Raw genomic sequence first — 57,069 nt, 5'->3', positions numbered from 1 at the left:
GTGACGGCGGTCACCGGTCACCTCTCCTTCTGCAGTACGGACAGCGCGGCGATGAGTTCGGCCTGGGGCTCGGGGTGGACGTCGAGGGCGTCGAGCGGGGCGAGCCGACGCTCGCGTTCGGTGTGCAGGACCCGGTCGACGTGCTCGGCGAGCAGCCGTCCGGCCCGGTCGCGCAGCCGCAGTGCGCCGTGGGCGCCGATCCGCTCGGCGAGCCCCTCCCCGGCCATCCGTCCCCGCCGGCCGCCCAGCAGGGAGGTGGCGACGAGGGCGGCGACCAGTTCCGGGTCGGGCGAGAGGTTCCGGTCGAGCTCTCGTACCTCGTCCTCGGCGTACTCCTCCAACTCCCGCCGCCACCGCCGTAGGGCGAGACCGATCCGGTGCTCGGCGCTCTCCGCGGCGGGTTCGCGATCGGCGAGCCCGGGGGCGGCCGCCGCGGGTTCGCGCCGCCAGGCGTCGTCGATGCGCTCGTCGGCTGCGGTGACGGCGCACAGCAGCAGCGCGCTCAGGCTCTCCACGAGCGCGTCGAGGAGTTCACCGGCGGTGCAGTCCAGGGGGAAGGCGCGCCACCGCTTGAGGGCGTCTCCCGCGAGCACCGCCCCCGCCTGCAACCGGCCCCGCACGCGCTTGTGCTCGCTGTCGTACGCCCCGTCGACGGCGGCGGTGAGCCGCAGTGCGGCGGCGTACTGTGCGGCGGCGGCGCCGGCCAGCTCGGGCATCCGGGACTTGAGGGAGTCGAGGACGCCGTGCGCGGTGCGGGCGACGACCTGCTGCCGGGCCGCCGGGTCCTGGACGTGGTGGATGAGCCAGGTGCGCAGCTGGGCCACGGCACTGGCCGGCAGGAGCCCGCCGCCCCAGGCCGACTCGGGCAGTTCGGGCACGGTGAACCGCGGCACGTGCCCGAGTCCGGCCTTGGTGAGCAGGGCCCCGTACTGCCGCGACACCTCGGCGACCACCTGGTGGGGCACCCGGTCCAGGACGGTGACGAGGGTGACGTCGTACTCCTTGGCGGTGCGCAGCATGTGCCAGGGCACGGCGTCGGCGTACCGGGCGGCCGTGGTGACCATGATCCAGATGTCGGCCGCGCAGATGAGCTCGGCGGCCAGGACGCGGTTGTCGGACACGAGGGAGTCGATGTCGGGGGCGTCGAGGAGGGCGAGGCCGGGCGGCAGCGTTTCGGCGGTCTCGACGCGCAGCACGCGCGCGGGGTTCTCGCCGGGCAGGAGCAGGTCGTCCGCGGAGTCCTGCTGGGGCACCCACACACGGGTGAGATCGGGCAACACCCTCATCCCGCTGAACCAGTGATGATCCTCCGGATGGCAGACCAGCACGGGGGTCCGTGTCGTCGGCCGCAGCACTCCGGCCTCGCTGACCCGCCGTCCCACGAGGGAGTTCACCAGCGTGGACTTCCCGGCTCCGGTGGAGCCCCCCACGACGGCCAGAAGTGGCGCTTGGGGGTCTCTCAGCCGGGGCACCAAGTAGTCGTCGAGCTGGGCGAGCAGTTCGTCGCGGCTGGCACGCGCGCGTGGGGCCCCCGCCAAGGGCAGCGGGAAGCGTGCGGCGGCGACACGGTCGCGCAGGGCGGAGAGTGCGTCGAGCAGCTGAGGCCGTACGTCCAAGGTCACCACATGTGAAGAATGCCCAATTTTAGGGGAATTCTGAAGCATATGAGCATGTCTGCGCGCCGATGGAACACAAGGGACGGAAGGGACTAGTGGGACGCGGGCCCACGCGAGGCATAACGAGTGCACAACACCCGATGCCTCAGATGCCAAAAGCGGTGCACGATTCGTACCTGCCTGCGATTATCAGGACCGCTTCACCGAACCTCCACATCGAGCCACGGAGGCGAAGCAACAGGGACAAGGACGCGGGAGCCCTATCCTTGTCCCCGGCAACGTCACGGATCAGCCCACACCAGGGCACCACGACAGAGGCCACCACACCGGCCCCCGTAGCTCAGTGGATAGAGCAGGCGCCTTCTAAGCGCTTGGCCGCAGGTTCGAGTCCTGCCGGGGGCGCCACCTCCTACCAGCAAAAACGCCCCAGAGGGGATCTCCCCTCCAGGGCGTTTCGTGTCTCTGACGGCAACGCTGACGGCAACGACCCCGTCACTCGTCGGACAGCAGATCTCCCAGCTTGTCCAGAGCGGCCCGCTTCTCCGTCATGTCGGCGTGCGCGTAGATGTTCATCGTCACATCCAGGGCGCTGTGCCCGACGATGGCGCGAACGATGTGCGGCGGGATGCCGAGACCCAGCAGCAGGGTCACGCAAGTGTGGCGCAGGTCATGGAAGCGGACGTCCAGGCCGGGCCGCTCGCGGATCGGATAGAAGTGCCGGTTCAGGTTCCGGGGCTCGATCGGGGTCCCACGCCGGGTGGTGAAGACCAGGCCGGTCTCCTGCCACTGCTCCCCCGCGGCTTCGCGCTCTTCCGCCTGGCGCTCACGGTGCCGGCGGAGTGCGTCGACACACACGGCCGGGAGCGGCACGGGCCGCTCCGAGCGACGCGTCTTGGGCGCGGTGAGCGTCAGCTCTCCGTTGACCCGCTGCAGGGCCGTACGGATCTCCAGCGATCCCCCGTCCAGGTCAACGTCCGACCAGTGGAGTCCCAGCAGTTCGCCACGTCGGAGCCCGAGGTACAGCGCGAGCACGTACGCCGCACTCAGCCGGTCGTCACGCACCTCGTCCAGGAGCTTCTTCCCCTCAGCGACGGACAGACCGCGACCGACCCGGTACCGAGGAGTCTGGACCTGCACGAGCTTGGCCACGTTGCGCTGCACCAGCTCTTCACGGACCGCGTGCTGGAGGGCGTTCCGCAGCACCGCGTGCAGGTACTGGACCATGCGCGGCGACAGCCGACGCTCGCAGCACCGCTTGGAAGTGGCAGCACAGCAGCGACGGGCACCGGCCGGGCGAGCAGCATCACGTCCCTGAGCGCAGCACTGGCAGGCCTGCCGAGCCCAGTCGAGGAAGAGGCGCACGTCTTTCACGCACTTGCTGTAGCTGTAGACCGTCGAAGGCCGCACCTTGTGGCTCACGACGTGCTCAAGCCAGTACGGGAGATAGGTACCGAGGCTCTCGGTCGTGTCGGTCGCAGGAATGCCCTGGTCGCTGTATGGCCGTAGACCCGTCGGCGCTTGTACGTGCCGTCCGGATCAGGACGTAGCCAGCTCCCTCGTACCGGCCGTCCTTGCGGCGGTAGATGGTGCCCTCGCCATTGGGATTGCGCTTCGCCATCAGGCAGCCTCCTCGATCTCACGGGTTATGAAGTCGCGCAGGGCATCAGCCGGTATGCGGCGGGAGCGGCCGACGGTGATGGAGAGCAGACGGCGGGAGCGGATCAGGTCGTAGACGGTCGAACGTCCGAGCCTGAGCCGTGCCATGACTTCGGGCACGGTCAGCAGTTCGGGCGTGGCCGTGGTCATGCTGCGGCTCCTTCCATGGCGAGTCGGTCGCGTAGTGCTTCACGGGCGGTTTCGCGGTTGAGCTGGAGGTCGCGGGCGATGGTGGCGGCGAGGCGGATTCGCCGGGGGTGTGGCCGTGTCCGGCGTACTGCCAGTCGGCCAGGACCAGGACGGAGTCCGGCTCGACGTCGTCCAGGCCGAGGGCGGCGTGTTCCTGGGCGGCGCGGTATTCGGCGCGGGCCTGGCGCAGGGCGCCGAGGGTGGTGGAGTAGCGGCGGGACTTGGAGGAGAAGTGGCCGCGGAAGCCGAGCATGTGAGCCCAGACCCACAGGCGCCGGTCGGGGTAGAGCGGGTCGAGCTGCTTGCAGACCTCGATGAGGCGGCGGGTGTGGTCGGGCACCTGGTGTCGGTCCAACTCGGCGAGTTCGCCGATGCGGCGGTCCAGGGTGCCGGTGTTCTCGGCGGCCTTGGTGGCGTACTTCGCGACGTAGGAGGCCACGGCCTGCTCGGTGATGTCGGAGCCGTCGCCGAAGGCCTTCACGGGCCGGACGTCGAGCTGGGCGCCCCAGCGGAAGGTGCGAGCCGGTTGGTCCTCGGAGGCCGGGACCGAGACCGAGGTGTAGGAGTGCGCGGCAGCCGCACGGATCGAGTCGGCAAGGAGATCTACTGTCGCCCAGGAGGGCGGGGCGGTCTCGGGTCCGTCGGGTCCGTCGATGCGGATCACGGCGTGAAAGTGCAGGGCGCCGCGTTTCTGGAACTCGGCGCCGTTTCCGTAGGAGAGGCGGGCGCACTCCTTCAGCTCGCGTTGGGTGATGCCGGCGCGGGCGGCGATCGCGCGGCGGAGGCGGTTGGTGAAGCGCTGCCAGAGCTGCCCGGCATGGTTGTTGAACAGCACCGCGCCCGCGTAGTCGTAAGTGGTCGGCTCGAAGGCCGTGCCTAGGGCGGGTCGTCAGCGGGGTGGTGGGCGCCGCAGCGGCAGACGCCCCGGTCGGGCCGGTTGTGAACCGGGCCGAAGGACGGAGCGGTGAGGGTGGCGAAGACGCGGGGGTGGTCGCGGACGGTGGCGGGGATGTCGCGTCGGTCGTCTCCGGCGAGCCCAGCGCGGAGGAGGTGGTAGGTGTCGCCCGCGTAGGTCCAGGCGCAGGACGGGCAGCGGGAGGCGCGTCGGTTGCCGCATGCGACGCGGAGACGGCCGCCCGGTTCGTTGGCGGTGGTGTAGTGGCGCAGGGTCTCGCCGGTGGTCTTGTCCTTGTGGAGGCTCCAGCCGGTGAGGTGGATGGGGTCGGCGCAGCCGCCAGTGCGGCGGATCTGCTCGTGCCAGCGGTGGTAGTCGGATGCCGAAGCCACCCTCAGCAGGTCGCTGAGGGTGATCGGGTCGAGCAGGTCAGGCACGCGCACCCTCCGGGGCGCGGCGGGCAGGGACGGTGCCCTGGCCGTGGCAGGCCGGGTAGTTGGCGGTGATGGTGGGCAGGTGGCCGTGCCGGTCGCGGCCGCCGGTGGTGGCCGCACAGCGCCGTCCATCCAACTGCAACCCGGCGAACCCATGCGGTCGCCGAAGGTCAGAGCACTAGCGCAGGCGACGGACGGCCTGGGCCTCGGCGCGTTCCACAGCGCTGCGACCGTGGGTGAACACCAGGGCCAGGTGGAACAGGGCCGGGGTGACCGGGGCCCAGCGACGGATGCGGTCCGGGCGCAGGAGGTAGCGAACCACGTCCGCCGGACGGAACGGCACATACTCGATGTTCTGGTGCTCCCACCGGTCGGCAACACCGCGTGAGATGCGGGACTGCAGGGCGTCGCCGGTCAGACCAGTGAGGTGTGCGGTGAAGTGGGCGCTCCACTGCCGCCGTTCGACGTCCAGGACGAAGGCCAGCATCGTGAGCGTGTACTCGTGCGGCTCAAGGGAGAGTTCCTCGCGCATGCCTCGCCGCGCGACGTCGTGCAGGTCGGGCGCGTTACGGCCAGCTGAGTCGATGTGCCGGGAGAGCCCCTCGTTCACCGAGGAGCCCCACAGACCGGGCCCGGAGCGCACGTTGTCGGCTCGTCGGCTGACGACGAGCAGGTGGTCGGCGGTGACCACGGCCACATTCACGCCGAAGCTGCACTGCAGGAAGGCGGGGGCGTCCAGGGGGTGGTCGGGGTCGAGGTAGCGCTCGCGCGGGGTGGCCCCGTCGGGAAGCCTGCGGTCGAGCTGCTGCGCTGCGAGGAAGGTGAAGTAGTCGGTGGGGCGCAGCCGCAGTCGGACGTCTGCGTGCTCCTCGAGCATAGTGCGGGAGATCTCCAGGCCCTCCACGGCGTATCGGGGGCCGTTCCAGATGCGTACCCGGGTGCCGGATGTCTCCGCCTGCTCCTCCGCCGCCTCGATCTCCGCACGCCACGGCGCCATCTCCTCGGGGAGGACTACCTCCCCGTCCAGCACCTGGACCCGGACCGACTCCGGCGCGATGGCCTGCTCGCCGTCGCCCTCGACGACGAGCGCCGACGTGTGGAGTGGCCCGATCGAGAAGGTCGACCACGTGGAGAGCGGGGCGCCGCCTGAGCGGTACGTCAGACTGCGCACGGCGGTGGCGGATCGGCGTCGGATCCTGAACCAGGCGTTCTGGAGCGGCTGTTGGAAGAGTATGGCGAAGATGATGCCGAAGACGGCCCCGACTATCCCATTGACAAGATCGATTCCGGTCACAGGCCCGCAGCGTATAGCGTCGCCGTAAGGTTGCGGCTGTCTCGCCTGTGATCCTTCGATCAGCGGGTAAACCAGAACTGCGGCGGCTGCGGGGGGCTTCTTGACGGGGGAAGCGGCATGACAGCGTGGGGACGCCTGTGACATGACCTGAGGGGCCGGCGCAACCTCGACGTGTCCGCCACGATCGCCGTCGCCCTGGGGACCAGCATCCTTGCGGCCTTCGATGTGGCTCCGACGGAGAAGATCATGGCTGCCGTCCTGGCCGCAGGTGCTCTTGGGCGTGCTGTCAGGTCCGCAGAATCACGAACCCCTGGCGCCGTCATTCTCGATGGCGGAGATGGCGGCAAGACGCTCGTTTATCGTTCTCGTCAGCTGGTGGTTTCGGCCTAGCGTGCGTTGCGAGGCTGCGAGGTTCTCCTCGTACAGCGGAATGGCATGTACCAAGTTCCCCTCTGCTTCGTAGACGGCGGCGAGGTTGTTTCGAGCCGTGATGGTGTCGGGATGGTCGGCACCTAGCGTCAGCTCCACGGCCGTGACGGCTTGCTCGAGCAGGAAGACGGCGCGCGCCAGGTCGCCGGCCTCTTGGCAGATGGTGGCGAAGCTGTTTCGAGCAGTGACGGTGACAGGATCGTTGAGCCCCTGGGCCCGCTCCAATACGGCAAGAGCCTCTTCATGTGTCAGGAGGTCGCGGGCCAGCTCCTCGCCCGGCCGGAGTTCAGCGTCATCGCCAAGCTTGGCGCGGCGGCGATGCAGGGCGATGGCCTCGCGTCTCGCGGCAAGGGCCTCCGATTGGCCTCCTACCAAAGCGTATCGGCTTGACAGACTGTGGAGCGATCGCACGAGGTCGGGTTCATGGACGGCCTGATGCGAGGATGCGAGGACCCGACGGATTTGTGTGGCCTCCTCCTCAGCCGACACTGCTTCTTCTGATTGCCCTTCCGCCCCATAGCGAATCGACAGGTTGTGCAGTGAGGTGGCGAGTTCGGGCAGGTAAGCGGCGGGGTCGGCCTCGGCCAGCTCACGGCGGACGGCAGTGGCTGCCACACACCCCGCGAGGACGGCCTCGGGCAATCCCACAGCGGCCTGCAGCGATATATTGCGCAGCGGAACGGCCGACGCGTCGGCTTTGGCCAGGCTCCGCTCTAATGGGCGACAAGGTCAATGGCTGATACGGTGCCGTCACCGCTGTTGGCGACGTACAGGCGATCACTGTGGGGCTCAAAGGCCAGGCCCGCGGGTTGAGAGCCGACCGGGATCCTGGCGATCACGGTGCTGGACCCGGCATCGATCAATCTGACCAAGCCGTCGGGATGAGTGACGTAGACGTCTCCGCGGGAATCAACCGCTAGACCATTGGGCCCTGCCCCGACGTCGATATCGGCGACGCCACCGGTGTCAATATCGATCACAGACACCGCGTTGAAGCCGGAGTTGGCGACATAAGAACGACGCCTCTGGGCATCAATCACAATATTGGTGGGCTGCTGTCGGACCGGGATGGTCGAGATTACCGCCTTGGTCGCAGGGTCGACCACCGACACACTGTTGAAGTCGGGTTGCGTGACGTACACGCGGTGACTCACTGGATCAACTGCCACCCCAAGGGGACCAGGGACCTCGATGAAGTCGAGAGCGACGGGCGGCAGGTCCCCGCTGATGCGGATTATCGACACCCTGTCACCACTGCGGTCGGTCACATAGGCGCGACCCATGAGATGGTCGACCGCCACCCTCATCGCGAAAAGTGGTGGGCCGGCAGGACCTCCGATGCCGATGGTGGCAATGACGGCGTTGAACCTGTCGATCACGGACACAGTACTGTTGCCGCCGTTGGCGATGTAGACGCCGAATTGCGGATCGGTTGCCACGCTCTCCGGCCGGAATCCGACGCCGACATTTGCTCGTACCGTGTTGGTCGAAGAATCGATCACCGACACGGTGTTGAATCCGCTGTTGGTGACGAAGATGTGGTTATGGACATCTACAGCCACAGCGACCGGCCTAAGCCCCACCGGAATGGTGGCCATGACGCGCGGCTGCTCAGTATCGGATATTCTCATCGCCATTCAACCTTCACATAGGAGGCGGAGTGCAACGCCCGTAGGGCCGCCCATTGGTCGGGTGGTCGCTCCGAACGCCGGTAATGATGTGACTGCCGGATGGGTGAGGCGTTGTTCCACGGCGGACACCCGGGAAGCGCACTGGCTCGTCCGTGAGAGGCCACAGACGCGCGAGTGATCCTCGAATCTCTAGTTCCATGCTGTATCTCGGCATGGAATCTTCGCGTAAGGCAGGAGGGTGAATGACGGCTGGTCTTGTTCAAGAATTGCCGCCTCCAATTGCATGCGAGGCGCCACTCACAGGGGTAGTTGATTGTGCCACTATGGCAGATAGCCAATCACACCCACATCCCGTGCATACCCGCGTGGGACTCTGCGCAATTCGATACTTGATCCGAGCACCGCCCGCCACCGGCCCGAGTACGCGAGCGCCCCGACCAGCAGATGGAGCGGCTGGCGGAACTGACCGTGGCCGCCCGACCCGCTGACCATCTCAAGGCGCCGGCCTGGCTGCCCGGCTTCGGTCCGGTGCTGGTAGCAGTCGAGGACTGCCGCCGGTCGACCCGCCGGTTCGAGGCCGACCTGCTCGACGGTGTACACGCGGTGGTGCGGGTGCACACCCGGCTGATGGCCGGCGCACTGCGCTCGGCCCGGGAGCGCGGGAAGTCCGAAAGTCCGACCCGATGGACGCCGAAGCGGTGGCCCGGGTCGCTCTGCGCGAGCCCGGTCTGTCCAAGGCATGCCTTGGACGGGCCGAGTTGCACATCAAACTGTTGGCCGACCAGCGGCGCACGCTGGTGGCCCAGCGCACCGCGATCGGGAACAAGCTGCGCTGGTTCCCGCACGGGCTGGACCCGGATCCGGCCAGAGAAGCCGCAGAGCGGGCCACCCTGCGGGCTTCTCTTATGCGGCCCGGCGGATCCATTCAGAATTGGACCGCAGTGTAGTGCAGGGTGTAGTGGGCTTCGTCGCGAGTAAATTCACCTGTCCGTGCGCCGGTTGCATTCGCGGGCACGGTGACCGTTCCGAGGTAATCGTCCGGGTCGGGCCAGTCTTCCTCCCAGAGTTCAATGTTGACATCTCCGGCAGAAATGATGGGCTTCTCCATGAAGGCGGAGTTACCTGCGGTGATCACATGCTCGCCCTCATTGGGAAAGACCTGAGCGCCGCCAGACCTCAGCATGATCTCGTCTTCAGTGGAATCTTCCATCTTGTGGCAGGCCAGTTGCTTGAGCACGACCAGAAGCATGAGAACGCCTCCATCTCCTTGCAGTGGCGTGTTCGTGCCTTCTTTTTTATGAAGTCACCATATGGCCGACTTCGCAACATATGCCGCGATCTGCCGATGGATCTATAATAAGGTATCGCATTTAGTTACCGGCACAACGGTTTAGGCGTGTATTTTTCTGTTTTATACGTCAGCTCCGCGAGAGCCTGCTGTATGAGAGCCTGAGGCTGGGGAGAGCCGAAAGACCACGAAAGCGATATCCGTGCAGCTCAGTGGACGTTAAGTCCAATCTCCCTCGAGGCGCCGGAGGCTTACGGGGCCGTGATCAGCTGCGGTCAAGATGTGCGCACCACCGCCGCACCACAAGTTCACCAGATCGCTCGGGGAACAGCGGGGAAACAGGTGAAAGCAGTCGGCACGACGAGGCCGTGCCACGACCGTTCGCCCAGGTCAGCACCCGAATTGGCCGCACGTAATCGCAGCTTCCCAAGCTGAGGTTCTAGAGGTGGACTGGCGGGCTGGGCCGGAACGGGCCGCAGCACGGTTCTGCAAGAGCCGTACGGTGTCGGCATGTTCGAGACGATCCGGTGGCGCTGCTTCGCGCACGTGACCGACCGCCGTGGTGCCGAGCGAGTAGTCGGCCGCATCGAAGAACTGTTGCCGCACACCATCGAGATCGAAAGTTACGATCGGTACTGGAAGTTCCCAGAGCTGGCCGAGCTGCGGTTCGTCTCTCCCCTCCGGCGTTCCGCCCCGGAGGATGCACTTCTGATCACCCTTCAGTGGGCATGGAAGATCGCCACCCCCTGGAGCCTCAGCGGCCCACAGCCAGGCGAACGTCATGAGTTCGGGGGCATCGCGTCCTCCAACACCGGAGCCAGTTTCAGTGTCGCCGGCATCGAGTGGATGGAGTTCACCACCACTGATCGCCAAGAAAAACTTCCCGCGGATACGGCGAGCTGACATCCACGAGTGACATCAACAGCGTCGGACGCAGGCACCCATGCACGACCCGGCGCAGCCACCGCGACCGCACGACGACACAGCCGGGCTGCGCATGGACCGAACTCCTGCAGCGGCTGGCATCAGGCTCGGCCCCACCACGGGCGTGCCGGGGTGCACGCCGGATGAGAACAGGGAGCCCCGGACAGTTGCCGAGGCTCCCCGCCGCACTGCACACCGCTGCCGCTCAGGCCGTCAAGGGTGTCCAGGCGCAACCGGCGTGCGTCCGCGGCTGGTCGCTACTCGCAGTACGTCTCGCAATGCGCTGGTCAGTTGGGCAGCGAGAAGGTTCAGCTCCTCCGGTCCTCGGTCTCGTCGTCGAGTACCTGACGCGAGTGCTCCAGCAGTTGGGACGCCATGCCGAGTTGGTAGGCCTCGATGTGATCCGCTAGGCGGGAGACGTAGCCGCCTTGGTCATCGGTGCTCAAGTAGCACGGTTTGCCGTCCGGCCCTGCCCACGGGAGAAGTCTCAGTTCGTCATGTGCCGTCATCCCCGTGTGCCCCTCTCGGTGATCTCGGCGGCGTGAACCGCATGGCCGCGATCGGTGTCACCGTCAGCCATGCCGTGGAACAGCCCGAGCCACGACAGGCGACCGCCGAGGAAGCCTCACTTCTGGGCATCCAGAAGGCCGCCCTCGTCACGCACATTCGGCGGACGTACGACAGCGACGACGGGCGGCCCGTGGAGACGGCGGACATCGTGGTCCCCGCGGCTCACTGCGAGATCGTTTACGAGATCCCGATCAACCGATAGGCGCAGGTCCTACGAGGACACACAAGGTCATCTGCCGACGTCTCCGCTGACGGCAGTGACGGCAGCGCTGACGGCAACGACGGAAGACGACAGCGGAGCCCAGCGGCCCGGGACGGCGGCAGGACGAGGTCATCAGACCGGCCCACCACACTGTGCCCGCACCTTCTAAGCGCTTGGCCGCAGGTTCGAGTCCTGCCGGGGCGCAAGTCTCCGCCCTCCCATCGGGAGGGCGTTTTCGCGTTCGCCCCCCTGTTGGTCGGGGCACGTTTGCACCGCGACGTGTCGTGGAAGAAGCCGTACGGCGCAGCGGTGGCCGGGTGACGGGGGCAGGCTTCCCACGTCACCACCCGAGCGCGATCATGATCCCTGAAACCGAACCGTGGGCCGAACCACGGGCTGTGAAGGGGGCATGCCATGCGGCTGCGCTGCGCTGTGCTGGACGATTTTCAGAAGGTGGCGACCGAAATCGCCGACTGGTCGGTGATCTCAGACGACGTGGAGGTCGTGTCCTTCGACCGGCACATCTACGGCGAGGAGGCCCTGGCCGCCGCCCTGGCCGACGTCGACATCGTGGTGACCCTGCGCGAGCGGGTGCCGTTCCCCGGGTCGCTGATCGCCCGGCTGCCCCGGCTGAAGCTGCTCGTCGCGTCCGGCATGCGCAACTCGGTCATCGACTACGCGGCCGCCGAGGCGCACGGTGTCACGGTGTGCGGCACGGCCAGTTCCTCCACCCCGCCCGTCGAACTGACCTGGGCACTGCTGCTCGGCCTCGCCCGCGGCATCGTCGAGGAGAGCGGCGCCCTGCGCTCCGGCGGCCCCTGGCAGAGCACGGTCGGCGCCGACCTGCACGGCCGGCGCCTCGGGCTCCTCGGTCTGGGGAAGATCGGCAGCCGCGTCGCACAGATCGGCCTCGCCTTCGGCATGGAGGTCCACGCCTGGAGCCAGAACCTCACCCGCGAGCGCGCCGACCACGTCGGCGTGGAACTCGCTCCCTCCCAGGCCGACTTGCTCGCGAACAGCGACTTCGTCTCGGTCCACCTCGCCCTGAGCGACCGCACCCGCGGCCTTCTCGGGCCCGCCGAACTCGCCCTCCTGAAGCCGACCGCCTATCTGGTCAACACCTCGCGTGCGGCGATCGTCGACCAGGACGCTCTGCTCGGCGCCCTGCGCTCGGGCCGTATCGCGGGCGCCGGCGTCGATGTCTTCGACGTCGAACCCCTCCCGGCCGACCACCCGATGCGCACGGCCCCCCGTCTCCTCGCCACGCCGCACCTCGGCTACGTCTCCCGGGCCAACTACGCGACGTACTACGGCCAGGCGGTCGAGAACATCCGGGCCTTTCTGGATGGTTCACCCGTACGGCTTCTGGCGCCCCGCTGAGGTGTGTGGCCTGGTGACCTCCGCCCGGCGGTCACGGCCCCTGCGTCGGCGGCTGCAACCGGCCAGGGGTTCGCAAAGGTCCCGTCGTCCGCCCGGTGCGGCGAGAGCGGGGGTCCCCCTGCTCGAAGAGCTTCGGGAGGTGCCGGGCTCGCAGGGCAGGCGGGGCTTGCGGACACCCCTTGGTCCGCGCGGTACGCGCCCACGGACCTCGCCGTGTCGATCGCGTGCTGCGCGCAAGCAGCCGCACCTCTACACGGCTCGTACGGACTACGCGTACCGGTAGATCCGGCTTTGGTCCTCCAACTCGTCCGGTGTGACGTCCCACGGCGGCATCTTCTGGTGCCGCGCGATGACTCGGCCGCGTTGTGCGTCCCCTCGGGCGAGCGGCTTCGCGGGGAGATAGCGGGCGCCCGGGTGCCGCCGCTGCCAGCGGAACCAGAGAAGATCCACGAAGGCGTGGTGAAACCAGAAGACGGGGTCGTTGACGGATGCGCCGCCCGTCATGTGGCCGCCGACCCAACGGTGGACCCGGTTGTGGGTGCGCCACGAAGCGGGGCCCCGCCCGGGCCCCCACCCCTCCACCTTGTTGCGGAACCCTTTGGCCGATGCGGAGTTCCACGGTGCCGTGTCGTAGACGGGATCGTTGAGGACCCCCTCCAGGTCCTTGGCCGTGGGCAGCGTGATCGGGTCCCGGGGACGGCCCAGGTCCCGCATGAGGAACTCCGTGTCGGTGATCCCCACCTTGATCGTCCACTTGCCGTTGCGGTGGGCGAAGGGGCCGGACATCACCTGCCGGTCGGAACGCCGCCCGGTGCCGCCGAGCAGGTCATCGGTCCACGGTACGGCCGTCCGCCTGCGGTTGCGCGTCCAGTCCCAGTACGGCAGGGTCACCGACTCGTCCACGCGGCGCAGTGCGTTCTCCAGGTCCAGCAGGAACCTGCGGTGCCAGGGCAGGAAGGAAGGTGCCATGTGGGCGGCGCGCAGGCCACCCTCGCCGTCGGGGGCGTAGAACGCGATGTGGGTACGCACAAACTCGTCGTACTCGCCGCGTCGCTTGAGCTCCAGCAGCGCGTTGACAAGCCGGCGCCGTTCGGACCGGGTGAGCGTGCTGATGTCCTTACGCGTGTACACCATGGCGATGCTCCCCCTCGGCGTTCCCGTTCCCCGTACGGCTGTCCTCCGTGCGGCGGCTCCGCTCTCCCGGCGTGCCCAGCCGTGCGCCGGGGCCGAGTTCGTCGACGGCGGCGCGCGCGGCGGCGAGCGGGGTCGCGTACGACTGGTAGTGGTCGACCATGCTCATCCAGCTGCCGTCCGCCCGGCGCATCAGATGCAACGGCCGCCCGTCCACGGTGACGTGCCACGCGCTCGGGCCGCCCTCCCCGGGCCGCCCGGCGTCGTACCTGACACCTGCGATGCGGCGCCCCTGGTACGTCTCGTCGAACCGTTCCCCGTCTCCGGCCGGTCCCGGCGCCTTCCCCTCCGATCCCGACGCCTTCGGGGTCGTTCCCGACGCCACCAGGATGGGGGCGAGAGCCGCCGTGAACGCCGATGCGAACAGCCCCCACAGCACACGGCGTCGCACCGTAGACCTGGCGTGGTGGACGGCGGGCGACTTCGCGGGGTGCGCGGAGCCGGCAGCCGCGGGCGCGACCGTCGTGGGCGCCGCGGGGCGCGCTGGTTGTGACTGTGGTGGTTTGCCGGTTCGCAATGCCTGCCTCCTCCTCGCCTTGAAAAGGCGGTTCGCGTGACACACGCTCGACGGGCCGATCCCATGCGCGGTGGGATCGGCGCGGGAATCCCGCTCAGCCCTGCGCCTTCAGTCCCGGAGACAGTCGAGCGCTCTCGTGGCCGAGGGCGTTCTCGGTTCCCTTGAGGGTGCTGGCCAGGAAATCCTTGTTCTCCGTATCGAGCGCTTCCGGCCGGTGGTTCCGCCAGCCACTGGTCAACATGCTTCCTGACGTCGGTCGCGTCTCCGGTGAGGCCGACGGCCTTGAGCGGGAATCACTTCACCGCCTTCAACGAGCCCCGGATCGAGTGGAAACCCCCGCACTCAGAAAATGCGGCGGCCCACACCGAAGGTCACCCGAATGAGGGGCATGTCTTATCCGCCTTCCTGTCCTCGCATTTGCGGGAGAAAGGCATGGTCCAGCCGCCAAAACACGTCGTACCGGCCCGCCGCACGGCAACTCCGGCTGGTGCGCCACATGTCCGTCGACTGCGACGTCGTGACGCTCACCAACCCCGGCCCGGTCGCCGAGAGTCTGACGGCGGACCCGTCCGCCCTGCCCCGTCTGGTCCGCCTGATCCCGACACGCGGACGGACCAGGGATGGGTCGGCCTGGGGGCCGGGAAAGCACTCGGGTGCCGGACGTGGTACGTCCGGCACCCGGAGCAGAGCACTACCGACGGTACGCAGCCCTGCCTCGTCGGTACAGGACCACACCGCTCGTCAGCAGCAGCGCCGCGGCCCCCGATGCCGCGATGGCCTGCTTGTCGAGGCCGGTGTCGGGGAGGTGGGGCGGCTCCCCCGGGACGGGCGGCTTCGCCGGGGGCTCGGAGTGCCGAGGCGGCTCCTTGGTCGGCGGAGTCGTGGCAGGAGGCGACGATGTGGGTGGCTTCGTCACCGGCGGCTTCGTGGACGGCGTGTCGCCGTAGCCGCCGTCGTCGCCGTAGCCGCCGTCCTTGCCGTAGCCGCCGTCCTTGCCGTAGCCGCCGTCCTTGCCGTAGCCGCCGTCCTTGCCGTACCCGCTGTCCTTGCCGTACCCGCTGTCCTTCCCGTAGCCACTGTCCTTCCCGTAGCCACTGTCCTTGCCGTAGCCACTGTCCTTCCCGTAGCCACTGTCCTTGCCGTAACCGCCGTCCTTGCCGTAACCGCTGTGATGACCAGAGCCGGTGTCCTCACCGTAACCATCGTCATGACGCGAGCCGGCATCCTCATCACTGCCTGCATCCTCGCCGTAGCCACCGTCCTGGCCGGAGCTGGTGACCTCACTGCCGGTGGCCTCACCGGATCCAGTGGCCTCACCACTGTCGGCGGCCTCACCACTGCCAATGGCCTCATCGGAACCGGCGGCCTCACCACTGCCAGTGGCCTCACCGGGACCGGCGGCCTCACCACTGCCGCTGGCCTCAGCACTCTCGGTGGCCTCACCACTGCCGGCGGCCTCACCACTGCCAGTGGCCTCACCACTCTCGGCGGCCTCACCACTGCCAGTGGCCTCACCGGAGCCGACGGCCTCACCGCTGCCGCCATCTTCGCCATAGCCACCGTCGGCCTCGGCCCCGACCTCGTCGCCGTACCCGCTGTCACTACTGGGGGCACTACTGGGAGCGCTACTGGGAGCGCTGCTGGGGGCGCTGTCACCGTCCCCACTGTCACTGACGGAACCGGGCACATCGACATCGACGCGGTCGGTGTTGTTGTCGAGGCCACCGGGCCCGCGGTCCTCGCTCTGGGCAGCGACGTGCGGAATGGCTGACGATCCGCGCAGGTTCGGGCCGCTGGTGAAGGAGCTCCCGACGGGCGGGGCGGTCGCGGCACTCATGTCGCTGGACTTGTCAGAGGCGCTGACGGACATGTCGGCGTGCGAGTCCGCGAACGCCGTGATGCCGTACAGGGGCAGGATGCTCGTCGCGGCGGCAGCCACGACCATTCCCCTACTCAGGTTCTTTCGCAATCTAGTCGTCTTCCTGTTCGAAGAAAAGGGGAAACCACAGGCCGGAATCGCGCGGGATTGCGTGCATCAGATCACACGCATCGCGTCAGCGATTCCTTCTCTTCTTGCGGCTGCGACCTGGGACGGCTTCTCGCCTCCCGTAGTTCCGCCTCCGCTGGATCTTCCGGCTGGTCCAGTAATGAGAACCGGTGAAGTGCCAGTATCGACAGTCCGAGCACCGGTAGATGCGGTCGGGGATTTTCTCTAACAACGGCTGCTTGATCAGCCAGAGCCTCGCCTCGGATTCGGTACGGAACGACGCTTTCCCGGTTTCCGGACATCGCGGCAGGATAATCGTATCAGTCATATTCCCTCCGAGGCGCGATGCTACTCGCATCCCTCTGGGTGTAACTGATACTGCATCGGCAGGAAACCCTCCATCAAGTAGGTGACACCCTTCCGGACGAGCAGTCATTGAATTTAATCCGAACGGCCCTGTACGGCGACTGATATGAATTTCACTGATCGGACGATGCTCGGGACGACTTCACCATCTGCGTCACCCAGCGGGCATGCGTTCGAACACGTTGGCCGAGCCCACCGGCCACGGAAAAGAAAGAGCGGCCATCGGATTGGATGGCCGCAGCCGACATGGCGCCGGCTCATCAGCGACTGTCATATCACCGGTGACGTGACGTCACGTTGATCAATAGCTGTGAAACGGAAAGCGTCTCTCTCTCGGCGGATCGGGATGCCACTTCATCCGCCCGTAGAGAAAGACGCTTTCAGTCGGGCCCCGATCCCGAAGGGATCCACGGCAAAGGCTCTGACCGCGCCGAACTGTAGTCGAACGATCAAAGCCAGGGCCCAGAAGGACTCAGGCCGTTCAGACCGCGGGGAGCGTGGCCGTGGCCGTGGCCGTGGCCGTGTTGGTGTTGGTGTTGGAGTTGGTGTTGGAGTTGTTGTTCTCGTTGACGATGATGATGTTGTCAACGCTGTCGTCGTCGTCCCCGTCCCAGCAGGAGGCGCTGGCAGCCGAGGCGGAACCCGCGAGGAGGGCCACCGCGGCGAGGGCCGACGCAGCACCCAGCTTCATGCTCTTGCGCATTTGAATCTCCATTCTGATTCTTCCCCACTGGAAGAACGGAACCGATACTGCCGCGACACCGAAGGTCACACAACTTGGAATCACCCAAGGGCGGGGAGTTCATCCATATGGCCCTGTACTACAGGTGACAGTGCTTGCCGAGTGCGCAGACCACATCTGGTCGGCCGCCCAAGGAGCAATGACCGACGAGCCAGAGAGGTAAACCGATCAGCAGCGGGCCCCGCTGGGAAGGTCCAACACCTGACAGCCGGGCCGCGCGCAACCTCGCCCCAGTGGGCGAGGTCACGAACCTGTTGCTCCGCCTCAGATCCTGCACCTGCCCTCCTGGGTATCAAAAGGGCCGACCGCCATAGGCGGTCGGCCCTAGATTCTAGGCACCTAATATTCTTAGATGCCTTCGGGAAGATGTGATCGGGCGTGCAGACCCTGCAACACTCGTGCGCTGCCCAGCCATGAATTACCGGAGTTATGGCACGGCACAACCCGGCTTCAGAGAGCTCAGCCCACCCCGTCACTACCCCGGAAACCGCCGAGCAGCGAAATGCGCGGCTCAACGCCGCGCATTCGCCGTAGTTTGCGGCCGCTCGAGTGGAGCGCCTCTCCCTCGGCGGATGAGGTTGTCCCCTCATCCGCCCGCCAGGGAAAGACGCTTCCAGGTCGGGTCACGATCCCCCAAGAGAATCGGGTGACCGCCGGACTGGAATCGAACGATCGCAAGCCGGCCCTCTAGGGCTCAGCCCATATCAGAGGCCGATGACGCCCAGGAGGGTGGGCGCGACGGCCTGCTGCGGAGCGGCGGCCGCCGGGGCCGCAGCCGCCGCACCGTCAACCCCGTCGTCGGGGACCGTCACGGTGGCGGAAGCGGTGGCGGTGGCGTCGTTGTCGTTGGTGTTCGTGTTCGCATTGTCGTTGTTGTTCTCGTTGACAATGACGATGCCCGACTCGTCGCTCACCGGCACGTCCTCGACGGCGCTGGCAGCAGAGGCGGAACCCGCGAGGAGGGCCACCGCCGCGAGGGTCCCCGCAGCACCCCGCTTCATGGTCTTGCGCATTTGATATCTCCGTTCTGTTTCTTCCCGGTTGGAAGAACGACACCGATATTGCCTCAACGCGGAAGCGGGCACCACTTGGAATGCCTGTGGCTGCGAAACTTCATCCACATGGCCCTCTGGGGGCAGGTAATATGAAGTGCGAGATCCCCAGGTCATGCCCTATCCAGGGCCCAACGGAGTAACGGCACACCGGCTGCGCAACAGAGTTGAATCACCGTTCATTTCGAACCACCGACCGAATGTACGCTCGATGGAGAGACCTTGGGTCGTGGTCCCGGCATCGGGCCGATGCCTCGAGTTGCGACCGAATCGCCGTCGGCGAGGGCGGTTATCCGTAGTGCTCCGGAAAGGCCAAATCCCCCCGTTAGCAAGGCACTCACAGTTCCGGACGAATGGAGGAGGTTCGTTCTCAACTCGTCGGCCTGGACCTGGAGTGCCGGACGCGGACAACAGCACGCGCAGCGCCTCGCGTTGCCCACGGCTTCAGGGCCTGGATGGCTGGCTCGGTGGCCAGGGCCTCACCGTGCGCAGATGGCTCGAGCATGTCCGTCTTGCGTCTCCGTGGACCGGCAGGCGCTTTGCGCGGCAGACGTCGACGCCGCGTCCACCAGCGCCCTCAAGAAGACGACGGGAGCAGCGCTGCAGCTGCCGATTCCTCGAGTGCCCAGTAGCGGTTCTTCGCGGCCCTGCAGGAGGGCCGCCAGAGATCTTCGAGGACGCGGTCATGTGGTACCGCGATGGCTTGCGTGGCCTGCGCTGTGCGGCGGGATGAGGGAGTGGTGGCCCGGCGGTGCCCGCTGCGAGCTCGGTGCGAGTGAACTGCACCTGGCAGGAACGGCGTTGGCTGTCAGCCCGTCCGTCGTCGGCGGGCGGCCGGTGCTGGATTTGGCGAGGATCGCCGACGTAGTGCGCCACCGGTTCGACGTCGAGTGCGTCCCGGGCCGGGCTGGATCTCATGCTGCACCGCATCGGCTGGAGCGTGCAGGCCCGTCCCGCAGGGCCGCCGAGCGCGACGAGCAGAAGATCGCCGCCGGAAGGACGCACAGCGGCCTGCACCAAGCGAGTGCTGGAGTTCCCGCTGGACGGCGAGCGCACCGGCCATGCCGGCTAGGAGAAGCAGGATCCGACCGGGAGAACGGGCCGCTCCACGGTACCTCTCAGGGTTCGTGGACGCGTCGCCAACGAAACCGCAACCGTCTGCCCGGTGCGGGAGGAGGAGGGGCCGGTCGAGAGGGTGCCGCCGGAGACGTACGGCAGGTCGTGTACAGCAGGTCGTGTACGGCGTTGGAGACGGCGCCGTGTTGTCACACTCGTGTGCTCTTCGGGCCGAAATGCCCTACTCGCACGGCAGGGCGCCAGTCCACAGGGTGGCGAGCCGACCCCCGACCGAGACGACGCCGGGCATCCATTTGATCGCGAGCCACGTGCGAGGTCTTGAGCTCAACTGCAGGGCGGGGCCGGGGGGCCGCAGACGGCTGCGGCCACTGCAGGAGGGGCGACTTCGGCGGTGATGGCCTCGTGGCACGCGCGGAGTTCGACTCCGCTTCCAGGTCCGTCCCGGTGCCGGGGCATGACCGGCGATGTTCCGCGGTGGTCGCCGTCCACCCGGACCCTGCGGATCACGAATGGGCGGCGACCGTATCCGTCAGACTGCTGCCGGCGAGGGAGTGCCGTCAGCAGTCGCCGATCTGGGTGCTCGCACCGTCGGTCTTCAGCGTGGCGCAGACCCCCGTGGTTCTGGGCAAGGTGGCGGTGAAGGTCCCTTCGACACCGGCCTCAACGGTCTTCTGGGCGCTCACACTCACACCGCCGTCGCCATCGGTGATGTGCACACTCACGGTCCGCTCCTGGTCACAGGTGACGCCGATGCGGACGGCGGTGATCACCTTGCTGCTGACCGTGCTGAGGCTGACGCCGCAGGGGAAGTCCTGCTGGGCAGCGGCCTGCGCGGGCGCGGCGGCGACGATCGGTCCGGAAGCCAGCAACACGGTGGCCGCCGAACGGAGCATGCGATGAGGCATTGGTTCTCCAGGGTGTCAATCGTGCGACCGCCCTTGGGCGGTCGGCCTTTCAATCGCGGCGCCCAAATTTCCCTTAAGCGCCATTCGGGGTAGATGTGACCATGGTTCGCACTATGCCCGCAACACGGCGCACTTCCATCTGATGACCCCAATCCGCCACTCGGGTGGACCGTGGTTCGTGCCCCCGCGTCTGCCTGTACGGGAGCGTCAGCTTCCGTACACTGCGCAGGTTTCGGCCGCCTACGCCGCCGTCGTCACCTCGTGACCGTCTGGACCTTGTGCCGCCGCTGCCACCACTTGAGGCGGCGCACCAGAAGGGAACGACGGGCAGGACGGTCTGCGCCCTGATGCGTGTCGTCTGCATACGCGCGCAGAATTCACCGGTACGTGGCTTTTGGTGCGCATTCAGGGTGAAAAGTGCTGATCGAGCAGTTCTGTGATGAACCGTCCGGCCATCATACGATCAGCAGCTTTAGCGAGCAGCGTCACAGGTCCCCCGAGGAAGGTTCTTCAGGATGCAAGAGAAGTTCACCGCCCGTCGGCGGATCGTCGCGGCGATCGTCGCGACGGCCGCGACCGCCGCGATCGGGTGCGGTAACGCCCTGCCCGCCCATGCCGATCCGGCCACCGCAAGGATTCTGGACGAGGGTTCGGCCGACTCCATCGACGGCAGCTACATCGTCGTTCTAAAGGATTCCGCCGGGTTCAAGGCGAAATCGCCGGAAGGAGAGCTCTTCGCATCCAAGTACGGCGCCACGGTGGATCAGACCTACGACGCCGCGCTCAATGGCTACGCGATCCGTATCGGCGCCTCCGGAGCGAGGAGTCTGGCGGAGGACCCGGCCGTCGAGTTCGTCGAGCAGGACAAGAAGGTCCACCTCGACGCAACCCAGATCAGCCCGCCGTGGAACCTGGACCGGATCGACCAGGCCCTCCCTCAGCGCAACCTGGCGTACACCTATCCGGACACGGCGGGCGGTTCCGCGACCGTGTACGTGATCGACACCGGTGTACGCATCACTCACACGGAGATCGCCGGGCGCGCCAGACACGGCTATGACTTTGTCGACCGTGATGCCATCGCGTCCGACGGCAACGGTCACGGAACGCACGTCGCCACCACGGTCGCCGGCAGGACGTACGGCGTGGCCAAACGCACCAGGATCGTGTCGGTTCGGGTGCTGAACAACAGCGGGGCCGGCACCCTCGCCAACGTCGTCGCGGGCGTCGACTGGGTCACCTCGCGCCGCGTCGGGCCCGCGGTCGCCAACATGTCGCTGGGCGCCGGCGCCAGCACGGCGCTGGACACCGCGGTGAGGAACTCCATCACCTCCGGTGTCACCTATGCGGTGGCCGCCGGCAACTCCAACGCGAATGCCGCCTACTACTCACCCGCCCGGGTGGGCCCTGCCCTCACCGTGGGAGCCAGCACCTGGGTTGACGACAGGTCCAATTTCTCAAACTACGGTTCCGTGCTCGATATGTTCGCCCCCGGCTCGTCGATCACCGCCGGCTGGCACACCAGCGACACTGCGTCGGCCACGCTCTCCGGCACCTCGATGGCGGCTCCCCATGTCGCGGGAGCCGCGGCCGTCTACCTCACCTCGCACCCCACCGCCAGTCCGGCGACCGTGCGCGGCGCACTCGTCAACGGGGCCACGACCGGAGTCCTGAGCAACATCGGAACCGGTTCACCCAACAGGCTCCTCAGACTCGTACCCTGACGAGCTTGTGCCCAGGTTGGCGGTGAGGCGTCGAGGTGGGCGGCTCGCGTTCACCCTGGCGGGCGTGGGTGATGTCCGCGCAGCTTCCAGACCGGGTCTGTCCTTACGAACACGGCCGTTCAGCGAACCGCCCGGCAGGGGACTTTGGAGTCGCGCTCCATCGAAGACGTGCTGTCCCCGGGCCCTGTCGCCCCCACTGCGCGGCGTCGGTGGCGGCGACCAGACCCGTGATTGTCATCTGGACCGGCCACCACCGCGAAGACGGGCTCCAACGGTCCGCGCTCCGCACACCGGACACCGCCGCCGCGTGGCGGCCCGGGCCACGAGGGTGCCCAGGGCCTGCTGGAGAGCCGTTTCCACGGCTGTGGGAACAAACAGCGTTCCCACACCGTCGGGCGGAACCAGCCAGCGGAGACGCCCTAAGGCCCGGTGCGGCGCGGGTACCGTGACCCATGCGCCTTGGCCCAGGTATCGGACATCCGTGCCGACCCAGCGGCCTGCGGGATCCGGTGGCAGGAAGAAGCCCACTCTGCGGGCGACTGCGTCCGCCAGTACGGGGCCGGGCGCCTGCGGAATGCGTAAGAGGGCATCCAGGGCCAGCGCACCCAATTCCTCCGGCACACTCAGCACATCCCAGAACCGTCCGCAGGGCAGCACTGCGACGCCGCTTTCTTCGTGCCACTGCCGTTCGCAGTCAAGCGGATCGGTCTCGGCGGCGGCGAGCCACTCCGTGGCCTGCCTCCTGATGGTTCGCATGAGGTCCCTCCGGATCCATTGGAAACGGTGTTTCCCCCCGTGCCACCCAGGCTGGTCAGGCCCGGCCCGTTCATGATGATGGATTTCTCAATTACGCGGAAGGGGTGGCGTACCCTGGCGAATTTCCTCCGAAGTGCTCGATATCGAACTCTGCATTCCCCTGGGTTCTGAAAATCGCCCAACAATATGAACGTTCATTCTCGGTCGGTGCGCTTCAGACGCCACGCCGTGTCGATCGCCTCCGCGAGGCGGTGTATCTCCGTGTCCTGCGTGCGGTCCGCCAAGTCGTCGGCGCGCTCGGCGAGTTCTCCGAGCCGCGGGGCACCCGGCAGCAAGGGGTCGTCGTGGCGCAGGGCGTCGGCGAAGTAGGCGGCCGTCGCGGTGACCTGGAAGGAGCGGTTCGCGCTGCGGACGGAGTCGTCGAGGGCGCCCGTCTCCAGGTCGCCGGTCTCCTCGTGCGGGGCGCGGGTGCCGGGGTCGAGCCAGCGGACGGTGGCGGTGGCGAGGTGGCCCTCGGCGCCGGGCTCGGTGCGGACGGCGTACAGCGCGGTGACGGTGTGGCCGGGGCCGACCTCGCCGCCGTCGACGCGGTCGTCGCGGAAGTCCTCGTCGGCGACCCGGCGGTTGTCGTAGCCGACCAGGCGGAACTCCTCGACGGTCTCCGGGTCGAAGGCGACCTGGGCCTTGGCGTCGCGGGCGGTGAGGTCGATGTTGCGCGGGAGCTCCTCGCAGAAGACCTTGCGGGCCTCGGCGGTGCCGGACACGTACACGGTGTGGCCGTCGCCCTTGTCGGCGAGGCGTTCCATCAGGGCGTCGCCGTAGTCGCTGCCGACGCCGACGCCGAAGAGGGTGATGCCGTGCTCGCGGCGCTCGCCGGAGATCCGCTCCAGGATCGTGTCGGCGTCGGTGTCGCCGGTGTTGGCGAGGGCGTCGGAGACGAGGACGACCCGGTTGGTCGCGCCCTCGCGCAGGCCCTCGACGGCCGTCTCGTAGCCGGTCTCGACGCCCGCGCCGAGGTTGGTGGAGTCGCGGGTCTCCAGCTCGGAGATGACGTCGTGGATCTCGTCGCGGTTGCCGTCGAGGCGGGTCATGGGCAGGAGGGTCTCGGCCTCGTCGCTGAAGGTGACGATCGCGACCGAGTCGTCGTCGCGCAGCCGGTCCGTCATCACCGAGAGGGACTCCTGGGCGAGGTCCAGGCGGCCCGGTTCGGCCATGGAACCCGAGACGTCGATGACGAAGGTGAGGGCCGCGGGCAGGCGTTCGCCGGTGCGTTCGGTGGTGCGGGTGGCCAGGCCCACGCGGACCAGGGACCAGTCCTCGTCGTCGGTGCGGGCGCCGTCGACGGTGACCGAGAAGCCGTCGCCGTCGGGGCGTTCGTAGTCCTGGCGGAAGCTGTTGACGAACTCCTCGGGGCGGACCGTCGACGGGTCGGGGAGCCGGCCGTCGGCCAGGGCGCGGCGGGCGTAGTCGTAGGAGGCGGTGTCGACGTCGAGGGCGAAGGTCGAGAGGTGGTCGGGATCTTCTCGGCGGTCGTCGTCCTGCTCGCTGGTGCCCTGGCTCTGGGCGGGCGCGGGCAGACCCGAGATGTCGCGGTCGGCGGCCTTGCTGCCCTCGCTGCTGTCGCCTCCCCCACTGCACGCGGTGAGCAGCAGCCCGCCCGCCGCTGTGAGCGCCAGCAGCAGCTTGCGTGTCCGGTACCGCCCGTACGGCTTCATCGTCCGTGCCCCCTGGGTCCGTTGGCGTCGGCTTTCTTGCGACTGTGACGGCGCAGGGGGCCGGAACGTGCGGTACGGGGGGTTGCGGAAGCGTCTCGAAGCGGCCACGGGGACCGGTCTTCGAGACCGGTGGGTGATCCTCCGTTGACCTAGGAGACGACGTCCTTGCGGGCGAAACCGCGGAAGGCCAGGGCGAACAGCACGAGCGCGTACGTTACGGAAATCGACGTGCCCTGGATCATGTCCGTCCAGTGCAACTGCGGCTGGACGGCGTCGAGCCAGGCGTACTGCCAGTGCGCGGGCAGGAAGTGCCGCCAGTCGCCGAGGGCCGTCACCTCGTCGAGGACGCTGCCGATGATGGTCAGGAACACCGCGCCGCCGACCGCGCCCAGCGGTGCGTCCGTCCGGGTCGACAGCCAGAACGCGAGGGCCGCGGTGACCAGTTGGGACACCATGATGTACGCGACGACGATCAGAATGCGCACGGCGGCGGTGTCGGTGGGCAGGGTGCCGCCGGTGGGCAGCTCGAGCGGGCCCCAGCCGTAGGCGGCCGTGCCGACGACGAGGGCGACGATCGGGAGCAGGACCAGCGCGGCCAGGCTCAGGCTGAGTCCGACGGCGAGCTTGGACCACAACAGCCGGGCCCGCGGTACGGGGGCCGCGAGCAGGTAGCGCAGGGACGACCAGCTGGCCTCCGAGGCGACCGTGTCGCCGCAGAACAGGGCGACGGGGATGACGAGGAGGAAGCCGGCGGCGGAGAAGAGGTTGACGGCGGCGAAGTTGGCGCCGGAGGCCGTCGCCGTGTCCATGAGGTTGACGCGGTTGTTGTTGCCGCCCGGGTCGCCGCCGACCTGGAAGGCGATGAGCAGGATGATCGGCAGGGCGAACAGGACGCCGCCCATGACCATCGTGCGGCGCCGCTTCAGCTGCCGGACCAGCTCGACGCGGAAGGGCAGGGTGCGGCCCGCGCGGTAGCCGTCGGCGACCTCGACGGGCTCGGCCCGCTCGGCGAGCTTGCTCATGCTTCGGCTCCGATCAGGGTGAGGAAAGCGTCCTCCAGGCGGCGGTGCGGGCCGACCGACCGCACGGGCACGTCCAGCCGCACGAGTTCGGCGACCAGGCGCTGCGGGGTGCCGTCGGCGTCGAGCTGGACCAGCAGCCCTTCCTCGACGGGCACGGCCGAGGCGACGCCCGGCAGCGCGGCGACCTTCTCGACGACGGGCTCGTCCACGGGCGTGGCCGTGCCCACCAGGAGGGTGTCGCCCGAGCCGACGATGTCCTCGACGGGGCCCGCCTGGACGAGCTGCCCGTGGTCCATGACGACCAGGTGCGTGCAGGTCTGCTCGACCTCCGCGAGGAGGTGGCTGGAGACGATGACCGTGCGCCCTGCCGCGGCGTAGCGGATCATCACCTCGCGCATCTCGCGGATCTGGGGCGGGTCGAGACCGTTGGTCGGTTCGTCGAGGATGAGCAGGTCCGGCATGCCGAGCATGGCCTGAGCGATGGCCAGGCGCTGGCGCATGCCCTGGGAGTAGGTGCGCACCGCGCGGGCGAGCGCGTCGCCGAGGCCCGCGATCTGAAGGGCCTCCTCCATGTGCGCGTCCTCGGCCGGGCGGCCGGTGGCGCGCCAGTACAGCTCCAGGTTCTCCCGGCCGGACAGGTGCGGCAGGAAGCCCGCGCCCTCGACGAAGGCGCCGACCCGGGACAGGACCGGGGCGCCCGGGCTGATGGCGTGGCCGAAGACGCGGACCTCGCCGCCGTCCGGCTTGATCAGGCCCATCAGCATGCGCAGGGTCGTGGTCTTGCCGGCGCCGTTCGGGCCGAGCAGGCCGAGCACCTGGCCCTTCTCCACGCGGAAGGACAGATCCTTGACGGCGTACCGGTCGGGGGACTTGGCGTACCGCTTGGTCAGGTCCGTGATCTGGAGGGGTACGTCGGCCAGTTCGGGGTCCGGCGGCGCGGGTGCGGCCGTGCGGCGGCGTCCCGTGATGATCAGCGCCAGGGCGATCGCGGCGCCGGCGAGCGGCATCCACCACACCCAGGCGGGCAGCGGGCCCTGCGCGTTGCTCTCGCCGAGCGCCGACGGGACCAACAGGTCGCCCTTGAGGGAGACGGTGTACGTGGCCGGGGTCGCCGGGGAGGCGTAGCCGAGGTCCGTCGAGGCGAGGACCAGGCGCAGCCGGTGGCCGTCGTCGACCTCGTGGTCGATCGCCGGGAGGGTGATGGTGACGTCCTTGCCGGCCTTGGCGCCCTCGACCCTGATGGGCGTGACGAGCTGGGAGGGCAGCACCGGCTGGGTGCGGCCCGGGCCGACGTCGTAGACCTTGGCGAAGAGCACGGCGTCGTCGCTGGTGGACTTCACGTGGACGGTGGCCGTCGGGGAGCCGGTGATCTGGACGTCCTCCCGGAAGGGGGCCGACTCGAACGCGGCGAACTGGCCGGGGAAGTCGAGGGAGACCCCGACGCCGAGGGTGGAGAGCTGGCTGAGGCCGCCCGCGCCGCCGAGGCCGGGCAGGGCGGAGACGCCGGGCGGGCTGGCGCCGGGCGGGTTGTCGAAGCTCTGCTCGCGGCCGGTCAGGGCGATGGAGCGCGGCTTGCTCTCCAGGCCGGGGTAGCGGTCCGAGGTCACGCCGGTCAGGCGGGGTTCACCGTCGCCGGAGCCGAGGCCGAGGGTGCGGGTGACGCGGAAGGCGGGGCCGGTGTCGGCGCCCTTGTCGTCCTTCAGGTAGCGGTCGAACCAGCTCTGCACGCGGCCCTGGACGCGGCTCGTCTCCATGTCGCCGCCGTCGTGGCCGCCGGCGATCCAGTCGACGTCGACGGGGGCTCCGTTGGCGCGGATCGCCTTCGCTGCCTGGTCGGCCTGGCCGAGCGGGAAGAGGGAGTCGGACTGGCCCTGCATCAGCAGCGTCGGCACCTTGATGTCCTTGCCGACGGCGGAGGGCGAACGCTCGTCGAGCATCTTGCGCGCCTCGGCGTCCGGTTTGCCCGACTCCGCGACCCGCTCGTACATCCGGCACAGCGCGGGCTCGAACCGCTCGCAGCCGCCGCCGGAGTTGACGAAGATGCCGGCCCACAGCTTCTTGAACACGCCGTTCGGGAACAGCGCGTCGGCGAGGTTCCAGTACGTGATGGCCGGGGCGATGGCGTCCACCCGGGGGTCGTGTCCCGCCGCGAGCAGCGCGATCGCGCCGCCGTAGGAGGCACCGGCCATGCCCACGCGGGGGTCGCCGGGCTTGTCGAGTTCGACCTGGGGCTGCTTCGCGAGCCAGTCGATGAGCTTCGAGACGTCGGCGACCTCGCCCTCGGGGTCGTTCAGCCCGATCTTGCCGTTGGACTTGCCGAAGCCGCGTGCCGACCAGGTCAGCACCGCGTAACCGTCTCTGGCGAGATCCTCGGCCTGCTGCCGTACGTCGTTCTTGCTGCCGCCGAAGCCGTGGCCGAGCAGGACGGCGGGACGGCGGCCGTCGCCGCCGGAGGTGAAGTACGAGGTGTCGATCCGCACTCCGTTCCCCGTGTCCAGGACCCGGTCGGCACGGTCGACCGGGGGCACCTCGTCGGACGCCACGGCCGTCCACGTCCCCGCGCCCGCGAGCACGACGACGGCGGCCCCGGCGGCGAGGAGCCTCCGGGGCCTCCGAAGCAGCCCGTTCAGTCCGGGCAGTCGAAGATCCATGCGTCAACGGTACGGGGTCAACCTGTCGATGAGTTGTCGACCGGAGACCGAAGTGCAAGGCCTTCCAGGGGTGTACACGGAGTTTCGGCGTACTGCGGGTGGTGTACGGGGTGGAGCTCGGGCCGTCCGGTGAGTGGCCGTCTGCGGGTCCGTTGAGGCTTGCCGCGCAGTTCCCCGCGCCCCTGAGCCGTCAGTGGTTGCGCGGGAAGCCCAGGTCCACGCCCGCCGGGGCGTCGGCCGGGTCGGGCCAGCGGGTGGTGACGACCTTGCCTCGCGTGTAGAAGTGCGTGCCGTCGTTGCCGTAGATGTGGTGGTCGCCGAAGAGGGAGTCCTTCCAGCCGCCGAAGGAGTGGTAGCCCACGGGGACCGGGATGGGGACGTTCACGCCGACCATGCCGGCCTCGACCTCCAGCTGGAAGCGGCGTGCCGCGCCGCCGTCCCGGGTGAAGATCGCGGTGCCGTTGCCGAACGGCGAGGCGTTGATCAGGTCCAGGGCCTCCTCATAGGTCTCCGTGCGCAGCACGCACAGGACCGGGCCGAAGATCTCGTCCTGGTAGGCCTTCGCCGACGTGGGCACCTTGTCGAGCAGCGAGATGCCGATCCAGTGGCCGTTCTCGAAGCCGTCCACGGAGTAGCCGGTGCCGTCGAGGACCACCTCGGCGCCCTCGGCCGCCGCGCCCTCGACGTAGGAGGCCACCTTGTCGCGGTGGACCTTGGTGATCAGCGGGCCCATCTCGGAGGTGGGGTCGTTGCCGGGGCCGATCTTGATCTTCTCGGCGCGCTCGCGGATCTTCTCCACCAGTTCGTCGCCGATCGCGCCGACCGCGACGACCGCCGAGATGGCCATGCAGCGCTCGCCCGCCGAGCCGTAGGCGGCGGACACGGCGGCGTCGGCGGCGGCGTCCAGGTCGGCGTCCGGGAGGACCAGCATGTGGTTCTTGGCGCCGCCGAGCGCCTGGACGCGCTTGCCGTTGGCGGAGGCGGTGGTGTGGATGTAGCGGGCGATCGGGGTCGAGCCGACGAAGGAGACGGCCTTGACGTCCGGGTGCTCCAGCAGGCGGTCGACGGCCACCTTGTCGCCGTGGACGACGTTGAAGACACCGTCCGGCAGGCCCGCCTCGGCGAGCAGCTCGGCGAGCTTGACCGACGCCGACGGGTCCTTCTCGGACGGCTTCAGCACGAACGTGTTGCCGCACGCGATGGCGAGGGGGAACATCCACATCGGCACCATCGCCGGGAAGTTGAACGGCGTGATGCCCGCGACGACGCCGAGCGGCTGGCGGAGCGAGGACACGTCCACGCGGCTCGCCACCTGCGTGGACAGCTCGCCCTTCAGCTGGACGCTGATGCCGCAGGCCAGGTCGACGATCTCCAGGCCGCGCGCCACCTCGCCGAGCGCGTCGGAGTGCACCTTGCCGTGCTCGGCGGTGATCAGCTCCGCGATCGCGTCCCGGTTGGCGTCCAGCAGCGCGCGGAACTTGAAGAGGATGGACGTGCGCTGGGCCAGGGAGGACTGGCCCCAGGTGGCGAAGGCCTCCTTGGCGGCGGCGACCGCCGCGTCCACCTCGTCGACCGAGGCGAACGCGACCTTCGTCGTCACCTCGCCGGTCGCCGGATCGGTCACCGGCCCGTGGGTGCCCGAGGCGCCTTCGACGGTCTTGCCGCCGATCCAGTGGTTGACGATCTTCGTCATGGCCGGGAACTCCTTCACAGATGGCGGCGTCGGGTGGAGACGTGCCGTTCGTACAGCTCGCGTGCCTTGACCGCGGACGGCCGTGTCGCGGTCTCGGCCACGGGTACATCCCACCAGGCCTGCGCGGGAGGCGCGCCCGACACTGTGTCTGCCGTTTGGGTCTCCACGTAGACACATGTGGGAGTGTCGGCGGCCCGGGCCTCGGCGAGCGCCGCCTCGAGGTCCCGCACGGTCTTCGCGCGCAGTACGCGCATGCCGAGGCTGGCCGCGTTCGCGGCGAGGTCCACCGGTAGCGGCGGCCCCGTGTACGTGCCGTCCTCGGACGGGAAGCGGTAGGCGGTGCCGAACCGCTCGCCGCCCACCGACTCGGACAGCCCGCCGATGGACGCGTAGCCGTGGTTCTGGATGATCAGGACCTTGATCGCGACGCCCTCCTGCACGGCCGTCACGATCTCCGTCGGCATCATGAGGTACGTGCCGTCGCCGACCAGCGCCCACACGGGACGGTCGGGGGCGGCCATCTTCACGCCGATGGCAGCCGGGATCTCGTAGCCCATGCAGGAGTAGCCGTACTCCAGGTGGTACTGGTCGCGGGACCGGGTCCGCCACAGCTTGTGCAGGTCGCCGGGGAGGGAACCGGCGGCGTTGATGAGGATGTCCGACTCGTCGACCAGGGCGTCCAGGACGCCGAGGACCTGCGGCTGGGTCGGGCGGGTGTCCGGCTCGTCCACCTCGTAGCAGGCGTCGACGCGCTGCTCCCAGCGCTCCTTGTCCTCGGTGTACTCGGTGGCGTACAGCGGCGCGACCCGGTGGCCGTGCATCTCCAGCCGCTCGGTCAGCTCCTCCAGGCCGGTGCGGGCGTCCGCGACCAGGGGCTGCCCGGCGAGCTTGTGGCCGTCGAAGGAGGCGATGTTGAGGTTGAGGAACCGGACGTTCTCGCCGGTGAAGAGGGTGCCGGAGGCGGTGGTGAAGTCGGTGTAGCGGGTGCCGACGCCGATCACCAGGTCGGCGGTGCGGGCGAGTTCGTCCGCGGTGGCGGTGCCGGTGTGGCCGATGCCGCCGACGTCCTGGGGGTGGTCGTGGCGCAGGGAGCCCTTGCCGGCCTGGGTGGAGGCGACCGGGATGCCGGTGGTCTCGGCGAACTCGGCGAGCGCCTCCTCGGCGCGGCTGTGGTGGACGCCGCCGCCGGCGACGACCAGGGGCCTCTTCGCCGCGCGGATGATCCGTACCGCCTCGGCGAGCTCCGCCGGGTCGGCGCCGGGACGCCGTACGGTCCAGGTGCGCTCGGCGAAGAACTCGTCGGGCCAGTCGTACGCCTCGGCCTGCACGTCCTGGGGCAGCGCGAGGGTGACGGCGCCGGTCTCGACGGGGTCGGTGAGCACCCGCATCGCGTTCAGCGCCGACGGGATCAGCGCCTCCGGGCGTGTGATCCGGTCGAAGTACTTCGACACCGGGCGCAGACAGTCGTTGACCGACACGTCGCCCGCGTACGGCACCTCCAGTTGCTGGAGGACCGGGTCGGCGGGGCGGGTGGCGAAGATGTCGCCGGGCAGCAGCAGCACCGGCAGGTGGTTGATGGTCGCCAGGGCGGCACCGGTGACGAGGTTGGTGGCGCCCGGGCCGATGGAGGTCGTCACCGCGTGCGTGGAGAGGCGGTTGGACTGCCGCGCGTAACCGACCGCGGCGTGCACCATGGCCTGTTCGTTGCGGCCCTGGTGGTACGGCATCGCGTCGGTGTGTTCCAGGAGCGCCTGGCCGATGCCGGCGACGTTGCCGTGGCCGAAGATGCCCCAGGTGGCGCCGATGAGCCGCTGCCGTACGCCGTCGCGTTCGGTGTACTGGGCGGCCAGGAAGCGTACGAGCGCCTGAGCGACCGTCAGCCTCGTCGTCGAGGTCATCGGTATCCCCCTACCTGTGGATGGTCACGGATACGCAGTGGCCGGCGCGGGTGTTCACCGCCGGGAGCCTGGGGGACCTCCGGCGCGGGGCCGTAGCGGGCGGGGAGTTGTCGCTCGCACTTCGCTCCTGCCAAAGCAAAGCGGCCTCCCGCGCCGGAGGCGATCTGGGCCCGGGCGTCACACACGCCCGGGAGGGGCGGCACGATCCGCACGCCGGTCGTGGTGCCCTCGGGGATGTACGGCTCACTGCTCATGAAGCGGCCCTCACAGCAGTCCTACGGCGGTGTCCACGGCGGCGGCCACATCGCCGTCCGCCGGGTACAGCAGCGAACGGCCGACCACCAGCCCGCGCACGGTGGGCAGTTGGAGAGCGCCGCGCCACTTCTCGTACGCCCCGTCCTGGTCCTCGCCCACCTCGCCGCCCAGCAGTACGGCGGGCAGCGTGGAGGCGGCCATGACCTCGGCCATGTCGTCGGGGTTGTCGGTGACCGGCACCTTGAGCCACGTGTAGGCCGAAGTGCCGCCCAGGCCCGAGGCGATGGCGATGGACCGGGTGACGGCCTCGGCGGACAGGTCGTTGCGCAGCCGGCCCGTCGCGTCGCGGCGGGAGATGAACGGCTCGACGAAGACGGGGAGCCGGCGGGCCGCCATGTCGTCGATGGCGCGGGCGGTGGACTCCAGGGTGGTGAGGGAGCCCGGGTCGTCGTAGTCGATGCGCAGGAGCAGCTTGCCCGCGTCGAAGCCGAGGCGCTCGATGTCCTCGGGGCGGTGGCCGGTGAAGCGGTCGTCGAGTTCGAAGCGCGCTCCCTGGAGGCCGCCGCGGTTCATCGAGCCCAGGACGACCTTGCCGTCGAGGGCGCCGAGCAGGAGCAGGTCGTCGAGGATGTCGGCGGTGGCGAGGACGCCGTCCACGCCCGGGCGGGACAGCGCCAGGCAGAGGCGTTCGAGCAGGTCGGCGCGGTTGGCCATGGCCATGCTGCGGCCGCCGACGCCGAGCGCGCCGCGGGCCGGGTGGTCGGCGGCGACGATCATCAGCCGGCCGTTGTCGTTCAGCAGGGGCCGGCGGGGGCGGCGGGCGGCGGCCTCGGCGATCGCCTCCGGGCGGTGGCTGCGGAGGCGGACGAGTTCGGAGATGTCGACGCTCACTTGACGGCCCCCGCGGTGACGGCCGTCTCGATCTCGTCCGGGGTGGGCATCGCGGACGAGCACTCCAGGCGGGAGGCGACGATGGCACCGGCGGCGTTGGCGTGCCGCATGGTCTTCTCCAGGTCCCAGCCGGCCAGGAGGCCGTGGACCAGGGAGCCACCGAAGGCGTCTCCGGCGCCGAGACCGTTGAGGACGTTCACCGGCAACGGCGGGACCTCGGCGCTCTCACCGTCACGGTTCACGGCCAGGACACCCTTCGGGCCCTGCTTGACGACGGCCAGTTCGACACCGGCGTCCAGGAGCGCCCGGGCGGCGGCGTGCGGCTCGCGCACGCCCGTGGCGACCTCCACCTCGTCGAGGTTGCCGACGGCGACGGTGGTGTGGCGCAGGGCCTCTTGGTAGAAGGGGCGCGCCGTGTCGGGGTCGCTCCAGAACATCGGGCGCCAGTCGAGGTCGAAGACCGTCGTGCCGGACTTGGCGCGGTGGGCGAGGGCCGCGAGGGTCGCCGTACGGCTCGGCTCCTCGCTCAGGCCCGTGCCCGTGACCCAGAAGACGCGGGCGTCGCGGATGGCGTCCAGGTCCAGCTCGTGGGCGTCGATCTCCAGGTCGGGGGCCTTGGGCTGCCGGTAGAAGTACAGCGGGAAGTCGTCCGGCGGGAAGACCTCGCAGAACGTGACCGGGGTGGGCAGGCCGGGGACCGGGGTGACCCAGCGGTCGTCCACGCCGAAGCCCTTCAGGGCCTCGTGCAGGTAGGTGCCGAAGGGGTCGTCGCCGGTGCGGGTGATCACCGCCGTGCGCCGGCCCAGGCGGGCGGCGGCCACCGCGACGTTCGTGGCCGAGCCGCCGAGGAACTTGCCGAAGGAGGTGACCTGCGGCAGCGGGACGCCCGTCTGGAGCGGATACAGATCCACTCCGATGCGCCCCATGGTGATCAGGTCGTACGCCATCGGTTTCCCCTCGGGTGTCGGCTCTCCCCGGCTTTGTAGTCCCCTTCCCGAAGCCCTGTCAATGTTTTGTCCGGACATTCGGACCAGATCATGACAGCGCTTTCCGGTGTCGTGCGCAGGTGTCCGCTGTGTGCGCCCCTCGTTTCTCCAGTCTTCGCCTGATGCCGCGTCAAGGCACCCCGCCGGAGCTCCGGTGAGCGCGTGTGCCCCGGTTGTGTCACAAACGCCCCCTTCCTGTCACAGGTGTCCCGGGTACGCGGACCTTCCGTCACACCCGGCACACATGGCCTGCCCTGTGTCACGGAGTGTCGTTGACCGGACACAGGCTTGTTGATCGCCAGCGCAGCGCCCGGCTCCCCCGGACGGCCGCCCCGGCCGCCGCCGTGGTGCGCGCGGGGAGGTGCACGTCATGACCGACCGAAGGCTCTGGTCCTACAAGGAGATCGCGGCACACATCCGGGTGCAGCCGGACACCGTGCGGTCCTACCGCAAGCACGGACTGCTGCCGCCACCCGACCACGTCGAGAGCGGCAAGCCCTACTGGTACGCCGACACGGTCCGGGCCTGGGTGGCGTCCCGGCCCGGCAACCGCGGCCGAAGAGCCGACTGACCTTCCCGGCCCGACCCCGTGCCCCACCGCCGCGTGGGGCACGGCTTTCTCCGGGGGAAGGTCAGCGCCACGGCTCGATGACCGTCGCGCCCGCCGGTGGCGCCGTCCCCATCGCCGCCAGGGCGGGCGGGGCCTCGTCCAGCGGGATCGTGGACGTCACCAGCAGATCGGGGCGCAGGACACCGCTGCGGACCAGCTCCAGCATCGGCGGGTAGCCGTGCGCGGCCATGCCGTGGCTGCCGAGGAGTTCCAGCTCCAGGGCTGTCGCACGGGCCATCGGCACGGGTGTCGTACCGGTCGGCGAGGGCAGCAGGCCGACCTGGACGTGCCGGCCGCGGCGGCGCAGGCCGTTCACGGAGGCTGCGCAGGTGGCGGGGGAACCGAGGGCGTCCAGGGAGAGATGGGCTCCGCCGCCGGTGAGGTCACGGACCGCCGCCGCGGGGTCCGGCACGGCCGACGCGTCCAGGCACTGCGCCGCCCCGAACGTCCGCGCCAGGTCCAGCGCCCGGGCCGACACGTCGACGGCCACGACCCGCGCGCCCGACGCCGCCGCGATCATCACCGCGGAGAGACCGACACCGCCGCAGCCGTGCACCGCCACCCACTCCCCCGCCGCGACCCGGCCCTGCCGCACCACCGCCCGGTACGCCGTGGCGAACCGGCAGCCCAGGGAGGCCGCCGTCGCGAAGGGCAGCTCCCCGGGGAGCGCCACGAGGTTGACGTCGGCGTGGTCCAGGGCCACGTACTGGGCGAAGGAGCCCCAGTGCGAGAAGCCGGGCTGGGTCTGCCGCTCGCACACCTGGTGGTCGCCCGCCGCGCAGGACGGGCAGGTGCCGCAGGCGCAGACGAACGGCACGGTGACCCGGTCGCCGGGCCGCCAGCGGGTCACGCGGTCGCCCACCGTCTCGACGACCCCGGCGAGTTCATGCCCGGGCACATGCGGCAGCACGATGCCCGGATCATGGCCCTGCCAGCCGTGCCAGTCGCTGCGGCACAGCCCCGTGGCCTCGACCCGCACGACGACCCCGTGCTCCGCGGGCTCCGGATCGGCGACGTCCCGCACCTCGGCCGGCTCCCCGAACCGCTCGAACACGACCGCCCGCATGATCCACCCGCCCTTCCGTTCGCGCCCGGATCGCCGGTGGTCCTCGCGGCCCGGGCAGTCAGCGTCTCGGGGAACGCTAGCCCGTGCCGTGCGGGCCTCTGCCGTGCGGGCCCGTGCCGTCCGCGTCGACCTGCGGTGACCCGGGTCGAGGAGGTGGTCGCCGGGGGCGTCGTGAAACTGATACCCCCTAGGGGTACAGTGGGTACGCGGACCCCAAGGGTCCCCATTGCCCCACACACCTCGACGAGGAGTAACGAGATGACCGCCCAGACCGACACCACGGGCCCCGTCACCACCGTCTACAAGGTGAGCGGCATGAGCTGCGGGCACTGCGAGGGCGCCGTTTCCGGCGAGATCTCCCAGATCTCCGGCGTCAGCTCCGTGACGGCCGTCGCCTCGACCGGCGAGGTCACCGTCGTCTCCGCCTCCCCGCTCGACGACGAGGCCGTGCGCGCGGCCGTCGACGAGGCCGGTTTCGAGCTGGCCGGCCGGGCCTGAGACACCCCGACCCTGGCACTCGTACCGACGTAAGGGCCGTACGCCGCCACCCCCGGCCCGTACGGCCCGTCCCGTTTCCCGGGCGCACCGCAACTCCTGGAGTACGGACATGACCAGCACCACCGCCAAGGCGCCGGCCGACAGCGAGCCGGCGCTCGCCGAGGTCGAGCTGCTCATCGGCGGGATGACCTGCGCCTCCTGCGCGGCCCGCGTCGAGAAGAAGCTCAACCGCATGGACGGCGTCACCGCCACGGTGAACTACGCGACGGAGAAGGCCCGGGTCACCTATCCCGCGGGCACCGAGGTCGCCGACCTGATCGCGACCGTGGTGAAGACCGGGTACACCGCCGAGGAGCCCGCGCCCGCGCGGGAGGAGGAGTCCGCCGACGGCACGCACGCCGCCGGGGAGGACCCCGAGCTGTCGGCCCTGCGCCGCCGCCTCGCCGTCTCCGCCGCCCTCGCCGTGCCGGTCATCCTGCTGGCCATGATCCCGGCGCTCCAGTTCGACAACTGGCAGTGGCTCTCGCTCACCCTCGCCGCCCCGGTCGTCGTCTGGGGCGGACTGCCCTTCCACCGGGCGGCCTGGACGAACGTCCGGCACGGCGCCGCCACCATGGACACGCTGGTCTCCCTCGGCACGCTGGCCGCGTTCGGCTGGTCCCTGTGGGCCCTGTTCCTCGGCGACGCGGGCATGCCCGGCATGCGGCACCCCTTCGAGCTCACGGTCTCGCGCGGCGACGGAGCCTCCTCGATCTACCTGGAGGTCGCCTCCGGCGTCACGGCGTTCATCCTGCTGGGCCGCTACCTGGAGGCGCGCTCCAAGCGCCGTGCGGGAGCGGCCCTCAAGGCGCTGATGGAACTGGGCGCCAAGGAGGTGGCCGTCCTGCGGGACGGGCGCGAGGTGTGGATCCCGGCACAGCGGCTGGCCGTCGGGGACCGGTTCGTCGTACGGCCGGGCGAGAAGATCGCCACCGACGGCACGGTCGTCGAAGGCGCCTCCGCGGTGGACGCCTCGATGCTGACCGGCGAGTCGGTGCCGGTGGACGTGGCGGCCGGGGACGCGGTCACCGGCGCGACGGTCAACGCGGGCGGGCGGCTCGTCGTCGAGGCCACCCGGATCGGCGCCGACACCCAGCTCGCGCGGATGGCGAAGCTGGTGGAGGACGCGCAGAACGGCAAGGCCGAGGTGCAGCGGCTCGCCGACCGGATCGCCGGGGTGTTCGTGCCGGTGGTCCTGCTGATCGCCGCCGCCACGGCCGGCGTCTGGCTCGGCCTGACCGGCGACGGCGTCGCCGCGTTCACCGCCGCGGTCGCCGTCCTGATCATCGCCTGCCCGTGCGCCCTGGGCCTGGCCACCCCGACCGCGCTGATGGTCGGCACGGGCCGCGGCGCCCAGCTCGGCATCCTCATCAAGGGCCCGGAGGTCCTGGAGTCCACGCGCCGGATCGACACGGTCGTCCTGGACAAGACCGGCACGGTCACCACGGGCCGGATGACCCTCCAGGAGGTCCATGTCGCCGAGGGCGCCGACGAGAAGGAGGTGCTGCGGCTGGCGGGCGCCGTCGAGCACGCCTCCGAGCACCCCGTGGCCCGGGCGATCGCGCGGGGCGCCGAGGAGAGGGCCGGACAGCTCCCGGACGTCGAGAACTTCGAGAACGTCCCCGGGCGGGGCGTACGGGGGCGCGTGGAGGGCCGCGAGGTCGCCGTGGGACGGCTCTTCGACGACGTACCGCCGGAGCTGGCCCGCGCGCGGGACGACGCCGAGCGGGCCGGCCGTACGGCCGTCCTGGCCGGCTGGGACGGGACGGCGAAGGCCGTCCTGGCCGTGGCGGACGCGGTCAAGGAGACCAGCGCGGAGGCGGTGCGGGAGCTGCGCGCGCTGGGGCTCACGCCGGTGCTGCTGACCGGGGACAACCGGGCGGTGGCCGATGCGGTGGCCGGGGCCGTCGGGATCGACCGGGTGATCGCGGAGGTCCTGCCCGAGGACAAGGTGGACGCCGTACGGCGGTTGCAGGCCGAGGGGCGGGTCGTCGCCATGGTGGGTGACGGCGTCAACGACGCGGCCGCGCTCGCCACCGCCGACCTGGGCCTGGCCATGGGCACCGGCACGGACGCGGCGATCGAGGCGGGCGATCTGACGCTGGTGCGCGGCGACCTGCGGGTGGCGGCGGACGCGATCCGGCTGTCCCGCCGGACGCTGGCCACGATCAAGGGCAACCTCGTGTGGGCCTTCGGCTACAACGTCGCCGCGCTGCCGCTGGCCGCCGCGGGGCTGCTGAACCCGATGATCGCCGGGGCCGCGATGGCCTTCTCGTCGGTCTTCGTCGTCACGAACAGTCTTCGACTGCGGACATTCCGGTGAAGTCGCCCGAATTCGCCCTAAGTTCGCGGCGAACGTGATATGAGCCCCTCTGGAGTCCCGGGCCCGGCTCACATAAGCTCTTCACAAGGCTCGCGCATCATCCTTACGCTTGAGCCCCGGACGGCATATCCGGGCTCTTGCGTATCTAACGGACATATGCAAGAGACGCAGATCACAGTGATGTGAACGTAACCATCGAAGGGGTTCGAAGGTCTAAGTTGACGATGTCAGGGAGCGTCTTGGGGGGCGTCACCTGGCATCTGGAGATGTCTTGGGGGACTTCTCCAGAGATGCGTTGCCGGGGCACGTACACCGGGAAGCTTTGAGCGGCCCTCCCGGTCGTGCGTTGTCCCGGCAGACCGCACACCGCAGTACGGCGGGTTTTGCTCGTTGTGCTCACAGCGATTCAGGCGCTGTCCTCACAGACGCCCGGCCGGATCCCGTGGGGGGAATCCGTACCGGGACTGGGAAGGCGCCCTGGTCGTCGGCCCGTGGGGGGACCGGCGACAGGGCGCCTTCTTTCTTTGCCGCCACTCCGGCCTTCTCGCGCCGCAGGTACGCAAGAGCCCCCGCACCCGCGCGAGCGGATACGGGGGCCGAGCGGCACTACGACGCCGGCGGCTGACGGCCGCTCGCCTCAGCGCTCCTCGACGGGCACGAAGTCGCGCTCGACGACGCCCGTGTAGATCTGGCGGGGGCGGCCGATGCGGGAGCCCGGCTCCTTGATCATCTCGTGCCACTGGGCGATCCAGCCCGGCAGCCGGCCGAGGGCGAACAGGACCGTGAACATCTCGGTCGGGAAGCCCATGGCCCGGTAGATCAAGCCGGTGTAGAAGTCGACGTTCGGGTAGAGGCTGCGCGAGACGAAGTAGTCGTCGGAGAGCGCGTGCTCCTCCAGCTTCAGCGCGATGTCCAGCAGCTCGTCGGACTTGCCGAGGGCGGACAGCACGTCGTGCGCGGCGGCCTTGATGATCTTGGCACGCGGGTCGAAGTTCTTGTAGACCCGGTGGCCGAAGCCCATCAGGCGGACGCCGTCCTCCTTGTTCTTCACCTTGCGGATGAAGGAGTCGACGTCACCGCCGGAGTCGCGGATGCCCTCCAGCATCTCCAGCACGGACTGGTTGGCGCCTCCGTGCAGCGGGCCCCACAGCGCGTTGATGCCGGCGGAGATCGAGGCGAACATGTTCGCCTGCGAGGAGCCGACCAGGCGGACCGTGGAGGTCGAACAGTTCTGCTCGTGGTCCGCGTGCAGGATCAGCAGCTTGTCCAGCGCCGCGACCACCGTCGGGTCGAGGTCGTACTCCTGCGCCGGAACCGAGAAGGTCATCCGGAGGAAGTTCTCGACGTAGCCCAGGTCGTTGCGCGGGTAGACGAACGGGTGACCGATCGACTTCTTGTACGCGTACGCCGCGATCGTCGGGAGCTTGGCGAGCAGGCGGATCGTGGAGAGGTTGCGCTGACGCTCGTCGAACGGGTTGTGGCTGTCCTGGTAGAACGTGGACAGCGCCGAGACGACCGAGGACAGCATGGCCATCGGGTGGGCGTCGCGCGGGAAGCCCTTGTAGAAGTTCTTGACGTCCTCGTGCAGCAGGGTGTGCTGCGTGATGTCGTTCTTGAACGTCGAGAGCTCGTCGACGGTCGGCAGCTCGCCGTTGATCAGCAGGTAGGCGACCTCCAGGAAGGTGGAGCGCTCGGCCAACTGCTCGATCGGGTAGCCGCGGTACCGCAGGATGCCTGCTTCGCCGTCCAGGTAGGTGATGGCGGATTTGTAGGCGGCGGTGTTGCCGTATCCGCTGTCCAGCGTCACCAGACCGGTCTGGGCGCGGAGCTTGCCGATGTCGAAGCCCTTGTCACCGACGGTGCTGTCGATCACCGGGTAGGTGTACTCGCCGTCGCCGTACCGCAGTACTACAGAGTTGTCGCTCACGTCATCCCTCACCGACGTTGTGCCTCTTCTTCGAGGTGCCCTGACTGTCTCTACCATCCCCCATTTGGCGCAGGAGAGTGCACTCGGGGTCGACCATTGGGCCTATCGGCGGCACTGAGTGCCGCCAACCTGTCCATCCTGCCCCCTCCTGCCCTCCCCAGGAAAGCACTGTGTGACCTTTCCGACTTGTTTGATCGATCATTTTTCGGTCCGGGGGTGCCGACGGGGGTGTGGTGGCCCTGACCCCGTGTCCTCATGTGATCCGTCCGGGAGCCGGCCCCCGGCCAGGCGGAAGTCCAGCGCCGTGCACCGCCGCCCCGCGGACACCGTACGGACCGCCTGGCCCAGGGCCTTGCGCGAACCGACCAGCACCACCAGCTTCTTCGCCCGAGTGACCGCCGTGTACAGGAGGTTGCGCTGGAGCATCATCCAGGCCCCGGTGGTGACCGGGATGACGACAGCGGGGTACTCACTGCCCTGGGAGCGGTGGATCGTCACCGCGTACGCGTGGGCGAGCTCGTCGAGCTCGTCGAACTCGTACGGCACCTCCTCGTCCTCGTCCGTCCGCACCGTCAGCCGCTGGTCGTCGAGGTTGAGGGAAGTCACCACGCCCACCGTGCCGTTGAAGACGCCGTTCTCGCCCTTCTCGTAGTTGTTGCGGATCTGCGTGACCTTGTCGCCGACGCGGAAGACGCGGCCGCCGAACCGCTTCTCGGGGAGGTCGGGGCGGGCGGGTGTGACGGCCTGCTGGAGCAGGCCGTTGAGGGTGCCGGCCCCGGCCGGGCCGCGGTGCATGGGCGCGAGGACCTGCACGTCCCGGCGGGGGTCCAGCCCGAACTTGGCGGGGATCCGCCGCGCCGCCACGTCCACCGTGAGCCGCCCCGCCTCCTCCGTGTCGTCCTCGACGAAGAGGAAGAAGTCCTTCATGCCGTCGGTGAGCGGGTGTTGGCCGGCGTTGATCCGGTGCGCGTTCGTCACCACGCCCGACTGCTGGGCCTGGCGGAAGACCCGGGTGAGGCGGACGGCGGGGATCGGTCCCCCGTCGGCCAGGAGGTCGCGCAGCACCTCCCCCGCGCCGACGCTGGGCAGCTGGTCCACGTCCCCGACGAAGAGCAGATGCGCCCCCGGAGGGACGGCTTTCACCAACTTGTTGGCGAGGAGGAGGTCCAGCATGGACGCCTCGTCGACCACCACCAGGTCCGCGTCCAGCGGGCGGTCCCGGTCGTAAGCCGCGTCGCCGCCGGGCTTCAGCTCCAGCAGGCGGTGGACCGTGGAGGCCTCGGCGCCGGTGAGCTCGGACAGGCGCTTGGCGGCCCGGCCGGTCGGGGCGGCGAGCACGACCTTCGCCCTCTTGGCGCGGGCCAGCTCCACGATGGAGCGGACCGTGAAGGACTTGCCGCAGCCGGGGCCGCCGGTGAGGACCGCGACCTTCTCGGTCAGGGCGAGCCTGACGGCGGCCTCCTGCTCCGGGGCCAGGTCGACGCCGGTGCGGGTCTTCAGCCAGCCGAGGGCCTTGTCCCAGGCCACCGCCTGGAAGCCCGGCATCCGGTCCTCCTCCGTGCGCAGGAGGCGCAACAGCTGGGCGGAGAGGGAGAGTTCGGCGCGGTGGAAGGGCACGAGGTAGACCGCGGTGACGGGCTCGCCGCCGTCGGGGCCCGGGACCTTCTCGCGTACGACACCGGGCTCCTCGCCGTCCTCCGAGGGCTCGGCCAGCTCGGCGAGGCACTCGATGACCAGGCCCGTGTCGACCTGGAGGAGCTTGACCGCGTCCTTGATCAGCTGCTCCTCCGGCAGGAAGCAGTGGCCCTGGTCGGTGGACTGCGACAGCGCGTACTGCAGGCCCGCCTTGACGCGCTCCGGGCTGTCGTGCGGGATGCCGACGGACTGGGCGATCTTGTCGGCGGTGAGGAAGCCGATGCCCCAGACGTCGGCGGCGAGGCGGTAGGGCTGGTTCTTCACGACGGAGATGGACGCGTCGCCGTACTTCTTGTAGATCCGCACGGCGATGGACGTGGACACCTCGACGGTCTGGAGGAAGAGCATGACCTCCTTGATGGCCTTCTGTTCCTCCCAGGCGTCGGCGATCTTCTTCGTCCGCTTGGGCCCGAGGCCCGGGACCTCGATGAGCCGCTTGGGCTCCTCCTCGATGATCTGGAGGGTGTCCAGCCCGAAGTGCTGCGTGATCCGGTCGGCGAAGACCGGGCCGATGCCCTTGACCAGGCCGGAGCCTAGGTAGCGGCGGATGCCCTGGACGGTGGCGGGCAGGACCGTCGTGTAGTTCTCCACGTGGAACTGCTTGCCGTACTGGGGATGCGAGCCCCAGCGGCCCTCCATGCGCAGGGATTCCCCGACCTGGGCGCCGAGCAGCGCGCCCACGACCGTGAGCAGATCGCCGCCGCCTCTGCCGGTGTCGACCCGGGCGACCGTGTAGCCGTTCTCCTCGTTGGCGTACGTGATCCGCTCGAGAACGCCTTCGAGCACAGCGAGTCGCCGTTCGCCGGCGGGGGTTCCCGTCTGGTTGGGCATGATCCGACCGTACCGCCGGGGTACGACAGTCAGGCCTCGTCGGACCGCTGCTCGTGCCGATGGGTGCCGCGGGCCAGTTCCTGGAGCAGCTCGTGCTCGGTCTTGCCGACATCCCGGGCCATCTTGCGCAGCAGCAGGGCGCACAGGGCCGCCGCCCCGTCCATGAGGGCCTCGGTCGCCATGGGGTCCTCGCGCCGTCGTTCTGCCACGTAGGCCGTCAGCAGGTCGTTGCCGGAGACGTAGGCGGTCATGAACTCGATGCCGTTACGGAGACGGTCGTAGTCGCTGGTCATGGTCGAACCGTCCCACACGAGGGGAGCGATCGAGTCATCGCGGGGTGCTCCGGCGGGCATACGCGCGGGCCGCGCGGGCGCGGTCGCCGCAGCGGGTGGAGCACCACTGGCGGCGGCCGTGGCGGAGCAGGTAGCGGTTGCAGGGCGGGGAGCCGCAGGCGGTGAGGCGTTCGGCGTCGGGGGACGTGAGCAGGTCCGCGGCGTCGGCGGCGAGAGTGGCCAGGGCCAGGTCGACGATCGCGGTGGTGGGGTGGGGGGCCGTGCGGTAGGGGCCGGTCTCGTCGTCCCACCGCAGCAGCGGGGCCGTGGGGACCCGGGTCATCGCGTCGTTGACGGCCGCCACGGCCGCGGGGAGGGCGGGCAGGGCTTCGGCCCGGGCGGCGAACAGCGACCTGATCTGTTCGCGCAGGGAGCGCAGTTGGGTCGCGCACATCTCCCGCATGCCGGCGTCGACCGGGGCGAGGCCGCGCTGGGTCAGCCAGTGGTTCGTCTGCGCCGGGGTGCCCAGGAGGTCGACCGTGTGCCCGCCGGGCAGCGCGATCACGCTGTTGACGAGGGCGAGGGAGGGGTGCTCCTCCTCGCCCTGCGCGGGTGGCGGGGCGGGCTGGTCGATCACGGGCTCCTGCATATCTCTCATGGTACGGCTTGCCTGTATCCGTGAGAAGCGACTACGGTCGCCTCACGGTTCGAACACATCTATCCGTGAGGATTTCTTCATGTCTGCGCTTTCCGCGACCTCGGCCCCGTTCCCCGTCCGCGTGTTCGGCGGCCCGACCGCCCTCTTCGAGTACGGCGGCCTGCGCTTCCTGACCGACCCCACCTTCGACGCTCCCGGCGACTACCCCCGCGGTGACGCTCGGTTCCTGACCAAGACCGCGCCGTCCGCCACCACCCCCGCCGACCTCGGCCGTATCGACGTGGTGCTGCTCTCCCACGACGAGCACGCCGACAACCTCGACACCTCCGGCCGGGCCCTGCTCGCCGCCATACCCCTGACCCTGACCACGCCCGGTGGCGGCGAGCGTCTGCGCGAGAGCCTGGGAGACAAGGCCAGGGGCCTGGCCGACTGGGAGTCCGTCGAGCTGGACCGCCCCGACGGCGGCACGGTCACCGTGACCGGCGTACCCGCCGTGCACGGCCCCGGCCCCCGCGAGGAGGTCGAGCCGGTCACCGGCCAGGTCGTCGGCTTCGTCCTGACCGGCGAGGGCCTGCCCACCGTCTACGTCAGCGGCGACAACGCCTCCCTCGAAGCGGTCCGCGAGATCGCCGGCCGCTTCGGCCCCGTCGACACCGCCGTCCTCTTCGCCGGTGCTCCCCGTTTCCCCGTCCTCTTCGACAACCAGGTCGTCGTGCTGGACAGCGCCATGGCGGCGGAGGCCGCGCGGATCCTCGGCGCCCGCCGCGTCGTCCCCGTGCACTACGACAGCTGGGCCCACTTCACCGAAGGCCGCGAGGAGCTGGAAGCCGCCTTCACCGCCGCCGGGCTCGCCGACCGCCTGGACTGGGGCAAGGGCGCCTGACCGCCGTCACTTCCTCCAGAACAGGTGATGGATCACCCCGCTGGGGCTCGGCACCACATCGCAGTGGAAGCGGTCGAACAGCTCCTCGGGGGACTCCCAGAGCCGTGAGCCGGACCCGATGACCACGCCGGGCGAGACCGCCACGTGCAGCGTGTCCACCAGGTCGGCGTCGAGGAACTCCCGGATGGTGGCCGCCCCGCCGCCCAGCCGGACGTCCTTGCCGCCGGCCGCCTCGCGCGCCTGCTCCAGGACCTCGGCCGGGTCGCCGCCGACGAAGTGGAACGTGGTGTCGGAGAGGGTGAACGACGGACGCTCGTGGTGGGTCATGACGAACACCGGCGTGTGGAACGGCGGCTCGTCGCCCCACCAGCCCTTCCACTCGTGGTCCTGCCAGGGGCCGCGCTGGGGACTGAACTTGTTGCGGCCCATGATCTCGGCGCCGACGTTGTGCGCGAAGTCGCGCGTGAGGTAGTCGTCGAGACCGCGGCTGCCGCCGGGGTCGGTGCGGTTGGGCCAGCTCGCGGTGGCGCCGGCCCAGGCGAACATCTGCCCCGGGTCGGCGTGGCCGAAGGGCCGTTCCAGGGTCTGGTGCTCACCGGCACCGAATCCGTCACGCGAGACGCAGAAGTTCTGCACTCGCAGTAGCTGCTGGGGCACGGCGCTCCTCCTTGTGGTGGTCGACGAGGGGACAGACCGTCCGGGCCGGCGAAACTCATCGGCGGCCCGGCGATTTCCCTCGGCTCACCGGCGACCGGCCCCGACTCACCCGGCCTGCGCGACCACGTGCTCGATCACCTGCTGGAAGTCCTCGCTCGGGGAGAACTCCACGAACTCGCTGTCCTCCAGGGCGACCGGGACATGGCCGGGCCCCCAGTAGTACGCCTGGCCCGCCTCGTACTCCTCCTCGCCGGAGGCCGTGCGCATCCTGATCCGGCCCTTCAGCAGATAGCCCCAGTGGGGGCACTGGCACGCGTCGTCGGGCAGGCCCTTGAGGGCCGGGCCCATGTCGGTGCCCTGGGGCAGGCTGATGTAGCCCACCGACATGCCGCCCCCGATCGGCATGAGGCGCAGTTCCACGCCGTTGCCCTCGAGGGCTACGGGTACGTCGTTCCGAGTCGCCGCCGTCATGTCTCCTCCACTCCGGCCCGCCCGGGCCTCGCGACAACGGATCTCCTCCCTCCACCCTGAACCGCCACGGAGCGGCCCGCGACATCACGATCCGGTCAAGAGGTCCCCTCGGGGTCTTGATTTACCGGCGTGTAATCGATTCCATCCACCCGTCGATGTAATCGATTCCACGAGCGCTTGAGCAAGTGCTCCCACGACTGATCCACAAGGAGGTGGAGCGGCGGTGGCCAGCATCAAGGACGTCGCTGCCGAGGCCGGCGTATCCGTCGCCACGGTCTCGCGCGTCCTGAACGACCACCCGTCGGTCAGCGCCGACGCACGCACCCGCGTGCTGGCCGCCGTCGAGTCCCTGGGCTACCGCCCGAACGCCGTCGCCCGCTCCCTGCGCACCGACCAGACCCACACCCTCGGCCTGGTCATCAGCGACGTACTGAACCCGTACTTCACCGAACTGGCCCGCTCCGTCGAGGAGGAGGCCCGCGCGCTCGGCTACAGCGTCATCATCGGCAACGCCGACGAGCGGCCCGACCTCCAGGACCACCACGTCCGCAACCTGCTGGACCGGCGGATCGACGGGCTGCTCGTCTCCCCGACGGACGGCGGTTCGCCGCTGATGCTGGACGCCGCCCAGGCCGGGACGCCCATGGTGTTCGTGGACCGGTGGATCCCGGGCGTGGACGTGCCGGTGGTCCGGGCGGACGGGCAGGCCGCCGTCCGGGACCTCGTGGCGCATCTGTACGGGCTCGGACACCGGAGGGTCGCGATCATCGCGGGCCCGGCGGCGACCACGACCGGACGCGAGCGTGTGGAGGCCTTCCGGGAGGCCCTCCGGGAGTACGGGCTGGACCTCCCCGACGCCTACATAGGGCAGGGCGACTTCCAGGCCGAGAGCGGGCGCCGGGTCACCGAGGGGTTCCTCGACCTGGCCGAGCCGCCCGAGGTCGTGTTCGCGGCCGACAACCTGATGGCGCTCGGCGCGCTGGACGCCGTACGCGCGCGTGGTCTGCGCGTGCCGGACGACATCGCGCTGGCCGCGTTCGACGACATCCCCTGGTTCGTGCACACCGATCCGCCGGTCACCGCGATCGCCCAGCCGACCGGCGAGCTGGGGCGGGCCGCCGTGCGCGCACTGGTCGACCGGATCGAGGGGCGGCCCGGCGAGTCCGTCACCCTTCCCGCCCGGCTCGTCGTACGCCGCTCGTGCGGCGAGCCGTATCCGGCCTCCCCGGAGCCGGACTCTGCACAGGCCCCCGCTGTGCAGCCCCCCGCAGAGAACAGGAGCCATTCGTGAGCAACGCGGACGAGTTGCTGCGCATCGAGGGCATTCGCAAGACCTTCCCGGGTGTGGTCGCGCTGGACGGCGTGGACTTCGACCTGCGCCGGGGCGAGGTGCATGTGCTGCTCGGTGAGAACGGCGCGGGCAAGAGCACCCTCATCAAGATGCTCTCCGGCGCCTACACGCCCGACGCCGGGCGGATCCTGGTCGGCGGCGAGGAGGTGCGCATCCAGGGTGCGCAGGACTCCGAGCGGCTCGGGATCGCCACCATCTACCAGGAGTTCAACCTCGTTCCGGATCTGACGGTCGCCGAGAACCTGTTCCTGGGGCGGCAGCCGCGCCGGTTCGGGGTGATCGACCGGAAGCGGATGGAGGCCGACGCCGAGGCCCTCCTCGCGCGCGTGGGCGTGAACGTGTCGCCCCGCGCGCGGGTGCGCGAACTCGGTATCGCACGCCTGCAGATGGTCGAGATCGCCAAGGCCCTCAGCCTGGACGCGCGAGTGCTCATCATGGACGAGCCGACGGCCGTGCTCACCTCCGAGGAGGTCGACAAGCTCTTCGCGATCGTGCGCACGCTGCGCGAGGACGGCGTCGGGGTCGTCTTCATCACGCATCACCTGGAGGAGATCGCCGCCCTGGGTGACCGGGTGACGGTCCTCCGGGACGGCAGGAGCGTCGGGCAGGTGCCCGCCTCCACGCCCGAGGACGAACTCGTCCGGCTCATGGTCGGGCGCTCGATCGAGCAGCAGTATCCGCGCGAACGCGCCGATCGGGGCCCCGCGTTGCTGTCCGTCGAGGGACTCACCCGCGACGGCGTCTTCCACGACGTCAGCTTCGAGGTGCACGCCGGCGAGGTGGTCGGCATCGCCGGGCTGGTCGGCGCCGGCCGTACGGAAGTCGTGCGGGCCGTGTTCGGGGCCGACCCGTACGACAAGGGGGCCGTGAAGGTCGCCGGTTCCGCGATCCGCAAGGACGACGTCAACGCGGCGATGACCGCGGGCATCGGGCTCATCCCCGAGGACCGCAAGGGCCAGGGCCTGGTGCTGGACGCGTCGGTCGAGGAGAACCTCGGTCTGGTGACGCTGCGCTCGGCCACCCGGGCGGGGCTCGTCGACCTCAAGGGGCAGCGCGAGGCCGCCGAGCGGATCGCGGGGCAGCTCGGGATACGGATGGCGGGCCTCGGCCAGCACGTGCGCACGCTGTCCGGCGGCAACCAGCAGAAGGTCGTCATCGGCAAGTGGCTGCTCGCCGACACCAAGGTGCTGATCCTCGACGAGCCGACGCGCGGCATCGACGTCGGCGCCAAGGTCGAGATCTACCAGCTGGTCAATGAACTCACCGCCGCCGGTGCCGCCGTCCTGATGATCTCCAGCGATCTGCCCGAGGTGCTCGGCATGAGCGACCGGGTGCTGGTGATGGCGCAGGGCCGGATCGCCGGCGAACTCTCCGCCGACGAGGCGACCCAGGACGCCGTGATGGCACTCGCCGTCAGCACTCCGACCACCACGAGCACGACCACGACCGGAACGGAGGCCTCCCGTGGCCACTGACACGCTCAAGAGCACGACGGGCGCGGGTGCCGCCTCGGGCGGCCTGCGCCGTCTCCTGCTCGACAACGGCGCGCTCACCGCGCTCATCGTCCTCGTCGTCGCGATGTCGGCGCTGTCCGGCGACTTCCTGACGACCGACAACCTCCTGAACGTCGGCATCCAGGCGGCCGTCACCGCCATCCTCGCCTTCGGCGTCACCTTCGTGATCGTGTCGGCGGGCATCGACCTGTCGGTCGGCTCGGTCGCCGCGCTGTCCGCCACGGTCCTCGCCTGGAGCGCCACCTCGGCGGGCGTCCCGGTCTTCCTCGCCGTCCTGCTCGCCATAGCGACGGGCATCGTCTGCGGCCTGGTCAACGGCATCCTGATCTCCTACGGCAAGCTGCCGCCGTTCATCGCGACGCTCGCCATGCTGTCCGCGGCCCGCGGCCTGTCCCTCGTCATCTCCGAGGGCACCCCGATCGCCTTCCCCGATTCCGTCTCCCGCCTCGGGGACACGCTCGGCGGCTGGCTGCCGGTGCCGTTGCTCGTCTTGGTCGTGATGGGCCTGATCGCCGCGTTCGTGCTCGGCCGGACGTACATCGGCCGCTCGATGTACGCGATCGGCGGCAACGAGGAGGCCGCGCGGCTGTCCGGCCTGCGCGTGAAGAAGCAGAAGCTCGCGATCTACGCCTTCTCGGGAGTCTTCGCCGCCGTCGCGGGTGTCGTCCTCGCCGCCCGCCTCTCCTCCGCGCAGCCGCAGGCCGCCGACGGGTACGAGCTGGACGCGATCGCCGCGGTCGTCATCGGCGGCGCCTCCCTCGCGGGCGGCACGGGCAAGGCGTCCGGCACACTGATCGGCGCACTGATCCTGGCCGTGCTGCGCAACGGGCTGAACCTGCTGAACGTGTCGGCGTTCTGGCAGCAGGTCGTCATCGGCGTCGTCATCGCGCTGGCCGTGCTGCTCGACACCGCGCGCCGCAAGGCCGGGGTGACCCCGGTCGCGGGCGGCGCGGGCGGCGGCAAGGGCAAGCAGGCGACGACCTACGCGCTCGCGGCCGTGGTCACCGTCGCGATCGTCGGTGCCACGTCCTTCCTGCACAACGGCTCCTCCTCGGCGAGCACCCCGAAGATGGGCCTGTCGCTGTCCACCCTCAACAACCCCTTCTTCGTGCAGATCCGGGCGGGCGCCCAGGCCGAGGCGAAGAAGCTGGGCGTGGGCCTGACCGTCACGGACGCGCAGAACGACGCCTCCCAGCAGGCCAACCAGCTCCAGAACTTCACCACGTCCGGACTCGGCGCGATCATCGTCAACCCGGTCGACTCGGACGCGGCGAGCAACTCGGTGCAGGCCGCCGACCAGGCGAAGATCCCGGTCATCGCCGTCGACCGCGTCGTCAACAACGCGAAGACGGCCACCCTGGTCGCCTCCGACAACGTCACCGGCGGTGAACTCGCCGCCAAGACCATCGCCGAGAAGCTGGGCGGCAAGGGCAAGATCGTGATCCTCCAGGGCCAGGCCGGCACCTCCGCCGCCCGTGAGCGCGCCCAGGGCTTCGCGAACGGCCTCAAGGCCTTCCCGGGCATCCAGGTCGTCGCCCAGCAGCCCGCGGACTTCGACCGCACCAAGGGCCTCGACGTGATGTCGAACCTGCTCCAGGCCCACCCGGACGTCCAGGGCGTCATCGCCGCCAACGACGAGATGGCGCTCGGCGCGATCAAGGCGCTGGGCTCCAAGGCCGGAAAGTCGGTCTCGGTGGTCGGTTTCGACGGCACGCCTGACGGGCTGAAGGCGGTCGAGGGCGGCACGCTGTACGCGTCCGTGGCGCAGCAGCCGTCCCAGCTCGGGAAGATCGCCGTGGACAACGCGCTGAAGGCGCTCCAGGGGAAGAAGGTCGAGGAGACGGTGAAGGTGCCGGTGAAGGTGGTCACTAAGGAGAACGTGGCCGGGTTCAGCGGCTGACATCGGGGAACGGCGGGCGGTCACCCACGGTGGCCGCCCGCCCATGTCACTCACGTGGGGAGACAACTCATGTACGACTACGACCTCCTGGTCGTGGGGTCGGCCAACGCCGACCTGGTGATCGGTGTCGAGCGCCGGCCCGGTGCCGGCGAGACCGTGCTCGGCTCCGACCTGGCCGTCCACCCGGGCGGCAAGGGCGCGAACCAGGCGGTCGCGGCCGCCCGGCTCGGAGCCCGTACGGCTCTGCTGGCCCGCGTCGGCGACGACGCGTACGGCCGGCTGCTGCTCGACTCGCAGCGCTCGGCCGGCGTCGACACGGTGGGCGTCCTGGTGGGCGGTGCGCCGACCGGGATCGCGCTGATCACGGTCGACCCGTCCGGGGACAACAGCATCGTCGTCTCGCCGGGCGCGAACGGCCGGCTGACCCCCGAGGACGTCAGCGCCGCCGGGAGCCTCTTCCACGCCTCCCGGGTGGTCTCGGCGCAGCTGGAGATCCCGCTGGAGACGGTGGTGGAGGTCGTACGGAACCTGGCGCCGGAGAGCCGTTTCGTGCTGAACCCCTCGCCGCCGCGGCCCCTTCCGCAGGAGGTGCTGGCGGCGTGCGACCCGCTGATCGTCAACGAGCACGAGGCGAAGGTGATCCTGGGCTCGGCCGCCGTGGGGGACAGCCCGGAGGACTGGGCGCGGATCCTGCTCGCGAAGGGGCCGCGGTCGGTGGTGGTGACGCTGGGCGCGAAGGGCGCGCTGGTCGCCTCGGCGGAGGGTGTCTCCCGGGTGCCGTCCGTGAAGGTGAGCGCCGTGGACACGACCGGCGCGGGGGACGCGTTCACCGCCGCGCTGGCCTTCCGGCTGGGGACGGGTGAGTCCCTCGCGGAGGCGGCCGCGTACGCGACGCGGGTGGGGGCGGTGACCGTGACGAAGGAGGGCGCGCAGGCGTCCTTCCCGACGGCGGCGGAGGTCGCCGCACTGTGAAGCGGAACGGAATACTGAACCGTCATCTCGCCGGTGCGCTGGCCGAGCTGGGCCACGGGGACGGGGTGCTGGTGTGCGACGCGGGCATGCCCATTCCCGACGGCCCTCGGGTGGTGGACCTCGCCTTCCGGGCAGGGGTGCCGGCGTTCGCCGAGGTGCTGGAGGGGCTGCTGGCGGAGCTGGTCGTCGAGGGGGCGACGGCGGCGACGGAGGTGCGGGAGGCGAACCCGGAGGCCTCGGACCTCCTGGACGGGCATTTCCCGTCACTGGACCTGGTGTCGCACGAGCGGCTCAAGGAGCTTTCGGCCGGGGCCCGGCTGATCGTCCGCACGGGCGAGGCACGGCCGTACGCGAACGTGCTGCTGAGGTGCGGTGTCTTCTTCTGAGGCTTCCTCTTACGAGGCTTCTTATGAGGTTCCTCTTATGAGGTTGCTTCATCAAGGGGGCCCGGTCCGTCGACCGGGCCCCCTCGGCTTTCCCCTCCCGTCAGAACCCCCGCGATCCCCCCAGATCCCCTCCCAGAAAGTCCTGACGCCATGTACGACCCGCGGAGGACAGAAAGGGTTGCACGGCCAGACAAGATTTTCTTGCCGGATCCTTACCGGTTCCTCGGGAAGATCAGCGCGCGGGCCGGGTCAGCACGCGGGTGAGGCCGCCGTCGTCCTCCTCGACGTCCCTGACGTGCGCGAACCCGATCCTGCCGAGCAGGCGCAGCGAGGCCTCGTTCTGCGCGGCGACGGTGGCGTGCACCTCGGTCAGCCCGAGGACGTCGAAGCCGTAGCCCACGAGCGCCTCCGCCAGCTCCGTCCCGAGGCCGCTCCCCCAGGCCTCCGGGGCGAGGGCGTAGACGATCTCGTGGCCGTCGACCGCGTCCGTCCGCTTGATCTCCGCGTGCCCGACCAGTCGCCCGCCGCGCCGGACCGCCCACACGTCGAACAGGTCTTGGGCGTAGACCTTGGTGAAGATCCGCCCGAACAGGGCCCGGTCGTCCGCCTCGGCAGCGGGCCCGTCCCCCATCCACCGGGAGACCCTGGTGTCCTGGAAGAGGGCGACGAAGTCCTCCTCGTCCTTAGGGGTGTAGGCGTCGAGGAGCAGGCGGGCGGTGCGCAGGGTCGGGGGCATGGGAAGTGACGCTAGCCATGCGGACAGGGGAGTTCAACGCACTTTCCGCGAGATCGTCACGGGGTGCGGAAGCCGCGGAACGTCACGTGCTTCCGGTTGGTGAAGCCGAGTCGTTCGTAGAGGGCGATCGCTTCGGTGTTCGTGCCGGCCACGTGCAGGAAGGGACGTTGGCCTTGGGCCAGGATGCGGGTGACGAGGGCGGTGACCAGGCGGTTGGCGTGGCCTCGCCCGCGTGCCTCGGGGGCCGTGCAGACGGCGCTGATCTCGGTCCATCCCGGCGGCCGGAGCCGCTCGCCCGCCATGGCGACCAGGGTGCCGCCGTCGCGGACGCCGAGGTAGGTGCCGAGGTCCGGGGTCCGCGGCCAGAACGGCCCGGGGCGGGTTCGTGCGGCCAGGTCGAGCATCTCGGGCACATCCGCTTCGCCCAGTTCGACCACGTCGGGGCCGGTCGCGGGACGTGTCCCGGCGGGCCAGCTGCCGGCGGGCCGGCTGCCGGCGGGCCGGCTGCCGGCGGGCCAGATCATCTGGCGGCCTTCGAGGACGAAGACCGGCTCCCAGTCTGGCGGTGGGGTCGCCGGGCAGCTGAACATGTCGGCGAACGCGTCCGGGCCCAGGAGCCGTGCGAGATCGGCCCAGTCCGCCGCGTCGGCTTCGGCGGGGACCGCCGAGAAGGTCGCGACCTGCGGCAGGTAGGTGGCGGCCCGGCCCGCCCGGCGGCCGAGTTCCGCGTGGCGGCCTCGCAGCGACTCGCCCACCGGGTCGTCGAGTACCGCGGTGTCACCGCTGTCGAAGTTCGTCATCGTGAACCAGGCTACCTTTCGTCTCGGCGTGAATTCGGGGCGCAGGGCCCGTCTCGTCGGACCGACACGGCGTCGCAGTAAAGGAGTTGAACGTGGACGCGCAGGACACCGCCAGGCGACTGCGGTTGATCGGCGACGAAATGGCGGAGCGGTTCTACGAGCGGGCCGATGTCGTGCGGACGCTGCTGGTGACGCTGCTGGCCGGGCAGCACTCCCTGGTGCTCGGGCCGCCCGGAACGGCGAAGTCCGAGATGGCGCGGGAGCTCACGGGCCGGATCGAGGGCGCGGCCTACTGGGAGATCCTGCTGTCGAAGTTCACCGCGCCGACGAGGATGTTCGGCCCCATCGACGTCGCCGCGCTGGCCCGGGGCGAGTACCGCCAGGTCTACGACGGCCGCGCCACCACCGCGCACGTCGCGTTCATCGACGAGATCTTCAAGTGCTCCACCGCGGCGCTGAACGAGACGCTGGGCTATCTCAACGAGCGGATCTACCACCCCGAGAACGGCGGCGAGCCGATCCGCTGCCCCCTCATCGGTGCCATCACGGCGAGCAACGAACTGCCGAGTGAGGACGACGCGGCGGCGATCTACGACCGGCTGCTGGTGCGGATCGAGGTCGGGTACCTGGAGAACCCCTCGAACTTCGCCGCGCTCGTCCGGTCCGCCGTCCGGCGGCCGGCGGCACCGGCCAGGACCACCGTCGAGCTGGCCGCGCTGGAGCACGCGGTGCGCGAAGCCGTCCCGGCCGTGGACGTCCCGGACCCGATCGTCGACGCGGTGTGCACGCTGCGCGCCGCCCTGCGCCGCAAGGAACTCGTCGCCTCCGACCGCCGCTGGCGGCAGTCGGTGGGGCTGCTCCAGGCCTCCGCCTACCTCGACGGCCGCCCGGTGGTCGACGAGACCGACCTGTCGCTGCTGACGCACGTGCTGTGGGACTCCCCCGCCGACCGCCCCACCGTCGAGCGGGAGGTACTGCACCTGGTCAACCCCGACGCCAAGGAGGCGCTCGACCTGGCCGACACCATCGACGAGCTGGAGGCACAGCTCGACGCCATGGCCGGGCAGTCCCGCGAGGCCCTCAGCGACTGGGTCATCAAGAAGGCCCACAACAGGCTCGCCACGGCGGGCAAGCGGCTGGAGAAGCTCCGCGAGGAGGCCGTGGCAGCGGGCCGCTCCACCGCCGCCATCGACCGGGTCACCGGCCGCCAGCGCGCCGTCCGCGCCCGGGTTCTCACCGAGGCCCTCGGCATGGACGCGAGCATGGTGCAGGCGCAGCTCTGAATCCGGGGGTGACCATGGAGGACGGTGCTTCGAAGGGGCTGGACGAACTGACGAGCCTGGCCGGGAAGTGGCTGGGGCTGTCCTCCGCCGTGCCCGGGCGGCACACCGCGGTCGTGGTCGCGGACCGGTTCGACCGGATGACCTGGCGGGACACCTACGAGCAGTCGGCCGCGCTGCGCGAGCTGGCCGAGGAGCTGGAGGCGCGCCACGCCCACGCCGCCGACCTGCTGACGGATGTGTTCCTGGCCGCCTACAAGGCCGCCCCGCGGATGCGCGAGCCCGCCGAGATGGCTCCCTCCCGGCTGGCCGACCACCAAGTCGTGACCGCGCTGGTGGAGTCACCGGGGTTCAGCGAGCTGCGCCGGGAGACGGCCGGTGATCCCTACGCCGCCGCCATGGCCGTACTCGCCCAGGCCGCCGAGCTGCGGGGGTTGCTGGAGCGCACCCGGGAGGCCCGGGAACGGGCAGGTCAGGCGGAACAGGGACGGCAGGGCGCCGAAGACGCGGCGACCGCCGTGGCCGAGGCGCTGCGGCAGGCCGCCGAGGAGGCCGGGCAGGACGGCACCGTGCCCGGTCCGGCCGCCGACGCCGTAGGGCAGGCGGTCGAGACCGCCGAAGCCGCCGAGGCCGCCGCGCGGCAGGCCGCCCAGGACGCCGTACGGGCCCTCGGGGTGGCGGCCCCCGGCGTCCGGGTGGGTGCGCGGAGCGCGGCGGCGAAGGCCGCACAGGCCGTGCGGCAGGAGTCCGCGCTGCTGCGGGCGTGGGGCGTCGGCCCCGGCGAGCTGGAGCGGATGCCGTTCGACGAGCGCGCCCGGCTCGCCGAGCGGTTGCGCACCAGCCGGCTCGCGCGGTGGGCCGAGCTGATCGGCCGCTTCCGGCAGATGGCCAGGGGCGAGCGCGCCCGCAAGGTGGAGAACGCCACCGGGGAACTGGTCGGTGTGACGCTCGGCGACGACCTCTCCCGGGTCATCCCCTCGGAGCTGGCGGGCCTCGGTGTGCCCGAGCTGCGTGCGGTGTTCGCCGTGCGTTACGCCGCCGGGGAGCTGATGCTCTACGACAGTCAGGGGGAGCAGTCCACCGGCCAGGGCGCGATCATCGCGTGCGTGGACACCTCGCACTCGATGTACGAGGCCGGGCCCGGCGGGATCACGCGGGAGGCGTGGGCCAAAGGGTGCGCCCTGGCGCTGCTGGACCAGGCACGCGAGGCGGGGCGCGACTTCGTCGGCATCCTGTTCTCCGCCCCCGGCCGACTCCAGGTCTTCCGCTTCCCGGCCGGCCGGTCCGCCGGCACGGACCGGGTCCTCGACTTCGCGGAGACCTTCCTCGGCGGCGGCACCAGCTACCAGACGCCGCTGTCGGCGGCCGGTGAGCTGCTGGAGGAGGAGTTCGGCGACACGGCCCGCAGGCGCGGCGACATCGTGATGATCACCGACGACGACTGCGGCGTCACGGAGGAGTGGATGCGCGGCTGGAACGACGCCAAGCGCCGGCTCGGCTTCCGGGTGTTCGGCGTGGTTGTCGGCGCCCCGCGCGTGGGCGAGGCCGGCTCGGTGCTGGAGGCGCTGTGCGACAACCTCCGCTCCGTCGAGGACCTCACGGACGTCCACGCGGCCGCGGACCTGTTCCGCGTGATCTGACCGCGCGCCCCCCGTCACGCCGAGTCGTTCAGCAAGCGGTTCAGGTGGTCGCGGCCCGGGCCCAACAGGGCGGGCAGGTCGGGGGCCGACTCGTACCAGCGCTTCTCGTACTCCCAGCACAGCCAGCCGTCCCAGCCGTGCCGGGAGAGGACCTCCACGCACTCGGCCAGCGGCAGGACGCCCTCGCCGAGCGGCAGCGGGGTCGTGTCCTCGGCGGAGGCGATGTCCTTGACCTGGACGTAGCCGAGGTGCGGGGAGAGTGCCGCGTAGGTCTCCGAGGGCTGTTCGCCGCCCAGCCAGGTGTGCATCACGTCCCACAGCGCGCCGACCTGGCGGTGGCCGACCAGCCCGAGGACGCGCATCGCGTCGGCGGCGGTGCGGTGCGAGTCGTGGGTCTCCAGGAGGACGCGGACGCCCAGGTCGTTCGCGTACTCGGCGGCCGTGCCCAGCCGCCGGGCGGCCGTCGCGTCGGCCTCCTCCGGGGTCTGGACGTCCAGGTCGCCGCCGGGGAAGACCCGGATGTACGGGGCGCCGAGGTCGCGGGCCAGGTCGAGGAGGGAACGGATCTCGGCCAGGACGGGTTCGTCGTCGCCCGGCGCGGCGACGCGCGCGTAGCCCGCCAGG

General features: G+C 70.0%; 47 protein-coding genes, 1 tRNA gene and 4 pseudogenes (2 of these 52 only partly in view). 17 read left to right on the top strand and 35 right to left on the bottom strand.

Annotated elements, in window-relative coordinates; genetic code table 11:
* Both ABZ192_RS09810 and ABZ192_RS09805 read right to left on the bottom strand, forming a co-directional pair.
* Positions 1–14 carry the start of a YfjP family GTPase gene (locus ABZ192_RS09810; protein WP_356923994.1) on the bottom strand. It extends 1,951 nt beyond the left edge of the window, so the window shows 14 of its 1,965 coding nt (coding positions 1–14); it begins with the start codon at positions 12–14; its stop codon lies beyond the left edge, outside the window.
* A gap of 3 nt (positions 15–17) precedes the next feature.
* Positions 18–1,625 (bottom strand): dynamin family protein, encoded by a 1,608-nt coding sequence (locus tag ABZ192_RS09805; RefSeq protein ID WP_356923993.1) that lies wholly within the window; start codon positions 1,623–1,625, stop codon positions 18–20.
* A 320-nt stretch (positions 1,626–1,945) separates the two neighbouring features.
* On the opposite strand from ABZ192_RS09805, the gene ABZ192_RS09800 reads away from it, so the two are divergent.
* Positions 1,946–2,021, top strand: a tRNA-Arg gene (locus ABZ192_RS09800).
* An 87-nt stretch (positions 2,022–2,108) separates the two neighbouring features.
* On the opposite strand, the gene ABZ192_RS09795 is transcribed toward ABZ192_RS09800, so the two are convergent.
* The 7 genes and pseudogenes from ABZ192_RS09795 to ABZ192_RS09765 form a co-directional block, all read right to left on the bottom strand.
* Complete coding sequence (locus tag ABZ192_RS09795) at positions 2,109–2,840, bottom strand: site-specific integrase (RefSeq protein ID WP_356923992.1); 732 nt, start codon at positions 2,838–2,840, stop codon at positions 2,109–2,111.
* A 393-nt stretch (positions 2,841–3,233) separates the two neighbouring features.
* The gene (locus ABZ192_RS09790; RefSeq protein WP_356923991.1) at positions 3,234–3,422 is read right to left on the bottom strand and encodes a helix-turn-helix domain-containing protein; all 189 of its coding nucleotides are present in this window, start codon (positions 3,420–3,422) and stop codon (positions 3,234–3,236) included.
* Positions 3,419–4,793 (bottom strand): annotated as a pseudogene (gene repSA / locus ABZ192_RS09785) (replication initiator protein RepSA). Before repSA ends, ABZ192_RS09790 begins: the two are co-directional and overlap by 4 nt.
* Positions 4,786–4,932 carry a hypothetical protein gene (locus tag ABZ192_RS09780; protein ID WP_356923990.1) on the bottom strand — a complete coding sequence of 49 codons (147 nt, stop codon included), beginning with the start codon at positions 4,930–4,932 and terminating at the stop codon, positions 4,786–4,788. The pseudogene repSA and the gene ABZ192_RS09780 overlap by 8 nt, the downstream one beginning before the upstream one ends.
* A gap of 36 nt (positions 4,933–4,968) precedes the next feature.
* Complete coding sequence (locus ABZ192_RS09775; protein WP_356923989.1) at positions 4,969–5,961, bottom strand: hypothetical protein; 993 nt, start codon at positions 5,959–5,961, stop codon at positions 4,969–4,971.
* A gap of 423 nt (positions 5,962–6,384) precedes the next feature.
* The gene (locus ABZ192_RS09770) at positions 6,385–7,155 is read right to left on the bottom strand and encodes a tetratricopeptide repeat protein (protein WP_356923988.1); all 771 of its coding nucleotides are present in this window, start codon (positions 7,153–7,155) and stop codon (positions 6,385–6,387) included.
* A gap of 71 nt (positions 7,156–7,226) precedes the next feature.
* On the bottom strand, positions 7,227–8,111 hold the full coding sequence (locus tag ABZ192_RS09765; RefSeq protein WP_356923987.1) for a YncE family protein: 885 nt from the start codon (positions 8,109–8,111) through the stop codon (positions 7,227–7,229).
* A 716-nt stretch (positions 8,112–8,827) separates the two neighbouring features.
* Between ABZ192_RS09765 and ABZ192_RS09760 the strand changes: the two genes are divergently transcribed.
* Positions 8,828–9,091 (top strand): hypothetical protein, encoded by a 264-nt coding sequence (locus ABZ192_RS09760; protein ID WP_356923986.1) that lies wholly within the window; start codon positions 8,828–8,830, stop codon positions 9,089–9,091.
* On the opposite strand, the gene ABZ192_RS09755 is transcribed toward ABZ192_RS09760, so the two are convergent.
* Entirely contained in the window at positions 9,070–9,393 is a 324-nt protein-coding gene (locus tag ABZ192_RS09755; protein ID WP_356923985.1) for a hypothetical protein, read from the bottom strand. The two genes, ABZ192_RS09760 and ABZ192_RS09755, sit on opposite strands and share 22 nt — an antisense overlap.
* A gap of 549 nt (positions 9,394–9,942) precedes the next feature.
* Between ABZ192_RS09755 and ABZ192_RS09750 the strand changes: the two genes are divergently transcribed.
* Positions 9,943–10,335 (top strand): hypothetical protein, encoded by a 393-nt coding sequence (locus ABZ192_RS09750; RefSeq protein WP_356923984.1) that lies wholly within the window; start codon positions 9,943–9,945, stop codon positions 10,333–10,335.
* A gap of 234 nt (positions 10,336–10,569) precedes the next feature.
* Here the strand turns inward: ABZ192_RS09750 and ABZ192_RS09745 are convergent.
* A pseudogene (locus ABZ192_RS09745) lies at positions 10,570–10,865 on the bottom strand (hypothetical protein).
* Between the two features lie 32 nt (positions 10,866–10,897).
* On the opposite strand from ABZ192_RS09745, the pseudogene ABZ192_RS09740 reads away from it, so the two are divergent.
* Together ABZ192_RS09740 and ABZ192_RS09735 are read left to right on the top strand one after the other, a co-directional pair.
* Positions 10,898–11,128: pseudogene (locus ABZ192_RS09740) on the top strand (UTRA domain-containing protein); the annotation flags it as partial.
* A gap of 414 nt (positions 11,129–11,542) precedes the next feature.
* Positions 11,543–12,508 carry a D-2-hydroxyacid dehydrogenase family protein gene (locus tag ABZ192_RS09735; RefSeq protein WP_356923983.1) on the top strand — a complete coding sequence of 322 codons (966 nt, stop codon included), beginning with the start codon at positions 11,543–11,545 and terminating at the stop codon, positions 12,506–12,508.
* Between the two features lie 267 nt (positions 12,509–12,775).
* Here the strand turns inward: ABZ192_RS09735 and ABZ192_RS09730 are convergent, their stop codons facing one another.
* The 6 genes from ABZ192_RS09730 to ABZ192_RS09705 all read right to left on the bottom strand — a co-directional run bounded on the left by ABZ192_RS09730 (position 12,776) and on the right by ABZ192_RS09705 (position 20,345).
* Complete coding sequence (locus ABZ192_RS09730) at positions 12,776–13,642, bottom strand: tyrosinase family protein (RefSeq protein ID WP_356923982.1); 867 nt, start codon at positions 13,640–13,642, stop codon at positions 12,776–12,778.
* On the bottom strand, positions 13,626–14,090 hold the full coding sequence (locus tag ABZ192_RS09725) for a tyrosinase family oxidase copper chaperone (RefSeq protein ID WP_356923981.1): 465 nt from the start codon (positions 14,088–14,090) through the stop codon (positions 13,626–13,628). Before ABZ192_RS09725 ends, ABZ192_RS09730 begins: the two co-directional genes overlap by 17 nt.
* An 817-nt stretch (positions 14,091–14,907) precedes the next feature.
* Complete coding sequence (locus ABZ192_RS09720) at positions 14,908–16,155, bottom strand: LPXTG cell wall anchor domain-containing protein (protein ID WP_356924189.1); 1,248 nt, start codon at positions 16,153–16,155, stop codon at positions 14,908–14,910.
* Between the two features lie 895 nt (positions 16,156–17,050).
* On the bottom strand, positions 17,051–17,272 hold the full coding sequence (locus ABZ192_RS09715) for a hypothetical protein (protein ID WP_356923980.1): 222 nt from the start codon (positions 17,270–17,272) through the stop codon (positions 17,051–17,053).
* Positions 17,273–18,015: 743 nt separating this feature from the next.
* Positions 18,016–18,324: a hypothetical protein gene (locus tag ABZ192_RS09710; RefSeq protein WP_356923979.1), complete on the bottom strand. Its 309-nt coding sequence runs from the start codon at positions 18,322–18,324 to the stop codon at positions 18,016–18,018.
* Between the two features lie 1,673 nt (positions 18,325–19,997).
* A complete protein-coding gene (locus ABZ192_RS09705; RefSeq protein ID WP_356923978.1) occupies positions 19,998–20,345 on the bottom strand; it encodes a hypothetical protein in 348 nt (115 codons plus the stop codon).
* Between the two features lie 515 nt (positions 20,346–20,860).
* Here ABZ192_RS09705 and ABZ192_RS09700 point away from each other — a divergent pair.
* Positions 20,861–22,069: a S8 family peptidase gene (locus ABZ192_RS09700; RefSeq protein WP_356923977.1), complete on the top strand. Its 1,209-nt coding sequence runs from the start codon at positions 20,861–20,863 to the stop codon at positions 22,067–22,069.
* A 950-nt stretch (positions 22,070–23,019) separates the two neighbouring features.
* Here ABZ192_RS09700 and ABZ192_RS09695 read toward each other — a convergent pair.
* The 8 genes and pseudogenes from ABZ192_RS09695 to iolC all read right to left on the bottom strand — a co-directional run bounded on the left by ABZ192_RS09695 (position 23,020) and on the right by iolC (position 33,897).
* Positions 23,020–24,540: a von Willebrand factor type A domain-containing protein gene (locus ABZ192_RS09695; protein WP_356923976.1), complete on the bottom strand. Its 1,521-nt coding sequence runs from the start codon at positions 24,538–24,540 to the stop codon at positions 23,020–23,022.
* A gap of 149 nt (positions 24,541–24,689) precedes the next feature.
* On the bottom strand, positions 24,690–25,562 hold the full coding sequence (locus ABZ192_RS09690; RefSeq protein ID WP_356923975.1) for an ABC transporter permease: 873 nt from the start codon (positions 25,560–25,562) through the stop codon (positions 24,690–24,692).
* Positions 25,559–28,213: a CocE/NonD family hydrolase gene (locus tag ABZ192_RS09685; protein ID WP_356923974.1), complete on the bottom strand. Its 2,655-nt coding sequence runs from the start codon at positions 28,211–28,213 to the stop codon at positions 25,559–25,561. Before ABZ192_RS09685 ends, ABZ192_RS09690 begins: the two co-directional genes overlap by 4 nt.
* A gap of 190 nt (positions 28,214–28,403) precedes the next feature.
* Positions 28,404–29,906 (bottom strand): CoA-acylating methylmalonate-semialdehyde dehydrogenase, encoded by a 1,503-nt coding sequence (gene mmsA / locus ABZ192_RS09680; protein WP_356923973.1) that lies wholly within the window; start codon positions 29,904–29,906, stop codon positions 28,404–28,406.
* A gap of 14 nt (positions 29,907–29,920) precedes the next feature.
* Entirely contained in the window at positions 29,921–31,804 is a 1,884-nt protein-coding gene (gene iolD / locus ABZ192_RS09675; RefSeq protein ID WP_356923972.1) for a 3D-(3,5/4)-trihydroxycyclohexane-1,2-dione acylhydrolase (decyclizing), read from the bottom strand.
* A 71-nt stretch (positions 31,805–31,875) separates the two neighbouring features.
* A pseudogene (locus ABZ192_RS09670) lies at positions 31,876–31,983 on the bottom strand (5-deoxy-glucuronate isomerase); the annotation flags it as partial.
* Positions 31,984–32,068: 85 nt separating this feature from the next.
* Positions 32,069–32,950 (bottom strand): deoxyribose-phosphate aldolase, encoded by an 882-nt coding sequence (locus ABZ192_RS09665; RefSeq protein ID WP_356923971.1) that lies wholly within the window; start codon positions 32,948–32,950, stop codon positions 32,069–32,071.
* Positions 32,947–33,897, bottom strand: a complete 951-nt coding sequence (gene iolC / locus ABZ192_RS09660) for a 5-dehydro-2-deoxygluconokinase (protein WP_356923970.1) — start codon at positions 33,895–33,897, stop codon at positions 32,947–32,949. The genes ABZ192_RS09665 and iolC overlap by 4 nt, the downstream gene beginning before the upstream one ends.
* A 409-nt stretch (positions 33,898–34,306) precedes the next feature.
* On the opposite strand from iolC, the gene ABZ192_RS09655 reads away from it, so the two are divergent.
* Entirely contained in the window at positions 34,307–34,507 is a 201-nt protein-coding gene (locus ABZ192_RS09655; protein WP_031130605.1) for a MerR family transcriptional regulator, read from the top strand.
* 61 nt (positions 34,508–34,568) lie between these two features.
* Here ABZ192_RS09655 and ABZ192_RS09650 read toward each other — a convergent pair whose 3' ends face one another.
* Positions 34,569–35,612 carry a zinc-dependent alcohol dehydrogenase family protein gene (locus tag ABZ192_RS09650; RefSeq protein WP_356923969.1) on the bottom strand — a complete coding sequence of 348 codons (1,044 nt, stop codon included), beginning with the start codon at positions 35,610–35,612 and terminating at the stop codon, positions 34,569–34,571.
* Between the two features lie 258 nt (positions 35,613–35,870).
* On the opposite strand from ABZ192_RS09650, the gene ABZ192_RS09645 reads away from it, so the two are divergent.
* Positions 35,871–36,110 (top strand): heavy-metal-associated domain-containing protein, encoded by a 240-nt coding sequence (locus ABZ192_RS09645; protein ID WP_086603693.1) that lies wholly within the window; start codon positions 35,871–35,873, stop codon positions 36,108–36,110.
* A gap of 109 nt (positions 36,111–36,219) precedes the next feature.
* Positions 36,220–38,472, top strand: coding sequence for a heavy metal translocating P-type ATPase (locus tag ABZ192_RS09640; protein ID WP_356923968.1), 2,253 nt, complete (start codon positions 36,220–36,222; stop codon positions 38,470–38,472).
* Between the two features lie 637 nt (positions 38,473–39,109).
* On the opposite strand, the gene ABZ192_RS09635 is transcribed toward ABZ192_RS09640, so the two are convergent.
* From ABZ192_RS09635 to ABZ192_RS09620, 4 genes are all read right to left on the bottom strand, one after another.
* A complete protein-coding gene (locus tag ABZ192_RS09635; RefSeq protein WP_193505044.1) occupies positions 39,110–40,399 on the bottom strand; it encodes a citrate synthase in 1,290 nt (429 codons plus the stop codon).
* Between the two features lie 198 nt (positions 40,400–40,597).
* Entirely contained in the window at positions 40,598–42,925 is a 2,328-nt protein-coding gene (locus tag ABZ192_RS09630; protein WP_356923967.1) for an ATP-dependent RecD-like DNA helicase, read from the bottom strand.
* 29 nt (positions 42,926–42,954) lie between these two features.
* Positions 42,955–43,218 (bottom strand): hypothetical protein, encoded by a 264-nt coding sequence (locus ABZ192_RS09625; protein WP_356923966.1) that lies wholly within the window; start codon positions 43,216–43,218, stop codon positions 42,955–42,957.
* Between the two features lie 34 nt (positions 43,219–43,252).
* Positions 43,253–43,846, bottom strand: coding sequence for a CGNR zinc finger domain-containing protein (locus ABZ192_RS09620; protein WP_356923965.1), 594 nt, complete (start codon positions 43,844–43,846; stop codon positions 43,253–43,255).
* Between the two features lie 88 nt (positions 43,847–43,934).
* Here ABZ192_RS09620 and ABZ192_RS09615 point away from each other — a divergent pair, with 88 nt between their 5' ends.
* Positions 43,935–44,738 (top strand): MBL fold metallo-hydrolase, encoded by an 804-nt coding sequence (locus ABZ192_RS09615; RefSeq protein ID WP_356923964.1) that lies wholly within the window; start codon positions 43,935–43,937, stop codon positions 44,736–44,738.
* A gap of 6 nt (positions 44,739–44,744) precedes the next feature.
* On the opposite strand, the gene ABZ192_RS09610 is transcribed toward ABZ192_RS09615, so the two are convergent.
* Positions 44,745–45,395, bottom strand: a complete 651-nt coding sequence (locus ABZ192_RS09610; RefSeq protein ID WP_356923963.1) for a dihydrofolate reductase family protein — start codon at positions 45,393–45,395, stop codon at positions 44,745–44,747.
* 105 nt (positions 45,396–45,500) lie between these two features.
* Entirely contained in the window at positions 45,501–45,866 is a 366-nt protein-coding gene (locus tag ABZ192_RS09605) for a hypothetical protein (protein ID WP_356923962.1), read from the bottom strand.
* A 223-nt stretch (positions 45,867–46,089) separates the two neighbouring features.
* On the opposite strand from ABZ192_RS09605, the gene ABZ192_RS09600 reads away from it, so the two are divergent.
* The 5 genes from ABZ192_RS09600 to rbsD all read left to right on the top strand — a co-directional run bounded on the left by ABZ192_RS09600 (position 46,090) and on the right by rbsD (position 51,989).
* Entirely contained in the window at positions 46,090–47,157 is a 1,068-nt protein-coding gene (locus tag ABZ192_RS09600; protein ID WP_356923961.1) for a LacI family DNA-binding transcriptional regulator, read from the top strand.
* A complete protein-coding gene (locus tag ABZ192_RS09595) occupies positions 47,154–48,692 on the top strand; it encodes a sugar ABC transporter ATP-binding protein (protein WP_356923960.1) in 1,539 nt (512 codons plus the stop codon). The genes ABZ192_RS09600 and ABZ192_RS09595 overlap by 4 nt, the downstream gene beginning before the upstream one ends.
* Positions 48,682–50,631, top strand: coding sequence for a substrate-binding domain-containing protein (locus ABZ192_RS09590; RefSeq protein WP_356923959.1), 1,950 nt, complete (start codon positions 48,682–48,684; stop codon positions 50,629–50,631). The genes ABZ192_RS09595 and ABZ192_RS09590 overlap by 11 nt, the downstream gene beginning before the upstream one ends.
* A 69-nt stretch (positions 50,632–50,700) precedes the next feature.
* Positions 50,701–51,603 carry a ribokinase gene (rbsK, locus tag ABZ192_RS09585; RefSeq protein WP_356923958.1) on the top strand — a complete coding sequence of 301 codons (903 nt, stop codon included), beginning with the start codon at positions 50,701–50,703 and terminating at the stop codon, positions 51,601–51,603.
* Entirely contained in the window at positions 51,600–51,989 is a 390-nt protein-coding gene (gene rbsD, locus ABZ192_RS09580) for a D-ribose pyranase (protein WP_356923957.1), read from the top strand. The genes rbsK and rbsD overlap by 4 nt, the downstream gene beginning before the upstream one ends.
* A 232-nt stretch (positions 51,990–52,221) precedes the next feature.
* Here rbsD and ABZ192_RS09575 read toward each other — a convergent pair whose 3' ends face one another.
* Positions 52,222–52,725, bottom strand: coding sequence for a GNAT family N-acetyltransferase (locus tag ABZ192_RS09575; protein WP_356923956.1), 504 nt, complete (start codon positions 52,723–52,725; stop codon positions 52,222–52,224).
* 56 nt (positions 52,726–52,781) lie between these two features.
* Complete coding sequence (locus ABZ192_RS09570; protein ID WP_356923955.1) at positions 52,782–53,525, bottom strand: GNAT family N-acetyltransferase; 744 nt, start codon at positions 53,523–53,525, stop codon at positions 52,782–52,784.
* Positions 53,526–53,611: 86 nt separating this feature from the next.
* On the opposite strand from ABZ192_RS09570, the gene ABZ192_RS09565 reads away from it, so the two are divergent.
* Together ABZ192_RS09565 and ABZ192_RS09560 are read left to right on the top strand one after the other, a co-directional pair.
* Positions 53,612–54,808 carry an AAA family ATPase gene (locus tag ABZ192_RS09565; protein ID WP_356923954.1) on the top strand — a complete coding sequence of 399 codons (1,197 nt, stop codon included), beginning with the start codon at positions 53,612–53,614 and terminating at the stop codon, positions 54,806–54,808.
* 14 nt (positions 54,809–54,822) lie between these two features.
* The gene (locus ABZ192_RS09560; RefSeq protein ID WP_356923953.1) at positions 54,823–56,445 is read left to right on the top strand and encodes a VWA domain-containing protein; all 1,623 of its coding nucleotides are present in this window, start codon (positions 54,823–54,825) and stop codon (positions 56,443–56,445) included.
* 14 nt (positions 56,446–56,459) lie between these two features.
* On the opposite strand, the gene ABZ192_RS09555 is transcribed toward ABZ192_RS09560, so the two are convergent.
* Positions 56,460–57,069: the 3' portion of a sugar phosphate isomerase/epimerase family protein gene (locus ABZ192_RS09555; protein WP_356923952.1), read on the bottom strand. Its footprint extends 194 nt past the window's final position; the window shows 610 of its 804 coding nt (coding positions 195–804); the start codon falls outside the window, past its right edge; its stop codon occupies positions 56,460–56,462.

The organism is Streptomyces sp. NPDC006235 (genome assembly GCF_040613735.1).
Classification (GTDB): Bacteria; Actinomycetota; Actinomycetes; order Streptomycetales; family Streptomycetaceae; genus Streptomyces.
This window is presented reverse-complemented; position numbering and strand designations above follow the sequence as displayed.

Bases quoted from the DNA above. Each gene is read 5' to 3' on its own strand.
- ABZ192_RS09755 (WP_356923985.1), bottom strand. From the start codon at position 9,393: ATGCTTCTGGTCGTGCTCAAGCAACTGGCCTGCCACAAGATGGAAGAT.
- ABZ192_RS09750 (WP_356923984.1), top strand. From the start codon at position 9,943: ATGTTCGAGACGATCCGGTGGCGCTGCTTCGCGCACGTGACCGACCGC.
- ABZ192_RS09615 (WP_356923964.1), top strand. From the start codon at position 43,935: ATGTCTGCGCTTTCCGCGACCTCGGCCCCGTTCCCCGTCCGCGTGTTC.
- ABZ192_RS09655 (WP_031130605.1), top strand. From the start codon at position 34,307: ATGACCGACCGAAGGCTCTGGTCCTACAAGGAGATCGCGGCACACATC.
- ABZ192_RS09730 (WP_356923982.1), bottom strand. From the start codon at position 13,642: ATGGTGTACACGCGTAAGGACATCAGCACGCTCACCCGGTCCGAACGG.
- ABZ192_RS09570 (WP_356923955.1), bottom strand. From the start codon at position 53,525: ATGACGAACTTCGACAGCGGTGACACCGCGGTACTCGACGACCCGGTG.
- ABZ192_RS09605 (WP_356923962.1), bottom strand. From the start codon at position 45,866: ATGACGGCGGCGACTCGGAACGACGTACCCGTAGCCCTCGAGGGCAAC.
- iolD (WP_356923972.1), bottom strand. From the start codon at position 31,804: ATGACCTCGACGACGAGGCTGACGGTCGCTCAGGCGCTCGTACGCTTC.
- rbsK (WP_356923958.1), top strand. From the start codon at position 50,701: ATGTACGACTACGACCTCCTGGTCGTGGGGTCGGCCAACGCCGACCTG.
- iolC (WP_356923970.1), bottom strand. From the start codon at position 33,897: ATGGCGTACGACCTGATCACCATGGGGCGCATCGGAGTGGATCTGTAT.
- ABZ192_RS09650 (WP_356923969.1), bottom strand. From the start codon at position 35,612: ATGCGGGCGGTCGTGTTCGAGCGGTTCGGGGAGCCGGCCGAGGTGCGG.
- ABZ192_RS09715 (WP_356923980.1), bottom strand. From the start codon at position 17,272: ATGCGCAAGAGCATGAAGCTGGGTGCTGCGTCGGCCCTCGCCGCGGTG.
- ABZ192_RS09795 (WP_356923992.1), bottom strand. From the start codon at position 2,840: ATGGTCCAGTACCTGCACGCGGTGCTGCGGAACGCCCTCCAGCACGCG.
- ABZ192_RS09690 (WP_356923975.1), bottom strand. From the start codon at position 25,562: ATGAGCAAGCTCGCCGAGCGGGCCGAGCCCGTCGAGGTCGCCGACGGC.
- ABZ192_RS09735 (WP_356923983.1), top strand. From the start codon at position 11,543: ATGCGGCTGCGCTGCGCTGTGCTGGACGATTTTCAGAAGGTGGCGACC.
- ABZ192_RS09695 (WP_356923976.1), bottom strand. From the start codon at position 24,540: ATGAAGCCGTACGGGCGGTACCGGACACGCAAGCTGCTGCTGGCGCTC.
- ABZ192_RS09710 (WP_356923979.1), bottom strand. From the start codon at position 18,324: ATGCGCAAGACCATGAAGCGGGGTGCTGCGGGGACCCTCGCGGCGGTG.
- ABZ192_RS09575 (WP_356923956.1), bottom strand. From the start codon at position 52,725: ATGCCCCCGACCCTGCGCACCGCCCGCCTGCTCCTCGACGCCTACACC.
- ABZ192_RS09765 (WP_356923987.1), bottom strand. From the start codon at position 8,111: ATGGCCACCATTCCGGTGGGGCTTAGGCCGGTCGCTGTGGCTGTAGAT.
- ABZ192_RS09790 (WP_356923991.1), bottom strand. From the start codon at position 3,422: ATGACCACGGCCACGCCCGAACTGCTGACCGTGCCCGAAGTCATGGCA.
- ABZ192_RS09700 (WP_356923977.1), top strand. From the start codon at position 20,861: ATGCAAGAGAAGTTCACCGCCCGTCGGCGGATCGTCGCGGCGATCGTC.
- ABZ192_RS09640 (WP_356923968.1), top strand. From the start codon at position 36,220: ATGACCAGCACCACCGCCAAGGCGCCGGCCGACAGCGAGCCGGCGCTC.
- ABZ192_RS09705 (WP_356923978.1), bottom strand. From the start codon at position 20,345: ATGCCTCATCGCATGCTCCGTTCGGCGGCCACCGTGTTGCTGGCTTCC.
- ABZ192_RS09630 (WP_356923967.1), bottom strand. From the start codon at position 42,925: ATGCCCAACCAGACGGGAACCCCCGCCGGCGAACGGCGACTCGCTGTG.
- mmsA (WP_356923973.1), bottom strand. From the start codon at position 29,906: ATGACGAAGATCGTCAACCACTGGATCGGCGGCAAGACCGTCGAAGGC.
- ABZ192_RS09760 (WP_356923986.1), top strand. From the start codon at position 8,828: ATGGACGCCGAAGCGGTGGCCCGGGTCGCTCTGCGCGAGCCCGGTCTG.
- ABZ192_RS09625 (WP_356923966.1), bottom strand. From the start codon at position 43,218: ATGACCAGCGACTACGACCGTCTCCGTAACGGCATCGAGTTCATGACC.
- ABZ192_RS09620 (WP_356923965.1), bottom strand. From the start codon at position 43,846: ATGCAGGAGCCCGTGATCGACCAGCCCGCCCCGCCACCCGCGCAGGGC.
- ABZ192_RS09685 (WP_356923974.1), bottom strand. From the start codon at position 28,213: ATGGATCTTCGACTGCCCGGACTGAACGGGCTGCTTCGGAGGCCCCGG.
- ABZ192_RS09645 (WP_086603693.1), top strand. From the start codon at position 35,871: ATGACCGCCCAGACCGACACCACGGGCCCCGTCACCACCGTCTACAAG.
- ABZ192_RS09560 (WP_356923953.1), top strand. From the start codon at position 54,823: ATGGAGGACGGTGCTTCGAAGGGGCTGGACGAACTGACGAGCCTGGCC.